Source organism: Pseudoduganella sp., from assembly GCF_041914865.1.
Taxonomy (GTDB): Bacteria; Pseudomonadota; Gammaproteobacteria; order Burkholderiales; family Burkholderiaceae_D; genus Rugamonas.
Genome location: NZ_JAYSCO010000003.1, coordinates 1 through 54777 on the forward strand (window position 1 = coordinate 1; position 54777 = coordinate 54777).

Here is a 54777-nt window from a genome sequence, read left to right on the forward strand (position 1 = left end):
GCTGACCTCTTGCATGCCATGCAAGCGCTCTCCCAGCTGAGCTATACCCCCGTTTTCGAAGGAGACAGGAGTATAGCAGCCCGTCCGTAATTTGCAAATGCTAATTTGCAAGATTGTCGAAAATATTTGCCTCAGGAGCGGAACTGCGCCAGGCGGGCTGCCACGGTCTCGCGGCCGAACAGTTGCAGCACGGCGTCGATCGCCGGGGTCTGCAGCTGGCCCGCCACCATCAGGCGCAACGGCATGGCCAGTTGCGGCATCTTCAGGCCGTGCGCCGCCAGCACTTCCTTGATCATGGCAGCGATGGCTTCCTTGGTCCATTCAACGGTCGCGATGCGGGCGGCAAAATCGGCCACGGCCGGCTTGACGGCGTCGGTGTAGTGCTGGGCCATCAGGGCGGCATCCGGGTTGGGGGCGCGGTAGAACAGCATCGCCGCGTCGGCCAGCTCATTGATGGTATTGGTGCGGTCTTTCAGCAGCGCCAGCACCAGCGGCAGCTCAGGCGCGCCCTCCAGCTTGCCGCCTTCGGCCAGCAGCTTCGGCGTGACCAGCTCGGCCAGGCGCGCGTTGTCGGACTGCTTGATCCAGTGGTTGTTGACCCAGGCCAGCTTGTCGTAGTTGAACTGGGCCGGCGATGCGGTCAGGCTCTCCAGGTTGAACCATTCGCAGAACTGCTCCATCGAGAACAGCTCATCGTCGCCGTGCGACCAGCCCAGGCGCGCCAGGTAGTTCAGCATGGCTTCCGGCAGGTAGCCTTGCGCCGGGTATTCCATGACGCTCACCGCGCCGTGGCGCTTGGACAGCTTGGCGCCGTCCGAGCCGAGGATCATCGGCAGGTGGCCGTACTGCGGCAGCTCGGCGCCGATGGCGCGCAGGATGTTGATCTGGCGCGGGGTGTTGTTGACGTGGTCGTCGCCGCGCAGCACGTGGGTGATCTTCATGTCCCAGTCATCGACTGCCACGCAGAAGTTATAGGTCGGGGTGCCGTCCGGGCGGGCGATCACCAGGTCGTCCAGCTCCTTGTTGGCAATGGTGATCGGGCCCTTGACCACGTCGACCCAGGTCACGTCGCCATCCAGCGGGTTCTTGAAGCGCACCACAGGCTTGCGGTCGACCGGCACCGGCGGCAGGGTCTTGCCCTCTTCCGGACGCCAGGTGCCGTCGTAGCGCGGCTTTTCGCCGGCGGCGGTAGCCTTGTCGCGCATGGCCTGCACTTCCTCCGGCGAGGAGTAGCAGTAATAGGCGGTGCCGGCAGCCAGCATTTGCGCCACAACTTCGCGGTAGCGGTCCATGCGCTGCATCTGGTAGAACGGGCCCTCATCGTGGTCCAGGCCGAGCCACTTCATGCCGTCCAGGATGGCCTGCACCGCTTCCGGGGTCGAACGTTCCAGGTCGGTATCCTCGATGCGCAGCACAAAGGTGCCGCCGAAGTGGCGGGCGAAGGCCCAGGAATACAGCGCAGTACGGGCGCCGCCGACGTGCAGGAAACCAGTCGGGCTAGGTGCGAAACGGGTACGGACTTGAGTCATTTCGAATGGAAAGCGAAAAAGTATAAAGGCGTTATTTTACCTGCAAAGGGCGGCAAGACCACTTCCCTGCTGGTATGCGCCGTGGCGCGCGCCGGCGCTGGCGCGCCAGGCAAGTGGACTGGCCGCTGAGCGAAACCAGTTGACCACCCTGCCCCGCCGCCAGATGCTGGGCGCCATGGACACCGCAAAAAAGCTGACACGCACCACGATCATCCTGCACTGGCTTGTCGCACTCACCATCCTCGGCCTGTGCGCGCTGGGCATCTATATGGTGCGCGCCGAGGCCTGGGGCCTGTTCCACTGGCATAAATCGATTGGGCTGATCCTGTTCGCCTTCATCCTCGCGCGCCTGGCATGGCGCCTGAAGCAAGGCTTGCCGCCGCCGGTGCGCGACGCGGCCCGCTGGGAACGCCTGGCCAGCCATGGCGCGCACTGGCTGCTGCTGGCGGCGACGGTGGCGCTGCCGATCACCGGCATGATGTATTCGGGGCTGGGCGGCCACGGCTTCGGGATCTTCGCGCTGGAATTCATGGAAAGCCACTATGTGGCCGGCAAAGCAGTGCCGGTCAATGCCGGCCTTGCCGAGCTGGGGCAAGCCCTGCACAGCTGGATCGGCTATGCCCTGCTCGCCCTGGTAGCGCTGCACGTCGCCGCCGCCCTCAAGCACCACTACATCGACCGCGACGGCACCCTGCGCCGCATGCTCGGCAATCGCCTGTGACGCCTCGCTGCCGCTGCGGGATTACTTGACGGTGACGGTGATGCTCTTGGACAGGCCGGGGCCGTAGCTCTGGTGGGCGCCGTTGGCGAATTGCATGGTCAGCTTGTAGGTGCCGGGCGGCAGGGTGACGTCGGTTTCGGTCTGGCCTTTGCCGAAATGCAGGTGCTTTTCGTCGAAGGGGATCGATTCGCCGACCTTCAGGCTGTCGCCGTTGATGATCAGGTGATGGTGGCCGGTGTTGCTGCTCATGTCGCCGGCAGGCTTGACTTCCATGCCGGTCACGGCGAATTTGACCTTGAAGGGGCTGCTGACCACAGCGCCGTTCTTCGGCTCGGTGAAATCAACCGACTGCGCTGCCGCACCACCTGCTACCAGGGCCATGGCGATGGCCGCTACCAGTTTCTGCATGCTTACCTCCCTTATTTGAGTGGAATACCTGCGTATTTGACGATCAGGCCTTTCGGTCCAACTGCCCAGCCGGCGCCGGAGGCGGCAAAGCCCACGGCGTTCAGCCTGGTTTCCTTGTCGAGCGTGGTCCAGCTCTTGCCGCCATCGCGCGTCACGCCGGAACCCGCCAGGCCGACCGCGACGAAGGTGTCGCCTGCGCCCGGCACCGGGACAACGGCGGACATGAAGCCGGCCGGCAGGATCGGGGCTGGCGCCCAGGCCCCGCCGCCGTCGGTGCTGGCGGCACCGTTCATGGTATCCAGCGCGGTTTCTTTATAGTCCCCGCCGGCGACCAGGCCACGGCCGGCGCCATTGAAGCCGACCGAGAAGGCGCCTTTGGTCGCGGCGGCGGCAGGAATCGGCAGCGCGCTGGCTTGCCAGCTGCGGCCACGGTCCTTGGAACGGAAGGCGCGTGCCTGCGCGGCGCCGCCGGTGACGAACCAGGCGTCGCTGCTGCCGGCCACGCTCAGGCAGGTTCCGCTGGCGGCAAATGCGCCTTCCTGCGGCAGCGCGGCCAGGCCTTTCGGGTCCTCGACCAACTGCCAGCTGTCGCCGCCGTCCCTGGTGAGCAGCACCTGGAAGGCGCCGCGTACCGGGTCGCCAAACACGATGCCGTTCTTCGCGTCCCAGAACGCTATGGCATCCCAGAAGCCTTCAGGCTCCTTGTTCACGACCAGCAGCTGCCAGCTGGCGCCGCCGTCGCGGGTGCGGTACATGCGCGATGCAGCGCCTGGGCCGGCGCCCATGATAATGGCGGTGTTGGCGTCGAAAGCTTCGATATCGCGGAAGTCGTAAGCCTCCGCATCCGGCACGGACAGGCGGGTCCAGCGCTCGCCGTCGACCGTGCGCAGCACGGTGCCTTTGGCGCCGCTGGCCCACGCAACCTTGTCGCTGACCACGGACAGGCCGCGCAATTCAGCGTCGGCGCCGCTTGCCTGGCGCTGCCAGGCGGCGTCGGCGGCAAGCACCAGGGATGGCGATGCCGCTACCACGGCGGCAAGTACTGCGCGGGTCAGGGTTCGCTTCATTAGTCGTGCTTGATGACGATGCTAGGGAATTTGCTGCTCATGTCCTTGGCCTTTTCCGCCACCTTGACGGCCACCTTGCGCGCGATGGCCTTGTAGATCGCGGCTTCCGGGCCATCCGGAGCGGCCACCACGGTCGGCTTGCCGGCGTCGGTCTGTTCGCGGATCGCCAGCTTCAACGGCAGCGCGCCGAGGAAGTCCACGCCAAAGTCGGCGCACATCTTCTCGCCGCCGCCGTGGCCGAAGATTTCTTCGGTGTGGCCGCAGTTGGAGCAGATATGGGTGCTCATGTTTTCCACCACGCCCAGGATCGGGATGCCGACTTTCTCGAACATCTTCAGGCCCTTGCGCGCGTCCAGCAGGGCGATGTCCTGCGGCGTGGTCACGATCACGGCGCCGGTTACGGGCACTTTCTGCGACAGGGTCAGCTGGATGTCGCCGGTGCCGGGCGGCATATCGACGATCAGGTAATCCAGGTCGCGCCAGTTGGTCTGCTCCAGCAGCTGCTGCAAGGCCTGGGTGACCATCGGGCCGCGCCATACCATCGGCTCGTCCGGGTCGATCAGGAAGCCGATCGACGATACCTGCACGCCATGCCCTTCCATCGGGTCCATGGTCTTGCCATCGGAAGTGGTCGGGCGGCCGGAAACGCCCAGCATCATCGGCTGCGATGGGCCGTAGATGTCGGCGTCCAGCACGCCGACGGAGGCGCCTTCGGCCGCCAGCGCCAGCGCCAGGTTGACGGCGGTGGTGGACTTGCCGACGCCGCCCTTGCCCGAGGCCACGGCAATGATATTCTTCACGTTCGGCATCAGCTTCAGGCCGCGCTGCACGGTGTGGGAAATGATCTTGCTGTAGACGTTCAGGTTGACTTTTGCGCCCAGCGGCTGCAGGGCAGCCAGCACATTGGCGCGGATCGCGTCGATCTGCGATTTGGCCGGGTAGCCCAGCTCGATATCCAGGCTGATTTCGCCGCCCTCGGCCTTCAGGTTGCGGACGGATTTGGAGGAGACGAAATCTTTTGTTGTATTCGGGTCAATTACGTTAGACAGGGCAGATTTGACGTCTTCTACGGTGATACTCATGCAATTCTCCATTGGTGATGGCGCAGTCTAGCGCATCCGCTGGTAAAATGCTCTTTTTATCCACCTTAATAGCGCATCAATTATGACTCGCAAGCTGTTCGTCACCACTGCCCTGCCATACGCAAACGCTGCCTTCCACATCGGCCATATGATGGAGTACATCCAGGCCGACATCTGGGTCCGTTTCCAGCGAATGCAGGCCGAGGGCGACGGTTTGCGCGAGGTCCACTTCGTGGGCGCCGATGACACCCACGGCACCCCGATCATGATCGCTGCTGAAAAAGAAGGCATCACCCCGCAGGAGTTCGTGGCCAAGATTGCCGCCGGCCGCGCCCAGTACCTGGACGGTTTCCATATCGCTTTTGACAACTGGTACTCGACCGATTCGCCGGAAAACGTCGAACTGTCGCAGGGCATCTACGTCAAGCTGCGCGAAGCGGGCCTGATCCAGACCAAGACCGTCGACCGCTTCTTCGACCCGGTCAAGGGCATGTTCCTGGCCGACCGCAACATCAAGGGCGAGTGCCCGAAGTGCCACGCCAAGGACCAATACGGCGACAACTGCGAAGTGTGCGGCGCGGCTTACCAGCCGACCGAACTGATTAACCCGTTCTCGGTCTTCACCAACGCGACCCCGATCCTCAAGCCTTCGGAGCAGTACTTCTTCAAGCTGTCCGATCCGCGCTGCTTCGAGTTCCTGCGCGACTGGCTGAACACCCCGGGCCGTTTGCAGCCGGAGATGGTGAACAAGGTTTCCGAGTGGCTGGGCGAAGCCGGCGAAAAGCTGGCCGACTGGGATATCTCGCGTGACGCGCCCTACTTCGGCATCCCGATCCCGGATGCGCCGGGCAAATACTTCTACGTCTGGCTGGACGCGCCAGTCGGCTACCTGGCCTCGCTGAAGAACTACTGCGGCAAGAAGGGCATCGATTACGACGCGCTGCTGGCCGATCCGGGCACCGAGCAGATCCACTTCATCGGCAAGGACATCGTCTCCTTCCACCTGCTGTTCTGGCCAGCGATGCTGCAATTCGCCAAGCACCCGACCATCGACCGCATGAAAGTGGCGGTGCACGGCCACCTGACCGTGAACAACGAGAAGATGTCCAAGTCGCGCGGCACCGGCATTTCGCCGCTGCGCTACCTGAACCTGGGCATGAACCCTGAGTGGCTGCGCTACTACCTGGCCTACAAGCTGAACTCGCGCGTCGAAGACCTGGACTTCACCGGCGACGACTTCGTGGCGCGCGTGAACTCCGACCTGATCGGCAAGTACGTCAACATCGCGTCCCGCTGCGCCGGCTTCATCGCCAAGAAATTCGACGGCAAGCTGGCTGCCGAGCTGTCCGCCTCCTCGCAGGAATGGATCAAGAAAGCCCTGGTGGCGGAAGACGGCACCGAGCGCCAGGCAACCATCGCGGCCAATTTCGACTCGCGCGAGTTCGGCAAGGCGCTGCGCGAGATCATGGAGATCGCCGACGTGGCCAACCGCTTCGTGGACGAGAACAAGCCATGGGTGCTGGCCAAGGATGAAACCAAGGTCGCCGAGCTGCATGACGTCTGCACCACCGCCCTGATCCTGTTCCGCCAGCTGTCGATCCTGCTGTCGCCGGTTCTGCCAGGCGTGGCCGCCAATGTGCGCGGCTTCCTGAACGACGCAGCCTACACCTGGGCCGACACCGCCGTGGCGTCCGGCGCCGCATGGCAGCCAATGCTGGGCCGCACCATCGGCGCGTACAGCCACCTGATGACCCGCGTCGATGCCAAGATGATCGAAGACCTGTTCGATGCGCCGGCGCAGCAAGCCGCTGCCGCCCCTGCTGCTGCCGCCGCCGCTGCTGCCGATGCGCCGGCAGCACTGGACGCGCCGGCCGCTGGCGATATCGAGGAACTGGCGCCGGAAATCTCGATCGACGACTTCGCCAAGATCGACCTGCGCATCGCCAAGATCGTCAACTGCGAACACGTGGAAGGCGCCGGCAAGCTGCTGCGCCTGACCCTGGACGTGGGCGAAGGCCGCTACCGCAACGTCTTCTCCGGCATCAAGTCGATGTACAAGCCGGAAGACCTGGTCGGCAAGCTGACCGTGATGGTGGCCAACCTGGCGCCGCGCAAGATGAAGTTCGGCGTTTCCGAAGGCATGGTGCTGGCTGCCTCCGCCAAGGATGAAAAAGCCAACCCGGGCATCTACGTCCTGAACCCATGGCCGGGCGCCGAGCCTGGCATGCGCGTGCGCTAAGCAATGGACATAATAGTTCGCGAAGCGACCGCCGAAGATGCGTCACTGATCGCCGAGCTCACGCGCAAAGCGTGGGCCGGCAAGGTGCACGTCACCTCCAGCGGACACCGTGAAACCGCCGTCTACGTCGCCGACCACCTGCGCGACGGCGGCGGTTTTATTTTGCTCGACGGCGAAAAGGCGATCGGCTCGGTGCGCTGGCTGCCGCTCGACGGCTATCCCGATGTGTGGGAAATCCTGCGCATGGGCGTGGTAGCGGAATACCGCGGCACCAACATCTCGCAGCACCTGCTGGAAGCAGTGATCCACCACGCGCTCGCGTCCGGCGTGGAAGAACTGCGCCTGGCTGTGCGCAGCGACCAGCCCAAGCTGATCGACTTCTACACCGCCTACGAATTCACGCTCGCCGAAGAGCTCGAATACTCGCACGCCAACCCGCTGGAGCCGGCGCCGCTGGTCATGCGGCGCCTGCTGAAGTACTGATCCGCCTCAAAGCCGCGCGCGCCGCCGTGTCTAAGATGGGAGGACTGCACCTCCCACGCCACGGCCATGAGATTCCCTAAGAGCAAATGGTTCGCCTACACACTGCTGATAGGCATCATCCCGATGCTGGCCAGGCTGCTCGTGTGGGCGACAACAACGAGTGGCCACATTGAGCCTATCGCTTCAGCCGACCTGATTGCATTGGGGCTCGTCTTGCATACATCGACAATAAACGAAATAGCGCGGCTGCCGGAGCGGAGACGCAACTGGAAAACCTTGCACATCGGTATGGCGATCCTATTGATCGCAATGTATGGCGCACTCTATACACTTGCCCTGATTGGCGATAATCTGGAGGGTATCGTTAGCAGATCCGCCCTCCTGACAAGCAGCCTCATCGTCGCGGGGTGCTCGGCCTATGTCTCGACCCTGGCCTTAAGTCAGCTGACAAAGTGAGGTTCGGCATGGTAATTCCTGATTTTGTCGTCTACCTGATTCCCGCAATCGCTGTGGTGGCGACGCTTGCGGTATCAATCTGGTCCATCATCGACACGAACAAGAAATATCCTTCAACACGGCGAAAAGCGCGCATGGCTGCGCGCGCCACCTATGCGCCCAAGCGCGGGCGCGAGTAAGGATCAGAACTTGGCGTTCACGGTCAGCTTATAACTGCGTGGGGCGCCCGGCATGATGTTGTTGTCGCCGTGCGCCGACGCGTAGTAGCTCTTGTCGAGCATGTTCTCCACATTCAGCTGTACGCGGTACTCTTTGCCGATGTTGTAGTACAGCGCACCATCGACACGGGTATAGGACGGCAGCTGCACCGTGTTGCTGGCGGAGGTGAAGATGCTGTCGCGGTACACCAGCCCCAGCGCAGCACCCAGCCGCGCATTCACGTCGAGGCGATTCCACAGCGAGAATGTATGGCGCGGCACCTGCGCCACGCGGGCGCCGGCTTTCACCGTGGCCGACTGGTCGGCGGTCAGCTCGGCATCCTGGTAGGCATAGCCGCCCGCAACGCTCCAGGCGCGCATCACCTGCCCGTTTAACCCAAGCTCGAGACCCTTGCTGGTCTGGCCATCGACCAGGATGCTGGTGCCTGCGACCGGGCCGGGCACGATCACATTGCTGCGATCGAGCTTGTAGATGGCCGCTGTCGCCGCCAGCGCCGGCGTTACGTCCCACTTGAAGCCTGCTTCATAGTTGCTGAACTGCTCGGGGTCGAAGGTTTTGTTGGTGACGCTCAGGGATGTCAGCTGGTCGCCGCTGCGTGGGGCATAGGCGCGGCTGTAGCTGGTGTAAATCGACATGGCCGGTACCGGCTTGTAGATCAGTCCCGCGCGTGGCGACACAGGCGTATCGGTAATATCGATTTCGCTGCCGGCCAGCCGGTTGGTGTGGTCGACGCTGAAGCGGTCGTAGCGCACACCCAGCACAGCCTGCCATTGCGGCGACAGTTCGAGCTGGTCCTGCAGGTAGCCGGAAGCGACGTTCGCGACACTGGAACTGTGGCTGCTGATCGCCGCGAAACTGACGCCGCCGGTGTACACAGGATTGGCGGCGGGGATCGTCGGCGCTGCGCCAGGGAAGACGCCGTTGCGGCGCACGCCTTCCGTCTCCTGGCGGCCGAACTCCAGGCCAAATGCCAGCTTGTGGCGCACCGCGCCGGTCGCTAGCGTGTATTGCAGGTCGGTCTGGTTGAAGCGGTTCTCGCGCTGCGTCTCGTCGCGGTAAGCACCGACCGCCAGGCGCCCTGTGCTGGCGGAGACGGCGCCGCCGGCGAACACGTTCTGGTAATACTTGTCGTAATCGGCAAAGCGCGTGCGGTTGCGCAGTTGCAGTCCGTTGCCGAAATCATGCTCCAGCAGCGCGGTGAAGGCATTGAGGCGCACGGCGTTCGGGCTCAGGTTGGCGTTGCCGAAAAAGGTCGCCGCATCCGTTTGGTAGGGGCGGCCATTGAACGATGGCACGCCGCGATCGCCCACGCGCTCATCTTGGAAATGCTCGTAAGCAACACTGACCACGGTGTTGCGGCCGGCGCGGAGCGTGGCAGTGGGGTTGATACCTTTGCGCTCCAGGTGCATATCGTTGCGGAAGCTGTCGGACTTCTCCAGCATCGCATTCACACGCAGCGCCAACTCCGGGCTCACGGCATCGCCAATGTCGATGGCGGCGCGCTTCTGGCTATGCGAACCGTAGCTCAGCACTGCCTCGCGCACCGGCTGGTAGCGCGCTTGTTTCGTTGCACGATTAATAACACCGCCCGCACCGCCACGGCCGAAAATCATGGCATTTGCACCTTTCAGCGCTTCCACCCGTTCAATGTTGTAGAAGTCGCGGTAGTACATGACGTCGTCGCGGATACCGTCCACGTAGAAGTCGCCGGTTGAGCTGTTGCCACGGAAAATGGCGGCGTCGCGGTTCCCCTCCCCTTGCGAGGTGACAATGCCGGGGACGTAACGGATGGCGTCTGCCATGCTGGTCATGGCCTGGTCGTTCATCAGTTCGCGGGTAATCACGGTGATCGACTGCGGCGTGTCGCGCAGCAGGGTGTCGGTCTTGGTGGCGGTGGACGACGAAGCCTGGGCATAGCCCTGCTCCGCCACGCCAAGCACGTTCACCTGCGGCAGGGTTTGTGGTTCGTTGGCGCATGCGGCGCCAGCGGAAAGGGTGGCGGCAACTGCGAGGGCGATCTGGGTTGGGGTAAGGCGGGTCATGGAAAATCACGTAAATGAGAATGAATCTCATTCTAGATTCACCTGGCCCACGCGCGGATTAAGACAGATCAAGAAAAATCAAGCGTACCGCAAACTTGGCAGATGTCCATCGCCACGGCAGCGGCGCATCCCGTCGGCATTTAATAATGCATGCGTTATGGTTTGGCCGGCGGCGGGGCAATCATCCAGCTGGCGCCGATTATCCCGATATAAGAGACCAGGGTCCAGGCAAGGATGGTTAATATGCTGAGCGGACGTTCCGTGGCAGCCCGGTTTTTCTCTGGAGCGTCATCCATATAATCCACCGGGATAGGCCACCTACTGGAATATGCAGGCAATGCCCACCAGCCACACGACCTTCATAAGCTTTTCGGTTAACAACAAAGAGATATTTAATTGTGCCGCCCCGGGAACGCCCGGTTTCCTGGCATTCCCTGAAAAACACCTTCGCGTCAATACTCGACGTATACCGCGTCTTATCGATTGTCGAGATGTAGCAGGCCATGCCACCAATAACGATCAGCAGTGGAATGAGATAACGAGCGGACAAAAGCCCTCCAGGCAGTGCAGAGAGGCGCTATTGTATCCCTCTCGTGCCAAGTATTGGCGCGTTCAGGCTACTAATTGGCTCACAGCGATGGGCTGCGGCGGCTTGGGCGGCGGCTTTTCGCAGGCGGTCAGCAGGACGGCCGCGGCCAACGCGGCAAAGGCGAGGAAACGCATGGCAACCTCCGGGGAAACTGTGGATTGAATTTGAAACTATCAGATTCAGCGACGAGCTGTCGCACGGCCGGAGGAAATAATAATTCCCCCGACAATCAGCATAAATGCGAGGGCGTGATAAACATGTGGCGCTTCGCCCAGAATCAGCGAGGAAAACAGCGCGGTAAATAAAGGCGTGAGATTCACAAAAAACGCCGCCACCGCCGGGCCGGCTTGCTGCACTCCGGCGCCCCAGCAGCGAAATGCGATAATCGCCGGTCCAATTGCGACATAAGCCAACGCCGCCACCAGCGGCCAGCTCCAGTTAATCGAGGCCGGTGATATTGCCGCCTCCCCCGCAGCAAATACGCCGGACCAGACGACGCCAAATGCCACTTGCGCCGCCAGGAAACTGGCCCAATTGGCGCGAATATCGGCCGGGCCGGTGGTACGGGTTAATAACCAGCTATATAAAGACCACGCAATCGTGGCCAGGATCATAAACAGGTCACCAGCCACCAGGCGCATTTCCAATAAATGCGCCCATTCACCGCGCGCCAATACCAGCAATACCCCGGCAATCGACAGCACGGCCCCGGCAACCTGGCGGCGCGACACGCCGACGCCAAAAAACAGCCAGCCCGTCAGCATCATCCAGACCGGCATGCCCGATGCAACCAGGGTCACATTGATCGGGGTCGAGCTCTGCAGTGCAAGGTATTGCAGGGCGTTATACAGCCCAATGCCGAGCAAGCCCAGCACGGCGAAACGTTGCCAGTCAGGCCACAATCCGCTGCCGCGCCGGAACACCGGTCCCGCCAGCGGCAGCAGCAGGACCAGCGCAATTGCCCAGCGCAGAAAGTTCAGCAGGACGGGCGGCACGTCGTGCGCCACCATCCGCCCAACGATAGCGTTGCCCGCCCACAGCATGGGTGGGATCGTCAGCAGGATGGCAGTGCGGGTCTTCATGTTGCCCGATAGCATACGCTAAGCGGGCAATCCCTGCCGGCGCGGGCTGTCGGCTAGCCGCGCTTGGCCTTCTGCTTCGCCCCGCCGCCGGCGCCCTCGTCTTTGCCGGCCTTGGTGCGCGACTGTTCATTCTTGGTATTGCCCTTGCGCTTGTCCTCGGTCTGGTCCGACTCGACGGTTTGCACGGACTGGCGGTTTTGGTTGCCTTGCTGTTTGCTCTGGGCCATGGCTGCCTCCTTTGCTGGTTGGAGACGCCACTTTGCGGCGCACGATTGCCTTGGTCTGTGCGCTGGCAAACCAGCGTGGCGGCCTGTCCACGACCCGGGAAGTTTTGCTTGTCGGCAGGGCGGGCAACAGGGACAATGGGCCGCAGCACGAGGCCGAAACAACAATATTAAGAAGGTACTTATGAAACGACTGCTCCCTGCACTCGCCCTCACCCTCCCCTTTGCCGCATCGGCGCAAACCCAGGTTTCAATTTACGGCGTGCTGGACGCCTTCGCTGGGCGCACCGCGACAGCCAGCGCGCCTGTGGCTATCAGTGCCGTCAACAGCGGTGGCATGATCACCTCCTACTACGGCTTCTCCGGCAGTGAAGCCCTGGGCGGCGGCCTGAAAGCGCAATTCCAGCTGGAAGGCTTCTTCCGCGGCGACACCGGCGAATCGGGCCGCTTCAACGGCGAGCCGATGTTTGCACGCAATGCCAATGTCGGCCTGGCCGGTGACTTCGGCACGGTGCGCCTGGGCCGCATCGGCAACCCGCTGTTCATTGCCGCCGGCCAGATCAACCCGTTTGGCCCATCGACCCGCTTTTCGCCCCTGATCAACCAGGTCTTCACGGCGGCGGGTGGCAACGGCACCCTGGGCGATACCGGCTGGAGCAACTCGATCCAGTACGCCTCCCATCCGGTCCACGACACCACCTTCATCGCCCAGTGCTCGCTGGGCGAGCAGCCGGGCGCACATAACAACAACTGGGCCGGCGTCGCGAAGTACGCCGGCAAGGAACTGGCGGTCACGCTCGGCGCACAAAATGTGCGCTTCGGCCCCGGCATCGGCACGGCCAACCCGGCCCAGCGCACGTATATGGCGGCCGCTTCCTATGACCTGAAAGCGGTCAAGCTGTTCGCCTCCTACACCGACCATGAAACCAAGGTCAGCGAACGCGATGGCCACTCGGTGCAGGCCGGCTTCACCGTGCCCACGCATGGCGGCTTGGGGCGCTGGATGGTGGCCTGGTCGCGCATGACCGAGGACGCCAAGAACGTGGCGGAGTTCCACCGCGATACCGGCGCCCTTGGCTACGACTACAACCTGTCGCCGCGCACCGACGTGTATGCCGTGGTGATGTACGACAAGATTAGCAACGCAGGCAAGGGAAATACCTATATTGCTGGCATTCGCCATCGTTTCTGACGAGAAAAGGCGTTAAAATGTCCGTTGCTGAACCCTGTTATTTTCACGATATGAAATTCCTCAAGCAGAATCACAAATACGAGTCCGACCACACCTTGTTCATCAAGGAACTGAAGGCAAAGAACCCGCAAATCGAAGCAGGCCAGCAAGCCGGCCGCTCCATCCTGTGGGACAAGCCAGTGACTTCGCTGGACGACCAGGCCCGTAACAAGGCTTCGACCGTCAAGCAACAGGCTTACGTGTACCAGAACAAGGTATAAACGCCGGGACGGCACACAGCATGTCGCCAAAAGACGCGGTGGACGAACAAGCCGAACAGGCTGATCTGTCGGTCGCCGCGGATTTGCCGCCTGATGCAGGCGGAACAAACAGCGGCGCGGACAGCGCGCCACCCGACGCGAGCGCCCCGGCGGAAGACGATGGCGCCGCTTTCGCACGCCTGTACGGCGAGCCGGTGCTGAAGCTGCCGAACGACCTTTATATCCCGCCGGACGCGCTGGAAGTTTTCCTCGAAGCCTTCGAAGGTCCGCTCGACCTGCTGCTGTACCTGATCCGCAAGCAGAACTTCAATATCCTCGACATCCCGATGGCCGAGGTCACGCTGCAATACCTCAAGTACGTCGACGAAATCCGCAAGTCCAACCTGGAACTGGCGGCCGAGTACCTGCTGATGGCCGCCATGCTGATCGAGATCAAATCGCGCATGCTGCTGCCGCAGCGCCAGCACGACCTGGAAGTGGAAGCGGAAGACCCGCGTGCCGAGCTGGTGCGCCGCCTGCTTGAATACGAGCAGATCAAGCTGGCCGCCTACGAGCTGAACACCCTGCCCCAGGTCGGCCGCGATTTCGTCCGTACCCAGATCTTCATCGAGCAAAGCCTGGTGCCAACCTGGCCCGAGGTGGAAGTGGTGGATTTGCAGGAAGCCTGGCGCACGCTGATGAAGCGCGCCACGCTCAAGCAGCACCACAAGATCACGCGCGAAGAACTGTCCGTGCGCGAGCACATGACCACCATCCTGCGCAAGCTGCAATCGAGCCGCTTCATCGAGTTCACCGACCTGTTCAACCCGGAATCGCCACCGCCGGTGGTGGTGGTGAACTTTGTTGCGATGCTGGAGCTGGCCAAGGAAACCCTGATTGAAATCACCCAGGCGGAACCGTTCGCACCGATTTACGTGCGCCTCGCGTATTCGCCCGCTTAACCCTAAAAACTATGAAAATCATCTCCAATATCGAAGAACTGCGCGACCAGCTCAGCGGCCAGCTGCGCACCGCATTCGTGCCAACCATGGGCAACCTGCACGAAGGCCACCTGTCGCTGATGCGCCTGGCGCGCAAGCACGGCGACCCGGTGGTAGCGTCGATCTTCGTCAACCGCCTGCAGTTCGGGCCGAACGAGGACTTCGACAAGTACCCGCGCACCTTCCAGGCGGACGTGGAGAAGCTGGAAAAGGAAGGCGTGTACGTGCTGTTCGCGCCGACCGAGAAAGACATGTACCCGGAGCCACAGGAATACCGCGTGCAGCCGCCGGAAGGCCTGGGCAATACGCTGGAGGGCGAGTTCCGTCCGGGCTTCTTCGGTGGCGTGTGCACCGTGGTGACCAAGCTGTTCTCCTGCGTGCAGCCGAAGGTGGCCGTGTTCGGCAAGAAGGATTACCAGCAGCTGATGATCGTGCGCAATATGGCGCGCCAGCTGGGCATGCCGACCGAGATCATCGCCGCCGAGACTTACCGCGCCGATGACGGCCTGGCGCTGTCGTCGCGCAATATGTACCTGTCGGCGGATGAGCGGGCGGAAGCGCCGGCGCTGTACCGCGCGCTGAACCAGGTGGCGGATGAGGTGCGCGCCGGCCACCTGGACGTATTCCAGCTCGAGCACAAGGCGATGGACGAACTGGCGGCGCGTGGCTGGAAGCCCGATTACATCTCGATCCGCAAGCGTAGCGACCTGCAGCCGCCGAATGCAGGCGACCTGGCGCAAGGCGAAAAGCTGGTGGTGCTGGCCGCCGCCAAGCTCGGCACGACCCGCCTGATCGACAACCTCGAAATCTAAAATGTCCGCCCTGGGGTCAGGAAGAAAAGTGGACAATGTCCACTTTTCTTGCATGCCCCGGGGCGGGCAATTTTTTTTTTGGGGTTAAGAAAGGGGTAACGGGCCCCCCGGGGGGAAAGCAATAAATTGGTAATTTCACCACTTTTTTTCCGCACCCCGGGACGGACATTTTTTGTTAGGTGGTAACGCTCTGGGTCCAGGCCAGGGCGGACAAGTGGGCTTTGTTGACGTCTTCCGGCGTCAGGGACAAGGTGCCGGCCAGCGAACTCACCAGATTGCTGTTCAGCTCGCAGGCTTCGGCCAGCGCCAGGAATGGGCCGTATTTGCCGCCGCGCGTCAGCAGGGCTTTCACCACTTCCTCATTCAGCTGGATCGTTTCCAGCACCTCTCTCATCGGAATGCCGAGCAGGCGGTCCAGCAGCGAGAACATGCCGGCCACAAAGATGTTCTCGGCGTCGGCTTTGCCCAGCGCTTTCTGGCCCAGCAACTCGGCCAGGCGGCCGCGCACCACAGCCGTTTCCAGCAGCACCGGCGAGAAGCCGGACGTCGATGCCGTCGCCAGCAGCAGGGTCAGCCAGCGGTACATCGGCTGGTAGCCGAGCAGCTGGATGGCCTGCTTGAGCGATTGCACTTCGCGCCCGACGCCGAAGCCGGCGGAGTTGATGTAGCGCAGCAGCTTGTACGACAGCGCGGCGTCGCGCTTGAGCACATTCTCGATCTGCACCACGTCGGCATTCGCGTTCACCATCTGCATCAGCTGCAGGATGATGGTTTGCGACGGGTTGAGGCCGGCGCCTTCGGAACCGGGGCGCGGCGTCAGGTGCAGCTTGCCAACAAAGGCGTCCAGCCCGAGCGCGGCGCAGGCGTCGAAATCGGCCCAGGTGGTGACCGGGCGCCCGACCATGCGGATATTCGAGGCCTTCAGCAACGAGTAGGCGCGCGCCTGGGCCGCCACATCGGCGCCGGTAAAGCGCACTTCGACGTAGGAGCAGATGGTGCCGAGGCGGCTGCCGACACGCGCCAGATCGGCGTCGCGCAGCAGGATGCCGACGCCGCCCGCGCGCAGCGCCTGCACGGCGGCCAGCGTGGTCGGATTGGCCAGTTCGGAGGTCTTGATCGACAGCACGGTGTGCTCGGGCGGCATGTCGAACAGGGAATCGGTGGAGAGCATGCCCGGTACTGCCTGCAGGAACAGGGTCTTCTGCTTGAGCAGCCAGCCGTGGTCGGGATGGTTCACCTGCCCGGCGACAAAACCGACCAGGTCTTCCAGTTCGGCCAGGGTGGGCACGTGGGTGGCAGTCTCCTGCTGCCAGGTAAGTTCGTAACCGACCACGCGTTGCTCGGGATCGAGCAAAGGTTCGCGAACCAGGAAATGTGTCTGATGCATACGTGGTCTTATGCGTGGTTCAGGATGGTGCAGCGGCGGCCATGGCTGCCGCCGGTGAGTGCAAACGGGCCGGCCGCCGCAGCGGCCAGCCCGACAGGATCGGCTGGAGCGATCAAGCGCCGAGTTTCTCGAAGATCTTGTTCAGCTTTTCATCCAGGGTGGCGGCGGTGAATGGCTTCACCACATAGCCGTTGGCGCCTGCTTGCGCAGCCGCGATGATGTTTTCCTTTTTCGCCTCGGCGGTCACCATCAGCACCGGCAGCTTGGCCAGCGCGGGGTCGGCACGGATGTTCTGCAGCATGGTCAGGCCATCCATATTCGGCATATTCCAGTCGGACACCACGAAGTCGAATTGCTCCGCGCGCAGTTTGGCCAGCGCCATCACGCCGTCCTCTGCCTCGTCCACGTTGGCATAACCCAGTTCCTTCAAGAGATTTCGCACGATGCGACGCATCGTCGAGAAATCGTCAACAACCAAAAATTTCATCTTTGGATCAGCCATGAATTGCTCCGTTGTTTCTACTTACGCGGTTATTAATTAAAGTGGTGTTCCCAGCAAGTTGTAGGATAGCATTTTCGTTGCTCCAAGGCGAACAAACTACCCCAAAACCGTATCAAACGCGCAATGCGCGCGAGCCGTGCTGGGCCAGATAGCCCAGGACCATGCCCGGCAACGCCTGCAACGCCCCAACTTCGTGCGTGGCGCCGACAGCAATCGCCTCGCGGGGCATGCCGAACACCACGCAGCTGGCTTCGTCCTGCGCGAAATTATACGCTCCGGCGTTCTTCATCTCCAGCATGCCGGCCGCGCCGTCCTTGCCCATACCTGTCAGGATAACGCCAACCGCGTTTTTACCGGCGTTCTGCGCGGCGGAACGGAACAGCACATCGACCGAAGGGCGGTGGCGGTTGACCGGTTCGCCCTGGTCGAGCTTGGTCATATAGTTGGCGCCGGAGCGGGTCAGCAGCAGGTGCGAGTGGCCCGGCGCGATGTAGGCGTGGCCCGGCAGCACACGCTCATTGCCCTGCGCTTCGATCACGGAAATCTTGCACAGCGAATCGAGGCGCTTGGCGAAGGATTTGGTGAAGCCTTCCGGCATGTGCTGGGTAATCAGGATGCCCGGGCAGTCCGACGGCATTTGCATCAGGAATTCGCGGATGGCTTCCGTGCCGCCCGTCGAGGCCCCGACAATAATCAGTTTTTCCGAAGACATCAGCGGATTCCGTAGTTGCGGCAGGGCCGTCGCGCCCTCCCCGGCCGCGCCGGCGGCCGGCAAGGTGCGCGCCCGCACCTTGGCCTTGGAGGCGGCGCGGATCTTGTCGGCGATCAGGTCGGCGTATTCGCGCATGCCGCTCTGGATCGAGATCTTGGGCTTGGTGACGAAATCGACCGCGCCCAGTTCCAGCGCGCGCAGCGTGATTTCCGAGCCGCGCTCGGTCAGCGAGGACACCATCACCACCGGCATCGGGCGCAGGCGCATCAGGCGTTCGAGGAAGTCGAGGCCGTCCATCTTCGGCATCTCGACGTCCAGCGTCAGCACGTCGGGGTTGGTCTGCTTGATCAGTTCGCGCGCCACCAGCGGATCGGGCGCCACGCCCACCACTTCCATGTCCGGCTGGCTCTTGATGATTTCGGTCATCACACTGCGGATCAGCGCCGAATCGTCGCAAATCAGGACTTTGATCTTGTTCATTTCTGGTACCTAGTTTCTTAGAACAGCTCGACCTCGCCCGCCACCGGTTTCGATTTGAGGCGGTTGGCGTATTCGTTTTCACGCTGCGCCAGGGTGTCGTTATGGGTTTGCATCAGTTTTTTCACGAGCACCTTGCCGGTGCGCGGGAAGAAGTACACCTTGCGCGGGTAGATGTCGTTCAGGTCTTCCGCCACGATGCGGATCTTCTCGTTCTTCAGGAAGCTTTGCACAAAGGCGGCGTTGCGCTCGCCGACGTTGATCGCGGTGAAGCCCTTCAGCACCGCGCCGCCGCCAAACACCTTGGCTTCCAGGTTGTCGCGCCTGGCGCCGGCTTTCAGCAAATCGTTGATCAGCACTTCCATGGCATAGGTGCCGTAGCGGGCGGACGCCGATACCGGGCTGCCGGCGTCGGAGCCGCCATCCGGCAGCATGAAATGGTTCATGCCGCCCACCCCCGTCACGCGGTCGCGGATACAGGCCGAAACGCAGGACCCGAGCACGGTGACGATCAGCATCTCCTTGTGGGTGTAGTAATACTCTCCCGGCAGGATCTTGGCGGCCTCGCAGTCGAACGTCCGGTCGTAGTAGACGTTGGTGGCGAAATGTTCTTTGTCCATGTCATGCTCACTATCGTTGTGCTGCTGCGTGGCCTGACGCGAGCTTGCGCTCGTCCAGTTCATAAACGGTCTTACCACGCAACTTCAAAGCGTCCGACACGTAAAGGAAGTTTTCGGAGTGCCCGGCAAACAGCAGGGCGTCCGGTTTCATCAAGGGCACAAAGCGCTTCAGGATCTTGCGCTGGGTCTCCTTGTCGAAATAGATCATCACATTGCGGCAGAAGATGATGTCAAAGCCGGGGCGGATGTCCCATTTCTCGTCCAGCAGGTTGATCTGCCGGTAGGTGATCAGCTGGCGCAGCTCCTGGCGCACGCGCGCCATGCCTTCGTTGGCGCCGCGCCCCTTCATGAAGAAGCGGCGCTGCTGCTCGGGCGTCAGCTTCTCGATCCGCTCCATCGGGTAGACGCCGTTGGCGGCCGTGGCCAGCACATTGGTGTCGATATCGGTGGCGAGGATGTGCACCGGCGGCGTCAGCGTGTTGAACGCTTCGCAGCAGGTGATGGCAATCGAATACGGTTCTTCGCCAGTGGAACTGGCGGAGCACCAGATATTGATCGGTTCCCCGCGCTTGGCCTTGATATGCTCGGCCAGCAGCGGGAAGTGGTGTGCTTCGCGGAAGAACGACGTCAGGTTGGTGGTCAGTGCGTTGGTGAACGCCTCCCACTCGCCGTTGCCCAGGCGCCCTGCTTCCAGGTCGTCCAGGTAACGCACGAAGGTGGTGATGCCGGTGGCGCGCAAGCGTCGCGCCAGCCGGCTGTACACCATTTCCTGCTTGCTATCGGCCAGCGCAATGCCGGCCCGCTTGTAAATCATTGCGCGGACCCGTTCAAAATCCTTGCCGTTGAAGTCAAACTCTTTCACGGTCTCTCTGGTCAGCGCCATATTTGTTGGCCTCCGCTATGAACTACATTAAAACTCTTCCCAGTCGTCGCCGGATGGCGCGGCTGTCGCCAGCTTCTTGGGCGTCTGCTTCGGCTCGGCCGCTGCGGCCGGCACCACGGCGGTGCTGCGCGCCGGGGCGGCCGGCTTGGCCTTGCGCACCGGCGGCGCCGCGCGCTTGGCGAATTCGTCGCCGGCCAGCTTGAAGATCGACACGGCCTGCGCCAGGTTGGTGGCCTGGTCCTGCATCGATTCGGCGGCGGCGGCGGCTTCTTCCACCAGCGCGGCGTTCTGCTGCGTCATTTCGTCCATCTGGCCGATGGCGGCGTTGACTTCCTCAATGCCGTGGCTCTGCTCCAGGGTGGCGGCGGTGATCTCGCCCATGATGTCGGCCACCTGCTTGATCGAGGTCACGATCAGGCCCATGGTCTGGCCGGCTTCGTCGACCAGGCGGCCGCCGTTGTCGACCTTGGTCACCGAATCGTCGATCAGGTGCTTGATTTCCTTGGCGGCGGCGGCCGAGCGCTGCGCCAGGTTGCGCACTTCGGACGCCACCACGGCGAAGCCGCGGCCCTGCTCGCCGGCGCGCGCCGCTTCCACCGCGGCGTTCAGCGCCAGGATGTTGGTCTGGAAGGCGATGCCGTCGATCACGCCGATGATGTCCACGATCTTGCTCGACGATTCCTTGATCGAGCCCATGGTGTCGACCACCTGCGACACCACCTGGCCGCCCTTCTCCGCCACCGAGGAGGCCGATACCGCCAGCTGGTTGGCCTGGCGCGCGTTGTCGGCGTTCTGCTTCACGGTGGAAGTCAGGTTTTCCATCGAGGAGGCGGTTTCCTCCAGCGAGGAAGCCTGCGATTCGGTGCGCGCCGACAGGTCGGCGTTGCCGGTCGCGATTTCCTGCGAGGCGGTGGTGATGGTGTCGGTTGCCAGGCGCACCTGGCCCACGGTCTTCACCAGGCTGTCGTTCATGTCTTTCAGGGCCTGTAGCAGCTCGGAGGTTTCATCCTTGCCTTCCACCGTCACCTGCGAGGTCAGCTCGCCAGCCGCCACTTTCTGCGCCACTTCCACCGCGCCCGACAGCGGGCCGGTGATGGAGCGGGTGATCAGCAGTGCGCACAGCACGCCCACGCCGACCGCCACCGCAGCCAGCACCACCATCCACATGGTCAGGCTGCGGTCGGCCTTGTTGGAGTCTTCCTTGAACTTGGCGATGGATTTTTCCTGGATTTCCACCAGCTTGTTCAGCGCGGCCAGGGCCTGCTGGTTCAGCGGGTCGATGCGGCCGGCAATCACCTTGGCCGCGCCTTCGGCGTTGAAGGCCATGATCTGGCCCATGGCTTCCTTGAAGGCGGCGTCGACGTCGCTCTGCAGCGCGGCGATGTCGTTCAGCACCTTCTTCTCGGCGTCGTCCAGGCCCAGGCCCTGCAGCTTGGCGCGCGCCGCGTCGTAGCGCGCGCGGCTCGCCTTGACCTTCTCTTCTTCCTTCTGCATCAGGCTGACGTCCGACTGCAGGCCGATGTTACGCATGGCGATGCCGGTTTCCAGCATCGTGCTCTTCATGGTCTGCGCCTGCAGCTCCTTGGCGCCGGACAGGTCCAGGCCGGTCATCAGCGCCGACTTGTTGCGATAGTTCAGGACATTGGTCAGTAATACCGTGCCGACCAAAATCAGCAGGATCACCCCAAAACCGAAACCTAGCCGCGTGCCTATTTTGAATTCGCGCACGTTCATTTTATTTTATCTCCCTTTGTATACCTGTTAATGCTGTCTGTATTTATAACCGGTGCGCGGGGTGCACCCCGGGGTGCGGATCAAGCCGCGAGTTTTTCGCTCAAGCCCATTTCCGGGCTGGACATCAGGCGGCCGATGTCGACCAGGATCAGCATACGCTCATCGATGGTGCCGAGGCCGATCATGTATTCCGAGCTGAAGGCCGTGCCCATGTCCGGCGCCGGCTTGATCTGCTCTTCGGTCAGCGAGGTGACGTCCGACACCGCATCGACCACCATGCCGACCACGCGGCCGTTGATGTTCAGGATGATCACCACGGTGAACTGGTCGTAGACCGGCTCGCCGAGCTTGAACTTGATGCGCATGTCCACCACCGGGATGATGATGCCGCGCAGGTTGATCACGCCTTTGATGAACTCCGGCGCGTTGGCAATGCGGGTCACCGCTTCATAGCCGCGGATCTCCTGCACCTTCAGGATGTCGATGCCGTATTCCTCGGCACCGAGCTTGAACGCCAGGTACTCCTTGGCGGCAGTGCCTGCATTTTCTGCTTCGTTCATGGTTCTTCCTTCACTAAATTCGATTCGTCAACCAGCTGGCGCGAGGAGCGCACCAGCGCCGTCACGTCCAGGATCAGCGACACGCCGCCGTCGCCCAGGATGGTGGCGCCGGAAATGCCGGTCACCTTGCGGTAATTCGATTCCAGGTTCTTCACCACCACCTGCTGTTGGCCGACCAGTTCGTCCACGAACAGGCAGGCTTTCTTGCCTTCGGTTTCCACGATCACCAGGATGCCCTGGCATGGGTCGGTGTAGCGCGGCTCGATGTCGAAAATCTGGTACAGCGGCACCAGCGGCAGGTATTCGCCGCGCACCTTGATCACGCGGCCCTTGCCGCTGATTTCCTTCACGTCCTCCGGCGCCGGCTGCAAGGACTCCAGCACGAAGCCGAGCGGCAGGATATACACCTCGTCGCCGGTCTGGATCAGCATGCCGTCCAGGATGGCCAGCGTCAGCGGCAGCGAAATCGAAATGGTGGTGCCAAAGCCCTTGGCGGAACGGATGTCGACCGTGCCGCCCATGGCGGTGATATTGCGCTTGACCACGTCCATGCCGACGCCGCGGCCGGAGACGTCGGTGACCTGTTCGGCCGTCGAAAAGCCCGGCGCGAAGATCAGCTGCCAGACGTCGGCATCGCTCATATTGTCGGCCACCGGCAGGCCATTCTGGCGCGCTTTCGCCAAAATCTTATCGCGGTTCAAGCCGCCGCCGTCATCCGACACTTCGATGATGATGCTGCCGCCCTGGTGCGAAGCGGACAGGAACAGGCGTCCGGTCTCGCCCTTGCCGGCCGCCTTGCGCACGTCCGGCATCTCGATGCCGTGGTCGATCGAGTTGCGCACCAGGTGGGTCAGCGGGTCGACAATGCGTTCGATCAGGCCCTTGTCCAGTTCCGTGGCGGCGCCGCTGGTGACGAATTCGACCTTCTTGCCCAATTTGGTGGCCAGGTCGCGCACCATGCGCGGGAAGCGCGAGAACACGAAGTCCATCGGCATCATGCGGATCGACATGACCGATTCCTGCAGGTCGCGCGTGTTGCGCGTCAGCTGCGAGATGCCGCTCATCAGCTTCTCGTGCAGCACCGGGTCGAGGCTGCCGGCGCGCTGCTCGATCATGGCCTGCGTGATCACCAGCTCGCCCACCAGGTTGATCAGCTGGTCGACCTTCTCCACCGAGACGCGGATCGAGGACGATTCGGCGCCGGCCGGCGCGTGGGCGGCCTTTTCGGCCTCCCGGCGCGCCGCTTTCTTTTCCTGCTCCTCGCTTGGCTTGGCCGCTTCCGGCGCGGCATCCTTGATGCCGGCCTGGGCGCGGATCACTTCCAGCGGCTGGAAGAAACCGTAGCCGCGCGCGTCGTCGGCGCCGGCCGCCGCGTTGGCGCGGATTTCATCGAGCGGCTGGAAGAAGCCGTAGCCTTCGCCGTCCGCCGCCGGCGCGGCAGGCGCCGCAGCCGCCGGGGCGGCGCCGCCGCCGGACGGCAGCGGGTCGAAGAAGCCGTAGCCCATGTCCGCTTCCTTGCGCGCGCGCTCGGCATTCTCGCGCGCGGCCTGGGTCGGGGTCAGGGCCGGCAGTTCGCTCACCTGCATCTGGTCGGCGTCGATCACGAACGAGCAGATCGCCACGATATCGTCCAGCGATTCGTGGGTGGTGACGATCATCGCGTGGCGCTCAGCGTCCAGCGGCATCAGCTCCACATGGCCCATCAGGCCCAGTTCGGCCGCCAGCGCTTCCACCTCGCGGTGCACCATGGGCGGCAGCTCCAGGCGGTAGCGTTTGCCGCCGCTGTGGTCGACCGCCTGCGCTTCCGGCGCATTGAAGGCCGGCGCCACCGGCGCCATCGCCTCGATGTGCACGTCCTGCGCCAGCTCCTGCAGCATCATGCGCACGTCGCCCACCGCCTCCTGGTCGACCGCGCTGCCCAGGCGGTGCCCGTCCAGCTGCATCTTCAGGATGTCCTTGGCCGCCAGGAAGGCGTCCACGTGGGTCGAGGTCAGGGCCATTTCGCCCTTGCGGATGCGGTCCAGCAGCGTCTCCAGCACGTGCGTGACTTCGCTCATGTCGGTCACGCCGAACGTCGACGCCCCGCCCTTCACCGAGTGCGCGGTGCGGAAAATCGCATTCAAGTCTTCTTCACTGGGCGACGCGACGTCGACGCCCAGCAGCAGACGCTCCATTTCAGCCAGCAGTTCTTCCGCTTCGTCGAAGAAGACCTGGTAGAACTGGCTAATATCGATGGTCATGCCATACCCCTTAATTAGCCAATGACCTTCTTCACTACCTCAATCAGACGTTGCGGGTCGAAAGGCTTGACCAGCCAGCCGTTGGCGCCGGCAGCGCGGCCCTTGGCTTTCATCTCATCGGACGATTCGGTGGTCAGCATCAAAATCGGTACCTTGGCATAGGCCGGTTGCTCGCGCAGCAGCTTGATCAGCTGCAGGCCGTCCATGCGCGGCATGTTCTGGTCGGTCAGCACCAGGTCCACGGTTTGCAGCTTGGCCTTTTCCAGGCCGTCCTGTCCGTCGACCGCTTCCACCACCTGGTAGCCAGCGGCCTTCAGGCTGAATGCCACCATCTGGCGCAGCGAGCTGGAATCGTCGACTGCAAGAATTGTTTTAGCCATCTTTTTATCTCACTAAGTAAAATTTTTTATCGTATTCAGAACAGTTCGATGTCGCCGCTTTCCAGGTGCTTCTGGCTGACCGCCTTGCGCAGCACGCTGCGCAGCTCCAGGCTCTGGATCGCCAGCGCCATGCTGACCTTGCTGAGCAGGTCGACAATCTCGTCGCTGCCCGATTCCGGCACCACTTCGGCGCCGTGCGCGCCCAGGGTGCCCAGGAATTCGCGCAGGCCGGTCACGCGCTTCAAGGTGCGGTCGATCAGCTGGCTGGTCATGTCCTGGAACTGCATGCTGGTGATGGCGGCGTTCACATAGCCGCTCACCTGCTCGTTCATCTCTTTCAGGCGCGCCTTGTCCTCGGGCGAAGGCTCGCCGCCCTGCAGCAGCAGCTCGATGGTCGCCTGCTGCGCGCTGACCGCCTCATGGATCGCCATGAAGTTGCGGGTCAGCTTGTCAATCGCTTCCTCCAGCAGCAGGTTGGTCTGCAGCAGGTCGGTCTCGACTTCCGTCAGGTGGCGCCGGCCATGGTCCGACACACCGGACAGCAGCCGTTTCACATGGGAGCCAAGGATTTTCTTTCTTGTCATAACTGTCTCTATTATTTCTTCCCGGCCGGGGCTGGGGCCGCGGCAGGCACCGCATCCGTTTCGCCGCCGATCTGCAGCTTGCCGCCGTCACGCAGCACGTTTTCTTCCGTCTTCTTGTTCATCACGATAATGCTGATACGGCGATTGATCGGGTTGAACGGGTCCTGGCGGTCCAGGTGGGCGGCGCCGGCCAGGCCCACCACGCGCAGCATCTTGTTGTCGGCCAGGCCACCGTGCACCAGGGCGCGGCGCGAGGCATTGGCACGGTCGGCCGACAACTCCCAGTTACTGTACCCCGTTTCCGTGAAATACGGGGTGGAGTCGGTGTGGCCGGACAGGCCGATCTTGTTCGGCACATCGTTCAGCGCCGGCGCGATCGCTTCCAGGATCTCGCGCGCATACGGTTGCAGGTCAGCCTTGCCGGAGGTGAACATCGGGCGGTTCTGCAAGTCCACGATCTGGATGCGCAAGCCTTCGCTGGTGAAATCGAGCAGCAGCTGTTCCTTGAATTTTTTCAGTTCGGCGCTGGTGTCGATGGTCATCTCGATGCGGGCGCGCAGGGCCTGCAGGCGCGATTTTTCTTCCGCCTCGAGCGCCTTCTTGGCCGCGTCCAGGTTGTACGTCTTGTTCTGCTGCGGGTCCTCCGCCATCTTCACCTGGCCGGTCTTGCGCGACAGGTCCTGGCCGCCGCCCTGGATCACCGAGGAGCTGTCGCCGCTGCCCGAGCCGCCCTGCATGGCCACTTTCAGCGGCGTCTTGAAGTATTCGGAAATACCGTTCAAGTCGCCCTTGGTGGTCGAGCCCAGCAGCCACATCAGCAGGAAGAAGGCCATCATCGCCGTCACGAAGTCGGCGTAAGCGATCTTCCAGGCGCCGCCGTGATGGCCGCCCCCGCCTTTTTTGATCTTCTTGACGACAATGGGCCGCAGGCCTTCTTCAGCCATGGCTGGTCCTCGCTTCCATTACTTCGACTTCGATTTCTTGATATGTTCTTCCAGCTCGGCAAAGCTCGGGCGCTCGGTCGAGTACAGCACCTTGCGGCCAAATTCCACTGCCAGGGCCGGGGCGTAACCATTCAGGCTGGCCAGCAGCGTCACTTTCACGCACTGGAACATCTTGGTCGACTCCTCCAGCTTCTGCTCCAGCAGGCTGGCCAGCGGTCCGACGAAACCGTATGCCAGCAGGATACCGAGGAAGGTACCGACCAGCGCTTTGGCAATCAGGATGCCCAGCTCGGACGGCGGGATCCCCACCGATTCCATGGTGTGCACCACGCCCATCACCGCCGCCACGATACCGAAGGCCGGCAAGCCATCGCCCAGCTTGGCGATGCAATGGGCCGGCACGTGGCCTTCCTGGTGGTGGGTTTCAATTTCGTTGTCCATCAGGTTTTCAATCTGGAAGGCATCCATATTGCCCGACACCATCAGGCGCAGGTAGTCGGTCATGAACTCGACAATATGGTGGTCCTCCAGTACCGAGGGATATTTGCTGAACAGCGGGCTGTCTTCCGGCTTTTCGATATCGCCTTCGATCGACATCAAGCCTTCCTTGCGTACCTTGGACAGGACGTCGAACAGCAGCGACATCAGCTCCATGTACAGGTCCTTGGTGTAGCGCGAACCCTTGAACAGGCCGGGAATGGCGCCCAGCGTCGCCTTGATGGCCTTGCCGTTGTTACCGACAAAGAAGGCGCCAGCTGCCGCACCGCCAATCATCAGCAGTTCGAGCGGCTGGAACAGGGAGGCCAGGTGACCGCCACTCAGTGCGAAGCCGCCGAAAACCGACGCGACGACAATGACGTATCCGATGATGACTAACAAGCGCGCGAACTCCTCGAAAGCTAGTTAAAAGCAATAATATTCCACAGTGGAACTACAATAACGTGAAGACGCCTCTGCGGCAAGGAAAACTGCCTCTAAATCTCTCTTATATAGAGTGGCGGCCCACCCTCTGTGGTAAGGATGGTCTTGACGCCGTTTGCCGCGGGAATCCCAAATTCATAACTCGCCAACAAAGTGCCTGGACGCATCTCGCGTTGCGCCTTGCGCCACAGGGCCGGCATGGCGGCCGGCGACAGGTAGGCGAACACCAGGTCGTAATCGGCAAAGTCGAGCTGCTCGTAATCGCCGCGCAGGAAACGCGCGCGGCTGCCCGTGAGCGCCGCACGCAGGCGCGAGACCAGCCACGGAACGGGAGCCAGTTCAATACCAGTCACCGTGGATTCGGGCCGCGCCGCCGCCAGGTGCAGCGCGCAGCCGCCCAGGCCGCTGCCGATATCGATCACGCGCCAGGCCCTGCCCGGCGGCAGTTGCGCCAGCAGCGCCTGCCAGACGGCGCGGTGCGAGGGGTAGTATGGGACTTGGGTGCGGTAGGTAGACCAGTACCAGCCCAGCAGGATGAGGAAGGCGCCGCCCGCCAGCCATGGCGGCAGGTGCAGGGCCAGTCCGGCCAGCACGGCCAGCGGGAACAGCAGCTGGATCGGCAGCCACCAGCGCGCCAGCCCGAGCTTCCAGCTGAGGGCCGCCGCCAGCACGCCTTGCAGCAGCGCGCCATGCAGCAGGGTCAGGCCGATGCCGGCCATATCAGCGGCAACAGCCAGCGCGGCGCATGGCAGCACCGCGCCGGCCTGGACCAGCAGCGCCTGGAGGGCGGGAATCTTAAGCGGCGAGCGCTTCGCTGGCGGCATCCTTGGCCTTGCGGGTTTTGCCGGCACGCGAAGGCATGTGGCACAGGCCGCACTTGTAGTCGCGGTTCAGGTCCATGGCATCGACCACGAACTTGCCTTTGCAGCAGGTGCAAGGCTTGAGCTGCAGCATATTGCTGCCAGCGAATTTGACCAGGGTCCAGGCGCGGGTCAGCGAGAGCAGCGGCTCCTCGCCCGGCGCCGGCGGCATTTGCTCGAGGTAGAGCTGGTAAGCCTTCATCACGGCCTGGATGCCGCTGGCGCCGGCATGCTCGACCAGGAAGTTGTGGATATTCATGAACAGCGAAGAGTGGATATTCGGCTGCCAGGTCAGGAACCAGTCGGTCGAGAAAGGCAGCATGCCCTTCGGCGGCGACACGCCTTTCAGCTCCTTGTACAGCTTGAGCAGGCGCTCGCGCGACAGCGAAACCTCGGTTTCCAGCAGCTGCAGGCGGGCGCCCAGGTTGATCAGCTCGATGGCCAGCTGGATTTCCTGCGCTTCGGTCACCACACTCTTCTTGGTCATGATGCGCTCCTTAGGCGATTTCTTCGACAGCCTGGCCAGCCATCAGGATGGCGGCGTGCGATTGGGCCAGCGAACGGTCCTTATTGTAATTGGTCAGCATGCCGAGGATGGCGCTGTCGTCGAAGCGGAAGCGCGCCAGCATCATATTGCCGCCCGCCAGTTTCAGGATCTGGGCATTGCTCATGCCTTCGATCAGGTCGGCGATATCGGCGGAAATGCCCAGGCGGAAGATTGCGGTGACCTTGTCGGCGCGGATCATCTGCTGAGCCAGCATCAGGTAGCTCAGGTTCGCGTCGCGGATTTCAGCCATCATATCGTTTGCAGTCATGTCCATCTCCTGTCGGTTTCAGCTTGCAACGCAAATGTTCGTTGCCGTTGAGACACATTCTGCTGGACGGGCTTAAAACCACAAAGAGGCGGGAATCCGTATTTTTGGTCGGGAATAGACGAAGTGACCCCGTAGGATTTTGTCCTACAGAGCTCTGCCCATAGAGGGGCAACACCAGTATTGGTGCGGGTTTGCGGGGCGTTCAGGCTCGCCGAAAAGTCAGGAGCCGAGGGTAAAAATGCGATGGCGCGGAGATGCTTTTTTGCGACATCTGAACTGGTAACGGCAGGGTTTTGAGGAACTTTAGGGTTTTACGCAAAAAATTTTAAATTTTTTTCGACCAACCCAAACTGCCGAACAGCAAGCCTTTTACCGGGCTTCTAAAAACGGTAACGGCAGGCTTTCGGGGAACTTTAGGGTTTTTTGGAAAAATTTTTAAAAATTTTTTTACCCTTATAAATCAATGGCTTGGATCGCAAACCCGGTGAGGCGTGGTCAGACCCAAGGGTCTGACCCGGGCTGGGCAGCGTGCGCTGGGCGGGTCGGACCCTTGGGTCCGACCCAGGTTTACCGGGTTTAACCACGCCAAACGTTGCTACAATCTCACTTTCTTTAAGCCTCAAGGAAACCCCCATGATTTCCCGCCCCGACTGCCTGGCCCGCGACGCTGCGGACACCCTGGCGCCGCTGCGCGAGCAGTTCGACCTGCCCGCCGGTGTCATTTATCTGGATGGCAACTCTTTGGGCGCCCGTCCCAAGGCCGCCCTCACCCGCGCCACCGAGGTCATCGCCAAGGAATGGGGCAAAGACCTGATCACCAGCTGGAACACGGCCGGCTGGTTCGAGATGCCGAAACGCCTGGGCAACCGGCTGGCGCCCCTGCTCGGCGCCAGGGACGGCGAAGTGGTGGTGACCGACACCACCTCCATCAACCTGTTCAAAGCGCTGGCCGCCGCCCTGCACGAGCAGGCCCATGCCGCACCCGGCCGCAAAACCATCATCACCGAGCGCTCCAATTTCCCGACCGACATCTACATGGCCCAGGGCCTGACCAGCTGGCTTGAGCGCGGCTATGAAGTTCGCCTGGTCGACAGCCCCGAGCAGCTGGCCAGCGCCATCAACGCCGATACCGCGGTCGTCATGCTGACCCACGTCAACTACCGCACCGGCTACCAGCACGACATGGCCGCCATGAGCGCCCTCGCCCACCAGCATGGCGCGGTGATCGTATGGGACCTGGCACACTCGGCCGGCGCTGTACCGCTCGACCTGCACGGCGACGGCGCCGACTACGCGGTTGGCTGCACCTATAAATACCTGAACGGCGGCCCCGGCGCGCCGGCCTTCATCTGGGTCCCGCGACACCGCCAGGAAAAGTTCAGCCATCCGCTGTCCGGCTGGTGGGGCCACGCCAACCCGTTCGCCATGGCGCCCGACTTTGCGCCGACCAGCGGCATCGGGCGCGCCCTGTGCGGCACCCAGCCGATCACTTCGCTGGCCATGGTGGAGTGCGGCCTGGACGTGTTCGCACAAACCGATATGCAGGCCATCCGCACCAAATCGCTGGCCCTGACCGACCTCTTTATCGCGCTGGTGGAGCAGCGCTGCGCCCAGCACCCGCTTGGCCTGGTGACCCCGCGCGCGCATGCGCAGCGCGGCTCCCAGGTCAGCTTCACCCACCCGCACGGCTACGCCGTGATGCAGGCCCTGATCGCGCGCGGCGTGATCGGCGACTACCGCGAGCCGGAAATCATGCGCTTCGGCTTCACCCCGCTCTACACCAGCTTCGCCGACGTGTGGGATGCGGTGGAAATCCTGAAGCAGATCCTGGACGATAAAGCCTACGATATCAGCGCCGCGCGCGGCGCAGTAACCTGAACATCATGACCGAACAAAAGAAAACCGGCGCCGAATGGCATGGCGCGCAGATGGACTTCTCCAAGTCCATGAGCTACGGCGACTACCTGGGGCTGGAGAAAATCCTGAGCGCCCAGCACCCGCTCTCGCCCAACCACAATGAAATGCTGTTCATCGTGCAGCACCAGACCAGCGAGCTGTGGATGAAGCTCATGCTGCACGAGCTGCACGCGGTGTGCGACCATATCCGCCGCAACGACCTGCCGCCGGCCTTCAAGATGCTGGCGCGCGTGGCGCGCATCATGGACCAGCTGGTGCATGCGTGGGACGTGCTGGCGACCATGACGCCGCCCGAGTACACCGCCATCCGCCCTTACCTGGCGTCGTCGTCCGGCTTCCAGTCGCACCAGTACCGCGAGATCGAGTTCATCCTCGGGAACAAGAATGCCAATATGCTGGCCGTGCACCAGCAGGTGCCGGAAGCGCACGCCCGCCTCGACACCGCGCTGCGCGCGCCATCGCTGTACGACGAGGCGATCCGCCTGCTGGCGCGCAGCGGCCTGCAGATCGACGCCGCGCGCCTGGACGGCGACTGGACCCAGCCGACCGTGGCCAATGAGTCGGTGCAGAACGCCTGGCTCGAGGTGTACCGCGATACCACGCGCTACTGGGCCCTGTATGAACTGGCGGAGAAACTGGTGGACATGGAAACCGCCTTCCGCTTCTGGCGCTTCCGCCACGTCACCACGGTGGAACGCGTGATCGGCTTCAAGACGGGCACGGGCGGCACGGCTGGCGTGTCCTACCTGCGTAAAATGCTGGACGTTGTCCTGTTCCCCGAACTGTTCGCGCTGAGGACCGCACTATGAACACAACTACCGCCATCCAGTCCGTGCCAGGCAAAGCGCCCGCCGCCCTGCGCGGCCTGTCCATTGCGCTCGCTGCGGCGGCGCTGCTGTGCGGGGCGCCGGCGCAGGCGCGCGGCAACGGCGGCGACCAACCGGGCGTCTTCGACCATTATGTGCTGTCGCTGTCGTGGTCGCCGGAATACTGCGCGGGCCGCGGCGGCAACGATCCGGTGCAGTGCGCGACCGGCCGCCAGCTGGGCTTCGTGCTGCACGGGCTGTGGCCCCAGCATGAGCGCGGCTACCCGGCCAGCTGCGGCCGCGTGAAGATGCCAGCCCACCTGCGCGACCAGTATGAAGGCATTTACGCCTCGCCCAAGCTGCTCCACCACGAGTGGAACAAGCACGGCACCTGCTCCGGCCTGGCGCCGCAGGACTACCTGGCGCTGAGCGCGAAGCTGAAGGACGGGCTGAAGATCCCGGCCGCTTTCGCGCGGCCGCAACAGCCGGTGCGCGTGTCGCCCGGCCAGTTCGAGGCCGAGTTCCATAAGGCCAATCCCTGGCTGGCCAAGGATTCGGTGCTGCCGGTGTGCGGTTCCGGCGGCCGCTTCCTGCGCGAGGCGCGCGTCTGTTACGCCAAGGATGGCAAATCGCGCAGCTGCTCAAGCGAGGCGATCGCCTATTCGCAGAAGAGCTGCGGCCAATCCACCTTCCTCATGAAGAATGTGAAATGAGCGTCCTTACCCTGGCCGGCCTGTGGAACTCGGGCCCGCAGCATTGGCAGACCCACTGGGAACGAAAACACGGCTGGCAACGCGCGCCGCACCGCGACTGGGAGACGCCCGACCGCGAGGAGTGGGTGCGCGAGCTCGATGCGGCCATCGCCGCCTGCGAGCGTCCGCCGGTGCTGGCGGCGCACAGCCTGTCCTGCACCCTGGTGACCTGGTGGGCCGCCCAGCATGCGCAGACGCCGCAAGGCGCGCAGCGCATCGCGGGCGCCTTCCTGGTGGCGCCGAGCGATGTCGATGCGCCGTCGTATCCGGACTGCACCACCGGCTTCCAGCCGATGCAGCTGGCGCGCCTGCCCTTCCCGTCCCTCGTGGTGGCCAGCAGCAACGACATCTACGTCAGCACCGAGCGCGCGCGCCTGTTCGCGCAGGCATGGGGCAGCGAGCTGCATGTGATCGGCGGTGCCGGCCACATCAATGGCGATGCCGGCTATGGCCCGTGGCCGGAAGGTGAAGAGTTGCTGCTAGGTTTCGTGCGCCGCACCACCGAGCGTTAAGCGGACAATTGGCTCGCTGGACAACCAGGAGCCAATATGAAGAACCACCTGAGTAAAGGGCTGCTTGCGGCAGCCCTGTTGTTTGGCTGCGCAGCCGCGCAGGCCGATCCCGCCACCTACGCCGCCAGCCTGAGCGGTGCAGCGGAAGCCCCGCCCAACGACTCGCCTGCCACCGGCAGCGTGCACGTCGTCTTCGACATCGCCACCCACTACCTCAGCATCGCCGCCAGCTTCCACGGGCTGGAAGGCTATAGCGGCGCCGCCCACATCCATTGCTGCACGGCCGTTCCCGGCACCGGCACGGCCGGCGTGGCCACGATGCTGCCCACCTTCCCCGGCTTCCCGGCCGACGTCACCGACGGCAACTATGCCGCCGTATTCGATACCTCGCTGGCGTCGTTCTGGAACGCCAGCTTTATCAGCAACCACGGCGGCACCACGGCCGGCGCCGAAGCGGCCCTGCTGGCGGCGCTGGAAGCGGGCACGTCCTACTTCAACATCCATTCGACCGAGTACCCGGGCGGGGAAATCCGCGGCTTCCTGGCGCCGATCCCGGAGCCTGGGCAAGCCGTGCTGCTGCTGGCCGGCCTGCCCCTGCTCCTGCTGCTGCGCCGGCGGCGTGCACCGGCGCAATGAAGCTTAGCGCGGGATCGGGTTGCGCGAGGCGACGTTCAGCATGTTCCAGGAACGGATGACCGCCACGACAAAGCCCAGTTCCGCGATTTCCTCGGCGGAGAAGTGCTGCTGCAGGCGGGCATAGGCGGCGTCATCCGGGTCGCGTACCGGGATGGCGTTGATCAGCTCCGCCCATTCGAGGGCGGCGCGTTCGCGCTCGGAGAAGAACGGGGCCTCGCGCCAGCCGGCCACGGCGTTCACGTGGCGCGGGTCGACCTCCAGTTTCAGCAGGTCCTGGTAATGCATATCGATGCAGAAGCCGCAGCCATTGATCTGCGAAATGCGCAGCAGGACCAGGTCGACCAGCTTGCGGCCCAGCAGTTCGCGGTTCAAGCCGTCAGACAGGGCCAGCAGGTTCTGGAACGATTTCGGGGCGAGTTTGTAGAAGTTGTAACGCAGGGTGCTCATGGTGCTTCCTTTCAGTCTGGGGATGAAGACCGCACTGTGCGGCCTTCTTGTCCATTAGACGGGGCAGCCCTGCCGTTTGTGACAGCTCAGCGCAAAACCCCTGCCAGCTTGTCGGGATTACGCACCACATAAATGCCGGTGATGCGCTGGCCGTCGCTCAGGAAGCCCTGGGCCGACTCCAGTTGGCCGTCGATGAAGCGCAGCAGGCCCGGTTCGCCGTTGACCAGGGCCGGGCGGTACTCGACGGCGCCCAGCTTGTGCATGCCGGCGTACAGCGCGGCGATCTTGTCCGGGTCGGTAATGACGATGCCGAAAGACTTGACCTTGCCGCCGCCGTCGCCCACCAGTTCCAGGTCTTCCGCCAGCAGGGCGCGCACGGCGGCCTTCTCGCCCGTGGCGGCGGCCTGCACGAAGCGTTGCAGCAGCTGGCGGTGGGTTTCGGGCGGGATGTCGAAGCGCGACTGCGGCTTTTGCACGCGCTCGCCGGCCCGGCTCACCATCTGGCGGCAGGCCGCTTCCGATTTGCCCAGCTGCTGCGCCACGTCGGCGTAGTCGTAGTCGAACACCTGGCGCAGCAGGAAGGCGGCGCGCTCCTCCGGGCCGAGGCGCTGCAGCATCCACATATAGGCCAGCGACAGGTCGCTGGCGCGTTCGGCCTGGGCTTCCGGCGTTTCCTCGTCGACCGCCACCAGCGGCTCGGGCAGCCACAGGCCCTCGTAGGCTTCGCGTTCGGCAATGGCGGCGCGCAGGCGGTCGATCGAGAGGCGGGTCACCACGGTCACCAGCCAGGCTTCGGCCGATTGCAGGCCGCGCGTGTCGGCGCCCTGCCAGCGCAGCCAGGCGTCCTGCACCACGTCTTCGGCGTCGGCGCGTACGCCGAGCATGCGGTAGGCGATGGCGAACAGCCGCGCGCGGTGCGCGGCGAAAGTGATTTCGTCAGTCATGCACGGGACTATACCCGACCTTCTGCACTTTCAGCAGGACCTCGCGCAATTCGCGCACGCGCGGCGGCTTGCTCAGCACCTCGTCCACGCTGGCCGGCCTGGCGTCGATGTCGCCCTCCGGTATCAGGCGCTGGCCCCAGCCAGTGACCAGGATCACCGGCGTGGCGGGCGACATTTCCTTGATGCTGGCGGCCACCTTGCGCCCGTCCACATGCGGCATGCCCAGGTCGCTGAACACGGCATCGAACGGCCGGCTCTCCGCCTGGGCCAGGCGGAATTGCTCGATGCCGGCGGCGCCGCCGTCGGCCGCCACCACTTCGTGGCCATCGCGCTGCAGGATGGCGCGCATCGAAGCCAGCACCGCCGGGTCGTCGTCGATCACCAGCAGGCGCATGGAATCGGCAATGGCCACGCTGGGTGGCGGCGCTTCCAGCGGCGGCATGGCGGGATGCGCCTGCAGCAGCGGGAAGGCCAGGCTCACCGTGGTGCCCGCGCCCAGCATCGACTCCACCTGCACCACGGCGCTGTGGCGCTCGGCCATCGAATTGACGGTGGCCAGCCCCAGGCCGCTGCCGCGCTCCCCTTTGGTGGTGAAGAAGGGGTCGAGGCAATGGCGGCGCGTCGCTTCGTCCATGCCGATGCCGCTGTCGGCCACGTCCACCAGCACATGCTCGCCGGTGCTGCGCGTGCGCAGGGTCAGCGTGCCGCCGTCCGGCATGGCATCGACCGCGTTGAACACCAGGTTGGTGAGCGCTTCGCGGATCTCGCTGTCGGCGCCCATGATGCTCGGCAGGCCGGGCGCCAGCTCCAGCTTCATGTTGATGAACACACCGCGCTGCTGCGGCATATCGCTCCAGCGCGCGCGCGTCAGGTCGGCCACCTGCTGCGCCAGCACGTTCAGGCTGACCGCGCCCAGCTCCACCTGCGGTTCGCGCCGGCGGTACAGCTCGCGCATGCGCGCCACGGTGGCCGCCACGTCGTCGATGGCGCGCGCGATCACCTGCAGGTTGCCGCGGCCGGCGGCGCTCAGGCCGGTTTCCGTTTCCAGCAGGGCTTCCGTGTACAGGGCCACCGGCGAGATGGCGTTGTTGATGTCGTGTGCGATGCCGCTGGCCATCTGGCCCAGGGCGCGCAGGCGTTCCTCGCGCGTGACCGATTGCTGGGTGGCGTGCAGCGTGTGGTAGGCCTGCTGCAGGGCGCCGTACAACTGGGCCTGGCGCGCCGCCAGCGCCGCATGTTCGCTCAGCTGGCGCAGGAATTCGCATTCGCCGCTGGCAAAGGCATTGGGCGCCACGCGCGCCACCGCCAGCACGCCGAACACCACGCTCTCGGCCTGCAGCGGGGCCAGCACCAGGGAGGCCAGGCCGCCGCGCGCCATGCGCTGCGGGAAGGGATAGGTGCTGCCGCTGATGTCCGGTTCGTACACCAGCTGCCCTTTCACGCAGCGCGACAGGCCGTTGTTGTCGATCGAAACCTGGGCGCCCTCTTTCAACGCCGCATCGCCCGGCAGCAAGGCATTGCCCAGGCCGACGCAGCTCGCTTCCAGCACGCCGTCCTGCAGCAGGAAGACGCAGGCAAAATCGACCGGCAGCTGGTCTTCCAGGCTGCGCACCAGCACCTGCAGGATGCTGCGCAAGTCCTGCCGCTCGCCGATCGAGCGTGTCATCTGGTGCAGCAGGCTGAGACGCGCCAGCTGCGCCTGCACTTTCAGTTCGGCGGCCTGGCGCACTGCCATCTCGTCGTGCAGGGCGGCGTTGGCGTGCACCAGCTCATCGCGCGAGACGGTGGTGCTGCGCAGGCGCTCGGTCATGGTGTCGAAGGCGCGCGCCAGGTCGCCCACCTCGTCCACCGCCTTCAGGTTCATGCGGAAATCGAGCTTGCCGGCGCCGACCTGCTCGGCGCCGCGGCGCAGCCGTTCCAGCGGATGCGCCACGCTGCGGATGGTCATGGCCAGGGTGCCCAGCACCGTCAGCGCCAGCAGCAGGCCGAGGCCGGCCGCCACCATCGAGGCGCTCTGCTGCGCCGCCAGCACGCCTTGCCGGCTGCGCCGCGCCAGTTCCTCGGCATCGCCGATCATGTCCTGGGTGCGCGCCATCAGCTGGCCGAACAGGCGCGCTTCGAGCTGGCGCAGCACGTCGGCCTTCTCCGGTTCGCCGCGCAGCTCCTGCCGCACCAGCACCAGCTCGGAAAAGTGGCGCGCCAGCAGCGGCAGGTTGCGCTGCAGGCCCCGCAGCAGGCGCTCCTCCTCGCGGCCGCGGAACAGATCGCCGCGCAGCAGCAGCCCTTGCAGCGATTCCTTGCGCAACTGCCATTGCAGGTGGGCGCGCCGCTCCTGAGTCTGCGCGAATTCGAGCGAGAGATAGCGCAGCGACACCACGCCCGACACGATTTCGCCGGCGCGCTCGTTGCGCTGCAGCTCCTGCCGCACCTGGCGCGTGGCGCCCAGCATCAGCAGCACGGCCAGCGCCGCGCCGGCCAGGCAAAGCCACTGGGCCCATTTGAGGCGGGTGATGATCTTCATGATTAATGGATGACGGTGACTGCCGACGGCCGCACCCCGGCCAGCCCGTCCAGGTACATGTTGTCGAGGAAATTGGGCATCTCGCGCGAAGCGGCCAGGCGGTTGCGGATGGCCCAGCGGGCGCGGTCTTCCAGCGCCAGCAACAGCGACTGGTCCAGCTCCAGCCCGAAGTGGTAGGACGGCCAGGCCGCCAGGACTTCGGCCCGCTCCAGGCGCGCGGTGGCGGGCAGCATGCCGTGCACCGCCTGCGGCTGGCGCTCGCAGTAGGCGGAGGCCTCGTGCAGGGCCTGCAGCGCGCGCTGAATCACGGCGGGATGCTCGGTGGTGTAGCGCCGCAATGCAACCAGGTTGTAGATGCTTTCATAGGCTTGCTCGCCCGAGAAAGCGACCGCCGCATCGCCCAGCTGCTTGCGCGTCGCCCCCAGGAACGGTTCCCAGCCCGAAATCGCATCGACCTCGCCGCGCTGCAAGGCCTGGCCCAGCTCCTCCGGCTTGTAATTGACCATGGTGACGTCGCGCCCCTCCATGCGCTGCCAGTTCAGGAACACGTCGAGCGTGAAGTGGCCCGAGGTGCCCTGCGTGACGCCGATGCGCTTGCCTTTCAGGCTGGCCGGCGTCACCACACCGTGGTCGCGCCGGCCGACAATCCCATGGTCCGTGCCGGAGCGGAACAGGGTCGCCAGCACCTTGACCGGCAAGCCGTCCATGGCGGCGAAGACGATGGGGATATCGGCCACCGTCGCCACGTCGGCCTTGCCTTCCACCACCGCCTGCAGCGACGCCTTGCCGCTGGAGAAAGGCAGCACCTGCACCTGCAGGCCCTGCGCCGCGAAGTAGCCGCGCTGCTGCGCCGCCACCACCGCGCAGGCGCCGACATACTCGGTGTTGGCGGCGATCACCAGCTTTTCGGTCGCCAGGGCCGGCGGGCGGCGCTGCTGCCACAGCCAGGCCACGCCGATCGCCAGCAGCAGGAACAGCAGCGCCAGCACCTGCAGCGCGCGGCTACGCATGCTGCACCTGCTGCGAGGTTTCCGGCGCCAGCGGCAGCTCGATCCAGAAGGTGCTGCCCTGCCCTGGCGTGCTGTCCACCCCGATCTCGCCCTGCATGGCTTCCACCACGCGCCGCGTCAGCGCCAGGCCAAGGCCGCTGCCCTCCACTTCCTCGTCGCGCCCGAGGCGGTTGAAAGGCTGGAAAATGTGCTGCACCTGGTCCGGCTCCAGCCCCGGCCCGGTATCGCTGACGGAAATGCGCATGCGCTTGCCCTGCGCGTCACGGCAAGCCACCGCCACCTTGCCCTGCTCGCGGTTGTACTTGATGGCATTGGATAGAAGATTGATCAGCACCTGCACCAGGCGGGTACGGTCGGCGCGCAGGCGCAGCGGCGGCACAGTGGCAAAGCCCAGGCTGACGTCGTGCTTGCTGGCCAGCGGCGTGACCATCATGCGGCACTCCTGCAGCACGGTGGGCAGGTCGACCGCCTCCAGCGCCAGCGGCACCTTGCCCGCTTCGATACGCGCCAGGTCGAGGATCTCGTTGACCAGCTTGAGCAGGTGCTGGCCGGACTGCACGATATTGCGCGCGAAGCGCTGCTTTTCCAGCTGGGTGGCCGGCAGCTTGTCGGCCGCCAGGATTTGCGCGAAGCCGAGGATGCCGTTCAGCGGCGTGCGCAGTTCATGGCTCATATTCGACAGGAAGCGCGACTTCTCGCTGCTGGCCTGCTCGGCGGCGGTGCGTGCCTGTTCCAGGCGGTAATTGGCTTCCGCCAGCTCGATCACATTCAGGCGCAGCTGGCGTTCCAGTTCGGCGTTGGCCAGGCGCAGCGAGCGCGTGGCCTGGGCCCGCGCCAGCACCGGCAACAGGGACGAGGCCTTGAACGGCTTGACGATGTAGTCCAGCGCGCCGGCCTGCATGGCGCGCACGGCGGAGGCAATACTGCCCTCGCCCGTCATGATGATGCAGGCCAGGTCCGGGTCGCGCTGCAATGCGGCTGTGACCAGGGCGATGCCATCCAGTCCCGGCATATTCAGGTCGGACAGCATCAGGTCGTAGGCGCCGGCCCGCAGCCGTTCCAGCGCCGCTTCCGCGCTGGCGCAGCCGTCCGTCTCATACTGATACTGGCGCAGCACGTCGCACAGAGCGCCGGTCTGGGCGCTCTGGTCGTCGACGATCAGGATACGCAGCTTGCGAACGTCTGTCATGCAATCCTCGCGGATGCGGGAGTTGATTTGGATTATGACCTTCGGAATCGGCCTAAAGTCTCACCAAATCTAACGGGCCCCGGCGGCGGGGGCGGCAAGCACCATGAAACGCGGGGTGCGGCGCACCAGCCGGTACTGTTGCAGCTCCGGCACATCGCGGTTGAAATAGCTGACGAAGTCAATGACGGGGCGCCCATCCGGCCCGGTCTCCTGGATAAGCAAGCGCGGCGGCGCACGATAATAGTCCTGCGCAAACGCGCGACGTATCCACGCCACAGCCTCACGGTTGCCGCCGCGCTCCATCGCCTGCACGATGGTCATGGTCGGGAAGCGGCTTGAGGAGCCGATACCGGCCTCGGTCACCAGCGGGAACGACACCTGAAACGAAGAAAAGATGATCACCGGCCCGCCCCCCAGCTCACGGATGACCGGCCCCAGCGTGTCCGGATGCGGATTAATCTTGCGCCCCTCCACGCGCGCCGTGAACAGAGCAAACAGCGAAAGCAAGGCCATCACGCCCGCCACGATGACTGGCGTGAGCGGCATCCCGCGCACGCTGCGATGCGCCGTAGCGCTGGCAGCGGCCAGGCCGAATAACAGCCAGGCCAGCGACAAGGCGCCTATCCAATGGTAAGACCAGCCCTTCTGCTGCACGATGGCCGCCAGGGTGAAGCCTGCAATCGCCAGCCGCAGGACGGCCGGCAGCTCCCCCGCGCGCGGACGAGCCAGCGATGCCAGCAGCACCAGCAAGGCCGTAGCGTAGAAATACGGCACCGTCAGGAAGGCGCCCCAGCCTTTCGAAAAGCCCCAATAACCGGTTGCTAGCAAACGCACCATGTCAAGGTAATGCGGCGCAAACAGCCAGATTGCCGCCAGATAGGCCGCCAGCAGCGCCACCGCCGCCACGCACCCCATCGAGAGCCGGCGCAGGCGCCAAGCCGCGTAAACCTCCACCAACAGCGGCACAGCAAAAAAATGCGGCTTCAAGGCGAAGCCGATTGTCGCCAGGACTGCAGCCGCAACCTGCGTCGATCGACTGGCCGGCTGCCGATTGCAGCGCAAGGCCGCTTCCGCCAGGTAAGGCAGGCCGCAAAGCAGCGCCAAGTGTTCGCGCTGGCCAAACTCATACCCTGGCAGCAGCAGCGCCACAAACACACCCACGGCCGTCCAGCTCCACCAGAAGCCGCCGGCCAGTTGGGCGCGCAGCAAATGGGCCGACCAGGCGACCGCCAACATTCCCGCGGCCAGCACCGCCAAGCGCAGCACCAGCGCATCAGGCCAGCCGGTATGCAGCGCAAGCCACGCCAACGGCAGTTTAAGCCAGACAATGAGGGGCGGATTGATCTCCGGCACATCCACGTACAGTGTGGCCCCGCGCAGCACGCGCCCGGCCGCATACAGCAGGTACGCAACGTCGTGGTTCAGCGTGTACAGGAAGCAGGCCGCCGCGCCGCAGGCTACCGCCAGCGCCACCAGCAAAGCGGGAGCCCAGCGTAGCCAGCCAAGGCCGCGCATCGCGTCGGCGTCTCCCAGCGCCCAATCTTGCGGCCGCGCGCTCATACCTGCTTCTCCACGATATAGCGCGGGCGCCGCTTGCTTTCCAGGTAGATCTTGGCCACATACTCGCCCAGCACGCCGATGCTGAGCAGCTGCGCCCCGCCCAGGAAATAGATCGGGATCACCGACGAGGCCCAGCCCGGGATCACATTCCCGTGCGCCAGCTTGCCGTACAATACCCAGAACACCATGACAAAACTGAACATGAAGGTGAGGAAGCCAAGCAAGGTGATGAAGCGCAGCGGCGCCACGCTGAACGAGGTGATGCCGGTGATGGCAAAGGCCAGCATCTTGCGCAGCGGGTATTTGGAGATACCGGCAAAGCGCGGCGCACGCTCATAGTAGACGATGCCGCTGCGGAAGCCGAGCAGCGGGATCACCGCGCGCAGGAACATATTCACCTCGGCATACTCCTGCAGGTGCGCCACCACCCGCTTGCTGAGCAGGCGGAAGTCGGCATGGTCGTACACGATCTCCACCCCGAACAGCTGCATGGTGCGGTAGTAGCCGCGCGCCGTGAGGCGCTTGAAGGCGCTGTCCGAGGCGCGCGAATTGCGCACGCCGTAGACCACCTCGCACCCCTCGTGGTATTTGGCGACCATGGCGCCGATCACCTCCGGGTCGTCCTGCAGGTCGGCATCGATCGACACCAGGGCGTCCGCTTCGGCCAGCGCCAGCCCGGCCAGCAGGGCGTTCTGGTGGCCGCAATTGCGCGAGAGTTTGAGGCCGTGCACGCGGCGATCGCGCGCCGTGTATTCCTCGATCAGGGACCAGGTGCGGTCACGGCTGCCATCGTCGACGAACAGCAGGAAGCTGTCCGGCGTCACCGCGCCGCGCGCCTGCAGGCCGTCGAGCAGCGCCAGCAAACGCGCCACGGTGGTCGGGAACACCTCTTCCTCGTTGTAGCAAGGGACGACGATTGCCAGTTTCGCGCTCATGCCTGGTCTCCAAACACAAACTGCTTCTGCACAAGGTAGGACAGCAGCGCCATCGGCGGGATCGCCACGGCACCGGCCCAATACGCATCCAGCCCCAGGCGCATGCAGCCGCCGATCAGCAGGATGTTCACGCCATACAGCACCGCCCAGCCGGCCAGGTAGCGCGGAAAGCGCCGCGCCCCCATCTGCCGGAACACCAGCGCCGAATGGGTGCGAAAGCTGAACAGGATGCCGAACACCAGGCCGCCGAGGCTGGCCAGCGCATACGGCAGCCCCGCCCACAGCAGCGCGGCATACACGGCGTAGCTGGCGGCCGTATTCAGCCCGCCCACCAGCAGGAAGCGCAGCCAGCGCCGTTGCCACAGCGCCTGCGCCGCATTCATGCGCGCACGCCGAAGCGGTAGAACGCCATCCGCAGCAGGTTGTTCACGCGCGCCATCAGGCTGCCCGCCAGCAGGTCGATGCCGCGCGCGCCCACCTTGCGCAGGAAGCGGCGGAAAGCCTCGCCCTGGCTGCGCCCGACCTGCGCGCTCCACGAGCCGGGCGTCACGCGGAAGCTGGCCAACGGCGCGGCGCAATACCAGGCGTCGCCATGCTGCAGCAGGCGGAACCAGTAATCCAGGTCGATCACATAGCCGATCTCGCCGTCAAAGCCGCCCACTTGCCGCGCCAGCTCACGCCGGAACAGCACCGCGCCCGGTTCGCCCAGCAGGTTGGTGCCGCGCCGCAGGCACTGGCGGCGCAGCAGCGCGCCCGGCACCGGCCCGTCGCCGCCGCGCCCGTAGCCGCGCACCATCAGCGCCCGCCCGGCGCCGTCCATCACGGTGCGGGCGCAGAAGGCCAGCGCCAGGCGCCCTGCCCGGTCGGACTCCAGCGCGGCCACCTGCTGCCGCAGGCAGTCCGGCGCCAGCAGGTCGTCATGGGGGAGCAGCTTGATGTAGGTCCCGCGCGCCTCCTGCAGGCAGCGGTTCCAGTTCGCTTCCGCGCCGAGGTTGCGCTCGTTGCGCAGGAAGCGGATGCGCGGATCGCTGTAGCGCGCGACCAGCTCCGCGGTGCCGTCGGTGGAGTGGTTGTCGACCACCAGCAGCTCGAAATCGCCCAGCGTTTGCGCCAGTACCGAGTCGATAGCCTGCCCCAAGTAGGCAGCGCCCTGGTAGGTGGGGATGCAGACGGAGACGAGCATGCCCCGATAGTAGCAACAAAAAATAATAAGAAAAGGGGCCGCAGCCCCTTTGTTGCATTACTTCGACAGGCGCCGGCCGCCGTCAGCACTGCGGCGCCGGATACTCCCACTGGTTGTTGAAGGGGTTGAACCGGCCCTGGACCTGAACCCGGATCTTGCAGCCGTTCTCATACTGGATCAGGCAGTTGCCGTTGGTGCACGCGGAGCGGCAGTTCACGACACTGGTGCGCGGGCGGCAGTCGGCGCCCGCCGGCGCGCTGACGTCGGCGGCCTTCTTGCCGAAGCCGGCAAAGTCTTCCCAGTTCTGGATATTGTTTTCCGGGCAGTTCGTATAGCTCTTGGCGCACGCCGCGTAGGCGCTGTCCACCGCCGCCTGGCGCGAATCGTAGCCGGTGCTCCAGGAGCAGCCATTGTCGCCGCACACCAGGGCGCCGTAACCGGGCATTTTGGCGCGCGTCACGATCTTGCATTGCCTGGCCAGTTTGCCGATGCCGCTCTTTTGCGCGTCCTCGCGGCAGCCGCGCAGCGCTTCCTTGTCCGCCTCTTTCTGCGTGGCGTAATTGCTGGCGCGGTGCCAGGATTGCGAAGCGTAGCCGTCGATGGTGGCAATGGCGGTATACGCACTGGCGCCAGGCGGCAATGCGATCAGTGCTGCCAGCAGCAGCGCTTTGAAGCGGGTCATGTCGGCCTTGTTTAGCAATAAAGTGTTGCAATATAGCACAACAAATTGCCAAAAAGGGAAGATGGAATTGGGGCCGCGCGGCTGGCGGCCCCGGGTGTGGCAGGGATTACTTCGACAGCAGCATCTCGTTCATGCGTTTGACGAAGGAGGCCGGGTCGGCCAGGGTGCCGCCTTCAGCCAGCAGGGCCTGGTCGAACAGGATGTGCGCCCAATCCTTGAACTTGTCGCTCGCAGCATCCTCGTACTTCAGGCGCGTCACCAGCGGGTGCTGCGGGTTGATTTCGAGGATAGGCTTGGACTCCGGCGCAGCCTGGCCGGCCGCTTTCAGCATGCGCAGCAGGTTGCCGGACAGCTCGTGCTCGTCCGCCACCAGGCAGGCCGGCGAGTCGGTCAGGCGGAAGGTGACGCGCACTTCCTTGGCTTTGTCGGCCAGCGCTTCCTTCATCTTGCCGACCAGTTCCTGGTACTGGGTCTCGGTCTCGGCGTGTTCCTTCTTCTCGGCCTCGTCCTCCAGTTTGCCCAGGTCCAGGCCGCCCTTGGCGACGGAGTGCAGTTCCTTGCCCTCGAAGTCGTTCAGGAAGGACAGCATCCACTCGTCCACGCGGTCGGTCAGCAGCAGCACTTCGACGCCCTTCTTGCGGAAGATTTCCAGGTGCGGCGAGTTCTTGGCGGCAGCGTAGCTGTCGGCGGTGACGTAGAAGATCTTGTCCTGGCCTTCCTTCATGCGGCCCACATAGGCTTCCAGCGACACGTCCTGCACATCGCTGTCGTTGTGGGTGGAGGCGAAGCGCAGCAGCTTGGCCAGGCGTTCCTTGTTGGCGAAGTCTTCGCCGATGCCCTCTTTCAGCACCTGGCCGAATTCGCTCCAGAAGGTGGCGTACTTGTCCTTCTTGTCCTGCTCTTCGGCGTTGGCCAGTTCCTCCAGCATGCCCAGCACGCGCTTGGTCGAGCCTTCGCGGATGGCTTTCACGTCGCGCGACTCCTGCAGGATTTCACGCGACACGTTGAGCGGCAGGTCGGCCGAGTCGATCACGCCTTTCACGAAGCGCAGGTAGGTCGGCATCAGCTGCTCGGCGTCGTCCATGATGAAGACGCGCTTGACGTACAGCTTGATGCCGCCGCGCTTGTTGCGGTCCCACAGGTCGAACGGCGCCTTGGCCGGGATGTACAGCAGCTGGGTGTACTCGCTGCGGCCTTCCACCCGGTTGTGGGTATGGGTCAGCGGCGCGCCGAAATCGTGCGAGACGTGCTTGTAGAACTCGTCGTACTGCTCCTGCGTGATCTCGTTCTTGCTGCGGGCCCACAGGGCGCTGGCCTGGTTGATGGTTTCCAGCTCGTCCGAGCCATCCTTTTTCATCAGGATCGGCAGCGAGATGTGGTCGGAATACTTGCGGATGATGGATTTCAGCTTCCAGTCGTTCAGCAGCTCGTCCTCGCCTTCGCGCAGGTGCAGGATGATGTCGGTGCCGCGGCCGGCTTTCTCGATCTGCTCCACCGAGTAGTCGCCCTCGCCGGCCGACTCCCAGCGCACGCCTTCGCTGGCGGCCAGGCCGGCGCGGCGCGATTCGACGGTGATCCTGTCGGCCACGATGAAGCCGGAGTAGAAGCCGACGCCGAACTGGCCGATCAGGGCGGCGTCTTTCTGCTGGTCGCCGGACAGGCGGCCGAAGAACTCTTTGGTGCCCGACTTGGCAATGGTGCCGAGGTGGGAAATCGCCTCGTCGCGGCTCATGCCGATGCCGTTGTCGGAAATGGTGATGGTGCGGGCTTCCTTGTCGAAGCTGACCTTGATTTTCAGTTCATGGTCGTCGCCGTACAGCGCGTCATTGTTGATCGCCTCGAAACGCAGCTTGTCGGCGGCGTCGGAAGCGTTCGAGACCAGCTCGCGCAGGAAGATTTCCTTGTTCGAATACAGCGAATGGATCATCAGCTGCAGCAGCTGCTTGACTTCCGCCTGGAACCCCATGGTTTGTTTATTTTCTGCCATTTTTACCTCAATAGTCTTGTGGATATGTTTCCAAAGGCGGTAATTGGGGCCGCTGCAAGCGATTTCAAGGGGCGGTAACGTTTCAAAAAAACAACCTTGTGATAGACAACCAGAAGTCATTCTCTTAGCATGGATTCAACAGAAGCGCCGGAGACACTGTGATCAACCAGGGCCTGCTGCACACCAACCTGCCGAAGGACACTTCGGATGCTTCCATGGTGCGCTGGATGCGCCTGGTGCTGGCCGTGGCCTGCCTGTTCACCCTGGTGGTGGAACCGGCCGGCCGCGCCGACTTGCTGTCGCTCGGCGTGTTCATCGCCTACGTGCTGCAGAGCGTGACCCTGCTGCTGCTGGCCAACCGCTCCATCCTGGTGCGCAGCAAGCTGGTGTACTGGCTCGACGTTGGGTGGTTCACCCTGATGGTGTATGTCACCGGTGGCGATTCCAGCTTTTATTTCCTGCTGTTTTTCTTCGCCATCCTGACCTCGGCCTTCAGCCACGGTTTCGAGGAAGGCGCGCGCATCACCATGGTGGCCTCGCTGGCCTTCGCCTTCACTTCGCTGTACACGCACAGCGAGGCGGAGATCGCACTGCTGATGCTGCGCGCCACCTTCCTGCTGGCCCTGGGCTATATGATCGCGCACTGGGGCGGCATGGCCATGATCCAGCGCCAGCGCTTGGCGCTGATGCATGCGGTGAGCCAGATGTCGAACCCGCGCTTCGGGGTGGACCGCACCATCAGCTCGGTGCTCGAACAGACGCGCCAGTTCTACCATGCCCACAGCTGCATCCTGCTCATGCATGAAAACAACGCCGCCAGCTGGACCCTGCGCGCGGCCAACGCCGCCAATGCCGGGCGCCCGATCCACGCCAGCACCCTGGCGCCGGACGCCGCCGCGCCGCTGCTGGTGTGCGGGGAGGACGCCATCCTGCTGCTGCGCCAGCCGCGCGGGCGCTGGCTGCGGCGCGTCATGCAGCTCAGGAGCTACGACCGCGAGCACCAGCGCTGGGTGGCCGAAGCGGCGGAAGCCGGCGAAACCCTGGCCGAACTGCTCGATGCGCGCTCGCTGATCGCGGTGCCGCTGCCGCTGCGGCGCGGTTCGGGACGGCTGATCGTGGTCTCGCAGCGCCACCATTTCTCCAAGTCCGACGCCCTGTTCCTGCTGCAGATCGCGGCCCAGGCCTTCCCGGTGATCGAAAACATCGAGCTGCTGGACCGCATGGCATCGGAAGCGGTGCTGCGCGAGCGCGAGCGCATCGCGCGCGACTTGCACGACACCACGATCCAGCCCTATATCGGCTTGCGCCATGGCGTCTCCGGCATCCGCCTGAAAGCCGACCCGGGCAACCCGCTGGTGCCGGACCTGGACAACCTGCTGGACATGACCTCGCAAGTGATCCGCGACCTGCGCAACTATGCCAAGAGCCTGCGCGGCGGGCTGGAAATGAAGGAGCCGGAACTGCTGATCGCGCTGCGGCGCCAGGCCACCCAGGTGCGCCAGTTCTACGACGTGCACATCAACGTGGAAACCAAGGGCGAGCTGCACATGAGCGACCGCCTGGCGGCCGAGGTGTTCCAGATCGTCAACGAGGGCATGAGTAATATCTGCAAGCACACAACGGCGCGCAACGGCTTCATCGAACTGGCCTGCACCGCCGGCCAGCTGACTGTGCGGATTGAGAATGAATGTTCGGGCCAGCCGGTGCTAGACTTTACTCCTAGCTCGATCGCTGAGCGCGCTGCCGCCCTGGGCGGCGTGGCGCGCGTCCAGCGCGGCCGCCAGAACAACACTGCAGTCCAGATCGTCATTCCGGTGTGAGGTAGACATGGCCCCGTCCGACAAACGAATCCGCATCATGCTGGTCGATGACCACAAGACCCTGCTGTGGGGTCTGGGCAAGCTGATTGAAAGCGAAGCCACGCACATGGTGGTGGTCGGCACGGCGCGCGACTGCGACAGCGCGCTGGCCATGGCAGCCGAGGTGGTGCCGGATGTGATCCTGCTCGATATCGACCTGGGCGGCACCTGCTCGCTCGACATCATGCCGCGCCTGCTGGCTGGCTGCAACGGCGCGCGCGTGCTGGTGCTGTCCGGCACGCGTGACCGCGAGCTGCTGGACAAGGCGGTGATGCTGGGCGCGCGCGGCGTGGTCAGCAAGGACGAGCCGGCGGAGACCGTGCTGAAGGCCATCGAAAAGGTCTACCAGGGCGAACTGTGGCTCGATGGCCCCATGCTGAGCCGCGTGTTCGAAGCCATGCGCAACCCGCAGGCGACGCGGCGCCAGGACCCCGATATGGACAAGATTGCCCAGCTGACCGCCAAGGAAAGGCGCATCTGCAGCCTGATTGCAACAGGTGGCGGCGCAGTGAACAAGGCTTTGGCGCAACAGTTATTTATCTCCGAACACACTTTGCGCAACCATTTGACGGCCATCTACCATAAGCTCGGCGTGTCCAACCGGCTTGACCTGTACGTGTTCGCGACCAAGCATCGGCTCGACCAGGCCGACCTGTAGTAGTTCCCCCGCCTGCTGGCCCCTAGCGGCAGTAGCGCCGAAAATATTTCTTCCTGCACATCTTCATTGAACCGGGACAAATGTCCCGAATTGTCACAGAAAAAAGTGACAGCTGTCCTGCACACAAAAGGACATCTGTTTGATGGAAGTCAAAGTGCCCACGCCTAAAGTGAACTCATCAGCACGGCAGACATGTCGGCTGAGACTAGAACCAGGCAAGGCCAACACAACCATGTCCGGAGTACAGCATGCGTGATCCATTACTGCCCACGGAAGTCGACAGCTTCATCAGCGATGAACGGGGTGGCATGTTTTACGAATATGTACTTGTAGCCTCACTGACAGTTGTCGTCGGCATCATTGTGCTTCTGGCGCTTGGAAAAGGCAGGTAAAGCGGGCTGGGTTCCGTGGAGCTGCAAACACTTTGGTGCAATTCATTACATAAGTCCTGAAAGGAATCATCATGAAAGCCATTCAAAAATTCATCCGCGATGAACAAGGCGTGACCGCTATCGAATATGGCCTGATCGCCGCCCTGATCGCCGTGGTGATCATTGCTGCCGTCAAGCTGGTCGGTACCGAACTGGACAAGACCTTCGACAAGATCGGCAGCAAGCTGCAAACCGCCAACAGCTAAGCAATACGTGCCTGTGCCCGGGGAAGTTCCCCCACTTTCCCGGGCGTTTTTTTTCCCTTGGTTCGGGAGGATGATCGTGCAGAACCCCATCGAACGCTTCCTCCGCAATGACAGCGCCGTCACCGCCATCGAGTACGCCCTGCTGGCCGGACTGATCGCGGTCATCATCGTCGCCAGCATCACCTTTGTCGGCACGCAAGTGCAAGCCCTTTTCAACTACGTGTCATCCAAAGTCGACCAGGCCATATCATGAGCGCCGTCCTCACCACGCCCATCGCAGCCCGCGGCCTGTTGCTGCGCAAGCTGTTCGCCGAACACGCCGTGCTGCTGTCGGTGGTGGCCGTCCACTTCTGCGTGGCGCTGGCCCTGTGCTGGGCCTTCCCGGATAAATACCGCCAGAACCTGCAGCTGCCAGGCTATCTTGGCAGCCTGGCCATGGGCCTGGTGTTCGCCCTGTGCGGCTATACGATTTATGTGATGGTCTTCAAACGCCCGGCGCAGCTGGTGCGCTACCTGCGCCAGCACCTGGCCGCCTACCTGACCATGGAGCGCCTGCTGTTCGCCGTGCCGGTGCTGGCCATGATCCCGCTGTTTGCCGCCAGCTTCACCGTGGTGAAAGCCGCCGTGCCGATGTTCCAGCCCTTCGCCTGGGATGCGCGCCTGGCCGCCGCCGACGCCTGGCTGCATTTCGGCCGCCAGCCATGGGAGTGGCTGCAGCCGGTGTTCGGCTCGCCGCTGATGACGGCCGTCGTCAACTACAACTACCACCTGTGGTTCTTCATCATGTTCGCCACCATCTACTGGCTGGCCTTCAATATGGAGCGGCGTGCGCTGCGCATGCAGTTCATGCTGAGCTTCGTGCTGAGCTGGATCGTGCTGGGCAATGTCGTGGCCCTGTTCTTCTCCTCGGTCGGCCCCTGTTATTACGGCCATGTGGTGGCCGGCGCCGATCCCTTCGCGGCGCAGATGGCGCTGCTGCGCGAGGCGGACAAGACCATCCCGGTGCTGGCCCTGCAGGTGCAGGACATGCTGTGGACCGACTACACCACCAATTCCGGCCACAATGCCTTGAGCATTGCCGCCATGCCGAGCATGCACGTCGGCACCGCCGTGCTGCTGTCCCTGCTGGGCTGGCGCCTGAACCGCGCCGCCGGCATCGCCCTCACCGTTTTCGCCGTCCTGGTCATGGTCGGTTCGGTACACCTGGCCTGGCATTACGCGCTGGACGGCTATGTGGGCGGCCTGGGCGCCTGGATCATCTGGCATATCAGCGGCCGCATCGTGCAACGGAGCGCGCCATGATGGATGTGCGCAGCGCCGTGCCCGCCCTGCTGCTGGCCATCCTGCTGGCGTGGGCCGTTGCCACCGATGTGCGCAGCCGCCGCATCCCCAACCAGCTGGTGCTGGCGGGCCTGCTGGCCGGCCTGGCGCTGCAGGCCACGGTGACGCCGGGCGCGGGCCTGTTCAGCGAACCGTTTGGCGCGCTGGGCTTCCTGAAGGGCCTGGCCGGCATGGCCCTGGGCCTGCTGCTGTTGCTGCCGATGTATGCGCTGGGCGCCATGGGTGCCGGCGACGTCAAGCTGATGGCCGCCATCGGCGCCTTCCTCGGCCCGCTCGACACGCTGGGCGCCGGCCTGTCCAGCGTGCTGGCCGGCGGCGTGCTGGCCCTGCTGGTGGCGCTGTTCCAGGGCAGCCTGCGCAAGGTGGCCGGCAACGTCAAGCTCATGGTGCTGGGCAGCGTGCTGCGCGGCCTGGCCGGCGGCAGCGCCCGCGTCGATGCCCCGGTCACCGCCACCGGCCAGCTGCCTTACGCGGTGGCGATTGCCACCGGCACCGTGGCTTACCTGTTGTCGACCCGCTACTTCGGCTGGAGCATGCTATGACCCACACCCCACTCCTCGGCTCGCGCGCCGTCAACGTGCTGGCCACCACGGCGCTGGCCTGCATCTGGCTGCTGTTCTCGCTGGCCCACTGGCGCGCCTTCCAGGCCAGCGGCGACTGGAGCTACCTGCTGTTCGTGGCCTCGGAAACGCTGGTGGCCGTGCTGTTCGTGCTGCGCTCGGAGCCGGCCGCGGTCTCGCACTCGCCGCTGGACTGGACGCTGGCCATCGCTTCCACCGGCGCCCCTTTCCTTTTCATCCCTGCCGCCGAACAGGCCTTGCTGCCGGCGGCGCGCGTGCTGATGGTGGCGGCCATCGCCATCCAGATCGCCGGCCTGCTCTCGCTCAACCGCAGCTTCGGCCTGGTGGCGGCGCGGCGCGTGATCAAGACCCGCGGCATGTACCGCCTGATCCGCCATCCGCTGTATGCCAGCTACCTGCTCGGCTACGTGGGCTATGTGCTGTCGAACACCAGCACCAGCAACGTCCTGGCCTGCCTGGCCGCCGCCGCGCTGCTGGTCGCGCGCCTGTACCGCGAGGAGCGCTTCCTGGCGCGCGACAGCGACTATGTGCTGTACATGCGCCGCGTGAAGTACCGCGTCCTGCCACTGGTCTATTGAAAGGGGCCCGCCATGCCTGCCGACTTTGAAGAACCAAGCAAGCGCCCCTGGGCCGACGACCCGCTGCGCGTGCCCGCCCCGCGCACGGTGGAGGAGACCGGCCTGCCCTTCCTGCTGCTGGTGGAGCTGACCTCCAAGATCCTGTACCAGCGCGGCCAGATCAAGCTGAACGAGCTGGCCAGCCACCTCAAGCTGCCGCTGTCGGTGCTGGACCCCGTGATCGCTTTCATGCGCACCGAGAAGCTGATCGAAATGATGCGGCGCGGGATCAGCAACACCGATGCCGACATCGTCTACAACCTGACCGACGCCGGCCGCGCCCGCGCCGCCGAGTTCGTGCGGCGCGACGCCTATGCCGGCGCGGCCCCGGTCACCTTTGCCGACTACGCCGAGCGCGTGAAAGGCCACAGCGTGGCGCAAATGCGCATCAAGCGCGACGACATCCGCAAGGTGTTCAACGGCATCGTCGCCAGCCCCGCCGTACTGGACCAGCTGGGCGCCGCCATGAACTCCGGCCGCGCCATCTTCGTGCACGGTCCGGCCGGCAGCGGCAAGACCTACCTGGCCGAGCGCCTGAACGGCCTGCTCAACGGCCAGATCGCGGTGCCGCACGCGCTGCTGGTGGACGGCGACATCATCCCCGTGTTCGACCCGGTGGTGCATACCGCGATCGAAGACAGCGCGCCGCCCGGCATGCTGTTCGACCGCCGCACGCCGCGCGACCAGCGCTGGGTGCGCAGCCAGCGCCCGGCCGTGATCTGCGGCGGCGAGCTGACGCTGGACATGCTGGACCTGCGCTTCGACCCGACCACCCGCCTGTACCAGGCGCCGCCGCACCTGAAGGCCAATGGCGGCATCTTCATCATCGACGACCTGGGGCGCCAGCGCTGCTCGCCGGTGGAGCTGATGAACCGCTGGATCGTGCCGATGGACCGCCAGGTCGACTACCTGTCGCTGCAGAACGGCTATAAGTTCCCGGTGCCGTTCGACGTGGTGGTGATCTTCTCCTCCAACCTGCCGCCCGACTCGCTGGCCGACGGCTCCTTCCTGCGCCGCCTGGGCTACAAGATCCACGTCGGCCCGCTGCAGCCGGAGCAGTACGAGACCGTGTTCCGCCAGGTGTGCCAGCGCTACTCGGTGCCGTTCGACGCCGAAACCTTCGCCTGGCTGATGCGCCACCACCAGCTGCAGCAACGGCCGCTGATGGCCTGCTACCCGCGCGACCTGATCTCGCAACTGCGCGACCTGGCCGCCTATGAAGGACGCCTGCCAACGCTCGATGTCGGATCGCTGGAGTGGGCCTGGAACAACTATTTTGCAGCTGCGTGACTAGGGGAAAATCATGAGGAATACGCGAGCAATGATCATGATGGTGGTAGCCATCGCACTGGCCTTCGTGGCGGTGGTGGTGGCGGCGCGCTGGATCAACGCGCAAGCCACCGGCAACACCGCCAAGGTCGCGGTGGCGCAGGTCGACATCAGCCTGGGCGCGCGCATCACGCCCGACATGGTGCGCCTGGTGGACTGGCCGGCCTCGGTGCAGCCGCCCGGCGCCATCAAGGACGACAAGCTGCTGGAGTCGCGCGTCACCAAGAGCAGCATCACGCGCGGCGAACCTATCCTGGAGAGCAAGCTGGCGCCGCCCGGCACCCAGGGCGGCCTGTCGGCGGTGGTGGCCGAAGGCAAGCGCGCCATGACTGTGCGCGTGAACGACGTGGTGGGCGTGGCCGGCTTCGCCCTGCCCGGCAACTATGTCGACATCCTGGTCAACACCCAGGAAGAAGGGCCGCGCGCCAACAAGGACCCGACCATCTCCAAGATCGTGCTGGAGCGCATCCTGGTGCTGGCCGTGGCGCAGGAATCCTCGCGCGACGAGACCAAGCCGAAGGTGGTGAACGCCGTCACGCTGGAGCTGACGCCGGAGCAGGTGGAGAAGCTGGACCTGGCGCGCAGCGTCGGCAGCCTGTCGCTGGTGCTGCGCAACCAGGTCGACCCCAACCCGGCCCTGACCAGCGGCGCCACCAAAACCAGCCTGCTCGGCCCGCAAGTGGCGGCAGCCCCGGCGCCGGCGCCGAAAGCCGCCGCACCGGCGCCCAAGCCGGCCCCGGTGCGCAAGGTCGCCACCGTGCCGGCGCCGGGGGTGAAAGTAGAAGTGATCAAAGGACTGGATCGCAGCAGCCAACAATTCTGAACGGAGCCTACCCATGAAACGGATCAGCACTGCTGTACCAGCCATCCTCGGCGCCCTGTTCGCCGTGCCCGCCCTGCTCCCGCCCGCCGCCGCGCAAGTGGCGGCCGAAGCAGCCGTGGTGACGCAGCAACCGAAGGCCAAAGCCAAGGCCAGGCCGGCCATGGAGGCCAAGGCGCCGGGCACGCTGCCGGTGACCGAGGGCCGCACCGAGCTGGCGCCGGCCATGCAGCTGGCCGAGGGCAAATCCAGCATCGTTCGCCTGCAGCATCCGGCCGCGCGCGTGGCGGTGGGCGACGCCCGCATCGCCGACGTGATCCTGCTCAATCCGAAAGAACTGTACATGCTGGGCCGCACGGTCGGCACCACCAACCTGATCCTTTGGCAAAAGACCGGCGATACCATCATCGCCGACCTGACCGTCAGCACCGACGTGGCGACGCTGCAGGACGGCGTCGACAAGCTGACCGGCCAGAAAGGCATGGTCAAGGTGACCCCGGCGGCCGACTCCATCATGCTGAGCGGCGTGGTGCCCGACGTGGTAATGGCCGACCATGTGCTGCAGCTGGCCAACGCCTTCATCTCGCGCGCGCGCCCGTCCGGCGGCGGCCCGGGCGCGGCCAGCCCCGGCGCCAGCGGCGGTGGCGGCAACGCGCAGGGCGAAGGCGGCATCTCGATCAAGATCATCAACATGATGACGGTGGCGGCGCCGCAGCAGGTGATGCTGGAGGTGAAGGTGGCCGAGGTCTCCAAATCGCTGGTCGACCAGCTGGGCGCCAGCATCGGCGCCAGCCACGCCATCGGCAACTGGACCTACACCCTGCTGTCCAACCTCCTGACCGGCAACCCG

General features: G+C 64.2%; 58 protein-coding genes (1 of these 58 only partly in view). 25 read left to right on the forward strand and 33 right to left on the reverse strand.

Translation table 11 applies throughout. The annotated features are described in order from the left end of the window. Window positions 1-131 precede the first annotated feature (131 nt). Window positions 132-1529 carry a glutamate--tRNA ligase gene (gene gltX / locus ACE3TQ_RS01945; protein ID WP_374580232.1) on the reverse strand — a complete coding sequence of 466 codons (1398 nt, stop codon included), beginning with the start codon at window positions 1527-1529 and terminating at the stop codon, window positions 132-134. Window positions 1530-1668: 139 nt separating this feature from the next. On the opposite strand from gltX, the gene ACE3TQ_RS01950 reads away from it, so the two are divergent. Then, the gene (locus ACE3TQ_RS01950; protein WP_374580233.1) at window positions 1669-2250 is read left to right on the forward strand and encodes a cytochrome b; all 582 of its coding nucleotides are present in this window, start codon (window positions 1669-1671) and stop codon (window positions 2248-2250) included. A gap of 21 nt (window positions 2251-2271) precedes the next feature. On the opposite strand, the gene ACE3TQ_RS01955 is transcribed toward ACE3TQ_RS01950, so the two are convergent. The 3 genes from ACE3TQ_RS01955 to apbC are packed head-to-tail and all read right to left on the reverse strand — an operon-like array spanning window position 2272 to window position 4807. Continuing rightward, complete coding sequence (locus ACE3TQ_RS01955) at window positions 2272-2658, reverse strand: DUF4399 domain-containing protein (RefSeq protein WP_374580234.1); 387 nt, start codon at window positions 2656-2658, stop codon at window positions 2272-2274. A gap of 11 nt (window positions 2659-2669) precedes the next feature. Further along, window positions 2670-3725 carry a WD40/YVTN/BNR-like repeat-containing protein gene (locus ACE3TQ_RS01960; RefSeq protein WP_374580235.1) on the reverse strand — a complete coding sequence of 352 codons (1056 nt, stop codon included), beginning with the start codon at window positions 3723-3725 and terminating at the stop codon, window positions 2670-2672. Beyond that, the gene (gene apbC, locus ACE3TQ_RS01965; RefSeq protein ID WP_374580237.1) at window positions 3725-4807 is read right to left on the reverse strand and encodes an iron-sulfur cluster carrier protein ApbC; all 1083 of its coding nucleotides are present in this window, start codon (window positions 4805-4807) and stop codon (window positions 3725-3727) included. Before apbC ends, ACE3TQ_RS01960 begins: the two co-directional genes overlap by 1 nt. Before the next feature lie 82 nt (window positions 4808-4889). Here apbC and metG point away from each other — a divergent pair, with 82 nt between their 5' ends. The 4 genes from metG (at window position 4890) to ACE3TQ_RS01985 (ending at window position 8164) form a co-directional block, all read left to right on the forward strand. Further along, entirely contained in the window at window positions 4890-7046 is a 2157-nt protein-coding gene (metG, locus tag ACE3TQ_RS01970; protein WP_374580238.1) for a methionine--tRNA ligase, read from the forward strand. Between the two features lie 3 nt (window positions 7047-7049). Beyond that, window positions 7050-7529 (forward strand): GNAT family N-acetyltransferase, encoded by a 480-nt coding sequence (locus tag ACE3TQ_RS01975; RefSeq protein WP_374580239.1) that lies wholly within the window; start codon window positions 7050-7052, stop codon window positions 7527-7529. 66 nt (window positions 7530-7595) lie between these two features. After that, window positions 7596-7985 (forward strand): hypothetical protein, encoded by a 390-nt coding sequence (locus tag ACE3TQ_RS01980; RefSeq protein WP_374580240.1) that lies wholly within the window; start codon window positions 7596-7598, stop codon window positions 7983-7985. 8 nt (window positions 7986-7993) lie between these two features. Beyond that, on the forward strand, window positions 7994-8164 hold the full coding sequence (locus ACE3TQ_RS01985; protein ID WP_374580241.1) for a hypothetical protein: 171 nt from the start codon (window positions 7994-7996) through the stop codon (window positions 8162-8164). A 3-nt stretch (window positions 8165-8167) separates the two neighbouring features. Here ACE3TQ_RS01985 and ACE3TQ_RS01990 read toward each other — a convergent pair whose 3' ends face one another. The 3 genes from ACE3TQ_RS01990 to ACE3TQ_RS02000 form a co-directional block, all read right to left on the reverse strand. After that, window positions 8168-10246 (reverse strand): TonB-dependent receptor, encoded by a 2079-nt coding sequence (locus ACE3TQ_RS01990; protein ID WP_374580242.1) that lies wholly within the window; start codon window positions 10244-10246, stop codon window positions 8168-8170. Window positions 10247-11014: 768 nt separating this feature from the next. After that, window positions 11015-11917, reverse strand: a complete 903-nt coding sequence (locus ACE3TQ_RS01995; protein WP_374580243.1) for a DMT family transporter — start codon at window positions 11915-11917, stop codon at window positions 11015-11017. A gap of 53 nt (window positions 11918-11970) precedes the next feature. Continuing rightward, the gene (locus ACE3TQ_RS02000) at window positions 11971-12144 is read right to left on the reverse strand and encodes a hypothetical protein (protein WP_374580244.1); all 174 of its coding nucleotides are present in this window, start codon (window positions 12142-12144) and stop codon (window positions 11971-11973) included. A gap of 181 nt (window positions 12145-12325) precedes the next feature. Between ACE3TQ_RS02000 and ACE3TQ_RS02005 the strand changes: the two genes are divergently transcribed. Genes ACE3TQ_RS02005 through panC form a run of 4 tightly spaced genes read left to right on the forward strand, consistent with a single transcriptional unit; the run spans window position 12326 to window position 15385 of the window. After that, window positions 12326-13333, forward strand: coding sequence for a porin (locus tag ACE3TQ_RS02005; protein ID WP_374580245.1), 1008 nt, complete (start codon window positions 12326-12328; stop codon window positions 13331-13333). Between the two features lie 50 nt (window positions 13334-13383). Further along, window positions 13384-13593 (forward strand): DUF3460 family protein, encoded by a 210-nt coding sequence (locus ACE3TQ_RS02010; RefSeq protein WP_374580246.1) that lies wholly within the window; start codon window positions 13384-13386, stop codon window positions 13591-13593. 20 nt (window positions 13594-13613) lie between these two features. Further along, window positions 13614-14534, forward strand: coding sequence for a ScpA family protein (locus ACE3TQ_RS02015; RefSeq protein WP_374580247.1), 921 nt, complete (start codon window positions 13614-13616; stop codon window positions 14532-14534). Window positions 14535-14545: 11 nt separating this feature from the next. Next, window positions 14546-15385, forward strand: coding sequence for a pantoate--beta-alanine ligase (gene panC, locus ACE3TQ_RS02020; RefSeq protein ID WP_374580248.1), 840 nt, complete (start codon window positions 14546-14548; stop codon window positions 15383-15385). Between the two features lie 175 nt (window positions 15386-15560). On the opposite strand, the gene ACE3TQ_RS02025 is transcribed toward panC, so the two are convergent. The 15 genes from ACE3TQ_RS02025 to flhD form a co-directional block, all read right to left on the reverse strand. Next, a complete protein-coding gene (locus ACE3TQ_RS02025; protein WP_374580249.1) occupies window positions 15561-16772 on the reverse strand; it encodes an EAL and HDOD domain-containing protein in 1212 nt (403 codons plus the stop codon). 112 nt (window positions 16773-16884) lie between these two features. Next, on the reverse strand, window positions 16885-17274 hold the full coding sequence (gene cheY, locus ACE3TQ_RS02030) for a chemotaxis response regulator CheY (protein WP_028104141.1): 390 nt from the start codon (window positions 17272-17274) through the stop codon (window positions 16885-16887). Window positions 17275-17386: 112 nt separating this feature from the next. Then, window positions 17387-18466, reverse strand: coding sequence for a chemotaxis response regulator protein-glutamate methylesterase (locus tag ACE3TQ_RS02035; RefSeq protein WP_374580250.1), 1080 nt, complete (start codon window positions 18464-18466; stop codon window positions 17387-17389). A gap of 17 nt (window positions 18467-18483) precedes the next feature. Continuing rightward, the gene (cheD, locus tag ACE3TQ_RS02040; RefSeq protein WP_374580251.1) at window positions 18484-19083 is read right to left on the reverse strand and encodes a chemoreceptor glutamine deamidase CheD; all 600 of its coding nucleotides are present in this window, start codon (window positions 19081-19083) and stop codon (window positions 18484-18486) included. Window positions 19084-19093: 10 nt separating this feature from the next. Continuing rightward, on the reverse strand, window positions 19094-19966 hold the full coding sequence (locus ACE3TQ_RS02045) for a CheR family methyltransferase (RefSeq protein WP_374580252.1): 873 nt from the start codon (window positions 19964-19966) through the stop codon (window positions 19094-19096). 27 nt (window positions 19967-19993) lie between these two features. Further along, window positions 19994-21700: a methyl-accepting chemotaxis protein gene (locus ACE3TQ_RS02050; RefSeq protein ID WP_374580253.1), complete on the reverse strand. Its 1707-nt coding sequence runs from the start codon at window positions 21698-21700 to the stop codon at window positions 19994-19996. 80 nt (window positions 21701-21780) lie between these two features. Next, window positions 21781-22260, reverse strand: a complete 480-nt coding sequence (locus tag ACE3TQ_RS02055; RefSeq protein ID WP_374580254.1) for a chemotaxis protein CheW — start codon at window positions 22258-22260, stop codon at window positions 21781-21783. Continuing rightward, the gene (gene cheA, locus ACE3TQ_RS02060; protein ID WP_374580255.1) at window positions 22257-24500 is read right to left on the reverse strand and encodes a chemotaxis protein CheA; all 2244 of its coding nucleotides are present in this window, start codon (window positions 24498-24500) and stop codon (window positions 22257-22259) included. The genes ACE3TQ_RS02055 and cheA overlap by 4 nt, the downstream gene beginning before the upstream one ends. Before the next feature lie 14 nt (window positions 24501-24514). Then, window positions 24515-24880, reverse strand: a complete 366-nt coding sequence (locus tag ACE3TQ_RS02065; protein WP_028104148.1) for a response regulator — start codon at window positions 24878-24880, stop codon at window positions 24515-24517. Window positions 24881-24915: 35 nt separating this feature from the next. Then, the gene (locus tag ACE3TQ_RS02070) at window positions 24916-25464 is read right to left on the reverse strand and encodes a chemotaxis protein (RefSeq protein ID WP_374580256.1); all 549 of its coding nucleotides are present in this window, start codon (window positions 25462-25464) and stop codon (window positions 24916-24918) included. 11 nt (window positions 25465-25475) lie between these two features. Beyond that, complete coding sequence (gene motB / locus ACE3TQ_RS02075; protein WP_374580257.1) at window positions 25476-26408, reverse strand: flagellar motor protein MotB; 933 nt, start codon at window positions 26406-26408, stop codon at window positions 25476-25478. An 18-nt stretch (window positions 26409-26426) separates the two neighbouring features. After that, window positions 26427-27287, reverse strand: coding sequence for a flagellar motor stator protein MotA (motA, locus tag ACE3TQ_RS02080; RefSeq protein WP_374580258.1), 861 nt, complete (start codon window positions 27285-27287; stop codon window positions 26427-26429). Between the two features lie 95 nt (window positions 27288-27382). Continuing rightward, complete coding sequence (locus ACE3TQ_RS02085) at window positions 27383-28153, reverse strand: class I SAM-dependent methyltransferase (RefSeq protein WP_374580259.1); 771 nt, start codon at window positions 28151-28153, stop codon at window positions 27383-27385. Next, window positions 28125-28676 (reverse strand): flagellar transcriptional regulator FlhC, encoded by a 552-nt coding sequence (gene flhC / locus ACE3TQ_RS02090; protein WP_374580260.1) that lies wholly within the window; start codon window positions 28674-28676, stop codon window positions 28125-28127. The genes ACE3TQ_RS02085 and flhC overlap by 29 nt, the downstream gene beginning before the upstream one ends. 10 nt (window positions 28677-28686) lie before the next feature. Continuing rightward, window positions 28687-29004, reverse strand: a complete 318-nt coding sequence (gene flhD / locus ACE3TQ_RS02095; protein ID WP_055936061.1) for a flagellar transcriptional regulator FlhD — start codon at window positions 29002-29004, stop codon at window positions 28687-28689. Window positions 29005-29637: 633 nt separating this feature from the next. On the opposite strand from flhD, the gene kynU reads away from it, so the two are divergent. From kynU to ACE3TQ_RS02120, 5 genes are read left to right on the forward strand one after another with little or no spacing between them, the layout of a single operon-like run. Beyond that, complete coding sequence (kynU, locus tag ACE3TQ_RS02100; RefSeq protein ID WP_374580261.1) at window positions 29638-30882, forward strand: kynureninase; 1245 nt, start codon at window positions 29638-29640, stop codon at window positions 30880-30882. A 5-nt stretch (window positions 30883-30887) separates the two neighbouring features. After that, a complete protein-coding gene (gene kynA, locus ACE3TQ_RS02105) occupies window positions 30888-31730 on the forward strand; it encodes a tryptophan 2,3-dioxygenase (protein ID WP_374580262.1) in 843 nt (280 codons plus the stop codon). Then, window positions 31727-32440 carry a ribonuclease gene (locus ACE3TQ_RS02110; protein ID WP_374580263.1) on the forward strand — a complete coding sequence of 238 codons (714 nt, stop codon included), beginning with the start codon at window positions 31727-31729 and terminating at the stop codon, window positions 32438-32440. Before kynA ends, ACE3TQ_RS02110 begins: the two co-directional genes overlap by 4 nt. Continuing rightward, window positions 32437-32991, forward strand: a complete 555-nt coding sequence (locus tag ACE3TQ_RS02115) for an RBBP9/YdeN family alpha/beta hydrolase (protein ID WP_374580264.1) — start codon at window positions 32437-32439, stop codon at window positions 32989-32991. The genes ACE3TQ_RS02110 and ACE3TQ_RS02115 overlap by 4 nt, the downstream gene beginning before the upstream one ends. Window positions 32992-33027: 36 nt before the next feature. Continuing rightward, window positions 33028-33627, forward strand: a complete 600-nt coding sequence (locus ACE3TQ_RS02120; protein ID WP_374580265.1) for a CHRD domain-containing protein — start codon at window positions 33028-33030, stop codon at window positions 33625-33627. Between the two features lie 3 nt (window positions 33628-33630). On the opposite strand, the gene ACE3TQ_RS02125 is transcribed toward ACE3TQ_RS02120, so the two are convergent. The 11 genes from ACE3TQ_RS02125 to htpG all read right to left on the reverse strand — a co-directional run bounded on the left by ACE3TQ_RS02125 (window position 33631) and on the right by htpG (window position 46085). Beyond that, entirely contained in the window at window positions 33631-34074 is a 444-nt protein-coding gene (locus ACE3TQ_RS02125; RefSeq protein ID WP_374580266.1) for a carboxymuconolactone decarboxylase family protein, read from the reverse strand. Between the two features lie 86 nt (window positions 34075-34160). Next, entirely contained in the window at window positions 34161-35018 is an 858-nt protein-coding gene (sigJ, locus tag ACE3TQ_RS02130) for an RNA polymerase sigma factor SigJ (RefSeq protein ID WP_374580267.1), read from the reverse strand. Further along, complete coding sequence (locus ACE3TQ_RS02135) at window positions 35011-37539, reverse strand: ATP-binding protein (protein WP_374580268.1); 2529 nt, start codon at window positions 37537-37539, stop codon at window positions 35011-35013. The genes sigJ and ACE3TQ_RS02135 overlap by 8 nt, the downstream gene beginning before the upstream one ends. 2 nt (window positions 37540-37541) lie before the next feature. Then, window positions 37542-38549 carry an ABC transporter substrate-binding protein gene (locus ACE3TQ_RS02140; RefSeq protein ID WP_374580269.1) on the reverse strand — a complete coding sequence of 336 codons (1008 nt, stop codon included), beginning with the start codon at window positions 38547-38549 and terminating at the stop codon, window positions 37542-37544. Continuing rightward, window positions 38542-39738, reverse strand: a complete 1197-nt coding sequence (locus ACE3TQ_RS02145) for an ATP-binding protein (protein WP_374580270.1) — start codon at window positions 39736-39738, stop codon at window positions 38542-38544. Before ACE3TQ_RS02145 ends, ACE3TQ_RS02140 begins: the two co-directional genes overlap by 8 nt. A 69-nt stretch (window positions 39739-39807) precedes the next feature. Further along, window positions 39808-41298, reverse strand: a complete 1491-nt coding sequence (locus ACE3TQ_RS02150) for a hypothetical protein (RefSeq protein WP_374580271.1) — start codon at window positions 41296-41298, stop codon at window positions 39808-39810. Then, entirely contained in the window at window positions 41295-42233 is a 939-nt protein-coding gene (locus ACE3TQ_RS02155) for a glycosyltransferase family 2 protein (protein ID WP_374580272.1), read from the reverse strand. Before ACE3TQ_RS02155 ends, ACE3TQ_RS02150 begins: the two co-directional genes overlap by 4 nt. After that, window positions 42230-42616 (reverse strand): GtrA family protein, encoded by a 387-nt coding sequence (locus ACE3TQ_RS02160; RefSeq protein ID WP_374580273.1) that lies wholly within the window; start codon window positions 42614-42616, stop codon window positions 42230-42232. The genes ACE3TQ_RS02155 and ACE3TQ_RS02160 overlap by 4 nt, the downstream gene beginning before the upstream one ends. After that, window positions 42613-43416, reverse strand: coding sequence for a glycosyltransferase family 2 protein (locus tag ACE3TQ_RS02165; protein ID WP_374580274.1), 804 nt, complete (start codon window positions 43414-43416; stop codon window positions 42613-42615). Before ACE3TQ_RS02165 ends, ACE3TQ_RS02160 begins: the two co-directional genes overlap by 4 nt. Before the next feature lie 82 nt (window positions 43417-43498). Beyond that, complete coding sequence (locus ACE3TQ_RS02170; RefSeq protein WP_374580275.1) at window positions 43499-44098, reverse strand: hypothetical protein; 600 nt, start codon at window positions 44096-44098, stop codon at window positions 43499-43501. A 106-nt stretch (window positions 44099-44204) separates the two neighbouring features. Then, window positions 44205-46085 (reverse strand): molecular chaperone HtpG, encoded by a 1881-nt coding sequence (gene htpG, locus ACE3TQ_RS02175; RefSeq protein ID WP_374580276.1) that lies wholly within the window; start codon window positions 46083-46085, stop codon window positions 44205-44207. Window positions 46086-46243: 158 nt separating this feature from the next. On the opposite strand from htpG, the gene ACE3TQ_RS02180 reads away from it, so the two are divergent. From ACE3TQ_RS02180 to ACE3TQ_RS02230, 11 genes are all read left to right on the forward strand, one after another. Further along, entirely contained in the window at window positions 46244-47905 is a 1662-nt protein-coding gene (locus ACE3TQ_RS02180; protein WP_374580277.1) for a sensor histidine kinase, read from the forward strand. A gap of 7 nt (window positions 47906-47912) precedes the next feature. Continuing rightward, a complete protein-coding gene (locus ACE3TQ_RS02185) occupies window positions 47913-48602 on the forward strand; it encodes a response regulator (protein WP_374580278.1) in 690 nt (229 codons plus the stop codon). 248 nt (window positions 48603-48850) lie between these two features. Beyond that, complete coding sequence (locus ACE3TQ_RS02190) at window positions 48851-48994, forward strand: hypothetical protein (protein WP_374580279.1); 144 nt, start codon at window positions 48851-48853, stop codon at window positions 48992-48994. A gap of 71 nt (window positions 48995-49065) precedes the next feature. Further along, window positions 49066-49239 carry a Flp family type IVb pilin gene (locus ACE3TQ_RS02195; RefSeq protein WP_374580280.1) on the forward strand — a complete coding sequence of 58 codons (174 nt, stop codon included), beginning with the start codon at window positions 49066-49068 and terminating at the stop codon, window positions 49237-49239. Between the two features lie 76 nt (window positions 49240-49315). Further along, window positions 49316-49492 (forward strand): Flp family type IVb pilin, encoded by a 177-nt coding sequence (locus ACE3TQ_RS02200; RefSeq protein ID WP_161026052.1) that lies wholly within the window; start codon window positions 49316-49318, stop codon window positions 49490-49492. Next, window positions 49489-50541 carry a phosphatase PAP2 family protein gene (locus ACE3TQ_RS02205; RefSeq protein WP_374580281.1) on the forward strand — a complete coding sequence of 351 codons (1053 nt, stop codon included), beginning with the start codon at window positions 49489-49491 and terminating at the stop codon, window positions 50539-50541. Before ACE3TQ_RS02200 ends, ACE3TQ_RS02205 begins: the two co-directional genes overlap by 4 nt. Beyond that, the gene (locus tag ACE3TQ_RS02210) at window positions 50538-51122 is read left to right on the forward strand and encodes a prepilin peptidase (protein ID WP_374580282.1); all 585 of its coding nucleotides are present in this window, start codon (window positions 50538-50540) and stop codon (window positions 51120-51122) included. Before ACE3TQ_RS02205 ends, ACE3TQ_RS02210 begins: the two co-directional genes overlap by 4 nt. Beyond that, window positions 51119-51739, forward strand: a complete 621-nt coding sequence (locus tag ACE3TQ_RS02215; RefSeq protein ID WP_374580283.1) for an isoprenylcysteine carboxylmethyltransferase family protein — start codon at window positions 51119-51121, stop codon at window positions 51737-51739. The genes ACE3TQ_RS02210 and ACE3TQ_RS02215 overlap by 4 nt, the downstream gene beginning before the upstream one ends. Before the next feature lie 12 nt (window positions 51740-51751). Beyond that, window positions 51752-53068 carry an ATP-binding protein gene (locus ACE3TQ_RS02220; protein ID WP_374580284.1) on the forward strand — a complete coding sequence of 439 codons (1317 nt, stop codon included), beginning with the start codon at window positions 51752-51754 and terminating at the stop codon, window positions 53066-53068. A 13-nt stretch (window positions 53069-53081) separates the two neighbouring features. Next, window positions 53082-53930: a Flp pilus assembly protein CpaB gene (cpaB, locus tag ACE3TQ_RS02225; protein WP_374580285.1), complete on the forward strand. Its 849-nt coding sequence runs from the start codon at window positions 53082-53084 to the stop codon at window positions 53928-53930. Window positions 53931-53943: 13 nt separating this feature from the next. Beyond that, window positions 53944-54777, forward strand: the 5' portion of a protein-coding gene (locus tag ACE3TQ_RS02230; protein WP_374580287.1) for a type II and III secretion system protein family protein. It continues 732 nt past the right edge of the window; only the first 834 of its 1566 coding nucleotides appear in the window; the start codon lies at window positions 53944-53946; its stop codon lies off the right edge, out of view.

Bases quoted from the DNA above. Each gene is read 5' to 3' on its own strand.
- ACE3TQ_RS02195 (WP_374580280.1), top strand. From the start codon at position 49,066: ATGAAAGCCATTCAAAAATTCATCCGCGATGAACAAGGCGTGACCGCT.
- ACE3TQ_RS02110 (WP_374580263.1), top strand. From the start codon at position 31,727: ATGAACACAACTACCGCCATCCAGTCCGTGCCAGGCAAAGCGCCCGCC.
- ACE3TQ_RS02155 (WP_374580272.1), bottom strand. From the start codon at position 42,233: ATGAGCGCGAAACTGGCAATCGTCGTCCCTTGCTACAACGAGGAAGAG.
- flhD (WP_055936061.1), bottom strand. From the start codon at position 29,004: ATGACTGCAAACGATATGATGGCTGAAATCCGCGACGCGAACCTGAGC.
- cheA (WP_374580255.1), bottom strand. From the start codon at position 24,500: ATGACCATCGATATTAGCCAGTTCTACCAGGTCTTCTTCGACGAAGCG.
- ACE3TQ_RS01975 (WP_374580239.1), top strand. From the start codon at position 7,050: ATGGACATAATAGTTCGCGAAGCGACCGCCGAAGATGCGTCACTGATC.
- ACE3TQ_RS02190 (WP_374580279.1), top strand. From the start codon at position 48,851: ATGCGTGATCCATTACTGCCCACGGAAGTCGACAGCTTCATCAGCGAT.
- cheY (WP_028104141.1), bottom strand. From the start codon at position 17,274: ATGGCTGATCCAAAGATGAAATTTTTGGTTGTTGACGATTTCTCGACG.
- ACE3TQ_RS02160 (WP_374580273.1), bottom strand. From the start codon at position 42,616: ATGAATGCGGCGCAGGCGCTGTGGCAACGGCGCTGGCTGCGCTTCCTG.
- ACE3TQ_RS01985 (WP_374580241.1), top strand. From the start codon at position 7,994: ATGGTAATTCCTGATTTTGTCGTCTACCTGATTCCCGCAATCGCTGTG.
- ACE3TQ_RS02205 (WP_374580281.1), top strand. From the start codon at position 49,489: ATGAGCGCCGTCCTCACCACGCCCATCGCAGCCCGCGGCCTGTTGCTG.
- ACE3TQ_RS02070 (WP_374580256.1), bottom strand. From the start codon at position 25,464: ATGACAAGAAAGAAAATCCTTGGCTCCCATGTGAAACGGCTGCTGTCC.
- flhC (WP_374580260.1), bottom strand. From the start codon at position 28,676: ATGACCAAGAAGAGTGTGGTGACCGAAGCGCAGGAAATCCAGCTGGCC.
- htpG (WP_374580276.1), bottom strand. From the start codon at position 46,085: ATGGCAGAAAATAAACAAACCATGGGGTTCCAGGCGGAAGTCAAGCAG.
- ACE3TQ_RS02125 (WP_374580266.1), bottom strand. From the start codon at position 34,074: ATGAGCACCCTGCGTTACAACTTCTACAAACTCGCCCCGAAATCGTTC.
- ACE3TQ_RS02150 (WP_374580271.1), bottom strand. From the start codon at position 41,298: ATGAGCGCGCGGCCGCAAGATTGGGCGCTGGGAGACGCCGACGCGATG.
- motB (WP_374580257.1), bottom strand. From the start codon at position 26,408: ATGGCTGAAGAAGGCCTGCGGCCCATTGTCGTCAAGAAGATCAAAAAA.
- ACE3TQ_RS02145 (WP_374580270.1), bottom strand. From the start codon at position 39,738: ATGACAGACGTTCGCAAGCTGCGTATCCTGATCGTCGACGACCAGAGC.
- ACE3TQ_RS02055 (WP_374580254.1), bottom strand. From the start codon at position 22,260: ATGAACGAAGCAGAAAATGCAGGCACTGCCGCCAAGGAGTACCTGGCG.
- ACE3TQ_RS02015 (WP_374580247.1), top strand. From the start codon at position 13,614: ATGTCGCCAAAAGACGCGGTGGACGAACAAGCCGAACAGGCTGATCTG.
- ACE3TQ_RS01995 (WP_374580243.1), bottom strand. From the start codon at position 11,917: ATGAAGACCCGCACTGCCATCCTGCTGACGATCCCACCCATGCTGTGG.
- panC (WP_374580248.1), top strand. From the start codon at position 14,546: ATGAAAATCATCTCCAATATCGAAGAACTGCGCGACCAGCTCAGCGGC.
- ACE3TQ_RS02000 (WP_374580244.1), bottom strand. From the start codon at position 12,144: ATGGCCCAGAGCAAACAGCAAGGCAACCAAAACCGCCAGTCCGTGCAA.
- ACE3TQ_RS02140 (WP_374580269.1), bottom strand. From the start codon at position 38,549: ATGCGTAGCCGCGCGCTGCAGGTGCTGGCGCTGCTGTTCCTGCTGCTG.
- ACE3TQ_RS01955 (WP_374580234.1), bottom strand. From the start codon at position 2,658: ATGCAGAAACTGGTAGCGGCCATCGCCATGGCCCTGGTAGCAGGTGGT.
- metG (WP_374580238.1), top strand. From the start codon at position 4,890: ATGACTCGCAAGCTGTTCGTCACCACTGCCCTGCCATACGCAAACGCT.
- ACE3TQ_RS02085 (WP_374580259.1), bottom strand. From the start codon at position 28,153: ATGCCGCCAGCGAAGCGCTCGCCGCTTAAGATTCCCGCCCTCCAGGCG.
- ACE3TQ_RS02045 (WP_374580252.1), bottom strand. From the start codon at position 19,966: ATGGCGCTGACCAGAGAGACCGTGAAAGAGTTTGACTTCAACGGCAAG.
- ACE3TQ_RS02220 (WP_374580284.1), top strand. From the start codon at position 51,752: ATGCCTGCCGACTTTGAAGAACCAAGCAAGCGCCCCTGGGCCGACGAC.
- ACE3TQ_RS02165 (WP_374580274.1), bottom strand. From the start codon at position 43,416: ATGCTCGTCTCCGTCTGCATCCCCACCTACCAGGGCGCTGCCTACTTG.
- cpaB (WP_374580285.1), top strand. From the start codon at position 53,082: ATGAGGAATACGCGAGCAATGATCATGATGGTGGTAGCCATCGCACTG.
- ACE3TQ_RS02050 (WP_374580253.1), bottom strand. From the start codon at position 21,700: ATGAACGTGCGCGAATTCAAAATAGGCACGCGGCTAGGTTTCGGTTTT.
- sigJ (WP_374580267.1), bottom strand. From the start codon at position 35,018: ATGACTGACGAAATCACTTTCGCCGCGCACCGCGCGCGGCTGTTCGCC.
- ACE3TQ_RS01980 (WP_374580240.1), top strand. From the start codon at position 7,596: ATGAGATTCCCTAAGAGCAAATGGTTCGCCTACACACTGCTGATAGGC.
- ACE3TQ_RS02215 (WP_374580283.1), top strand. From the start codon at position 51,119: ATGACCCACACCCCACTCCTCGGCTCGCGCGCCGTCAACGTGCTGGCC.
- ACE3TQ_RS02120 (WP_374580265.1), top strand. From the start codon at position 33,028: ATGAAGAACCACCTGAGTAAAGGGCTGCTTGCGGCAGCCCTGTTGTTT.
- apbC (WP_374580237.1), bottom strand. From the start codon at position 4,807: ATGAGTATCACCGTAGAAGACGTCAAATCTGCCCTGTCTAACGTAATT.
- kynA (WP_374580262.1), top strand. From the start codon at position 30,888: ATGACCGAACAAAAGAAAACCGGCGCCGAATGGCATGGCGCGCAGATG.
- gltX (WP_374580232.1), bottom strand. From the start codon at position 1,529: ATGACTCAAGTCCGTACCCGTTTCGCACCTAGCCCGACTGGTTTCCTG.
- ACE3TQ_RS02170 (WP_374580275.1), bottom strand. From the start codon at position 44,098: ATGACCCGCTTCAAAGCGCTGCTGCTGGCAGCACTGATCGCATTGCCG.
- cheD (WP_374580251.1), bottom strand. From the start codon at position 19,083: ATGGACAAAGAACATTTCGCCACCAACGTCTACTACGACCGGACGTTC.
- ACE3TQ_RS02185 (WP_374580278.1), top strand. From the start codon at position 47,913: ATGGCCCCGTCCGACAAACGAATCCGCATCATGCTGGTCGATGACCAC.
- ACE3TQ_RS01960 (WP_374580235.1), bottom strand. From the start codon at position 3,725: ATGAAGCGAACCCTGACCCGCGCAGTACTTGCCGCCGTGGTAGCGGCA.
- ACE3TQ_RS02210 (WP_374580282.1), top strand. From the start codon at position 50,538: ATGATGGATGTGCGCAGCGCCGTGCCCGCCCTGCTGCTGGCCATCCTG.
- ACE3TQ_RS02005 (WP_374580245.1), top strand. From the start codon at position 12,326: ATGAAACGACTGCTCCCTGCACTCGCCCTCACCCTCCCCTTTGCCGCA.
- ACE3TQ_RS02115 (WP_374580264.1), top strand. From the start codon at position 32,437: ATGAGCGTCCTTACCCTGGCCGGCCTGTGGAACTCGGGCCCGCAGCAT.
- kynU (WP_374580261.1), top strand. From the start codon at position 29,638: ATGATTTCCCGCCCCGACTGCCTGGCCCGCGACGCTGCGGACACCCTG.
- ACE3TQ_RS02135 (WP_374580268.1), bottom strand. From the start codon at position 37,539: ATGAAGATCATCACCCGCCTCAAATGGGCCCAGTGGCTTTGCCTGGCC.
- ACE3TQ_RS02025 (WP_374580249.1), bottom strand. From the start codon at position 16,772: ATGCATCAGACACATTTCCTGGTTCGCGAACCTTTGCTCGATCCCGAG.
- ACE3TQ_RS02010 (WP_374580246.1), top strand. From the start codon at position 13,384: ATGAAATTCCTCAAGCAGAATCACAAATACGAGTCCGACCACACCTTG.
- ACE3TQ_RS02035 (WP_374580250.1), bottom strand. From the start codon at position 18,466: ATGAACAAGATCAAAGTCCTGATTTGCGACGATTCGGCGCTGATCCGC.
- ACE3TQ_RS02065 (WP_028104148.1), bottom strand. From the start codon at position 24,880: ATGGCTAAAACAATTCTTGCAGTCGACGATTCCAGCTCGCTGCGCCAG.
- ACE3TQ_RS01990 (WP_374580242.1), bottom strand. From the start codon at position 10,246: ATGACCCGCCTTACCCCAACCCAGATCGCCCTCGCAGTTGCCGCCACC.